Genomic DNA, 57,671 nt, shown 5'->3' on the forward strand with positions numbered 1-57,671 from the left:
ATAACACAGTCGTTTTTTTTATAATAAAGAGCTTAAAATATCAACTTCTGTAAACCTTCTTTGTATCACCTAGTAATTCACCTCATTAAGAACACTATCTTCGCCATTATTCATTTTATTTTTTTGTACGCCAAAGGAGTCATGTTTATACAATCTCTGAATTTATTAATAAAATAGCTTGTACTATTAAAACCAACATGATAAGCAACTTCGGTAATATTAGAATCACCTTGCTGCAGTAGATATAAGCTCTGTTGAATACGGTAATCTAAAACATAATTTAATGGTGTACATTTTAAAAATCGCTTGAAATAGCGGCAACATCAAGAATGGAGGAATTCCTAAATTACATTTTTTTATTGGCTCTGTTATTTTTCATTGTTGATTTTCGTACCAGGGGTGAGAATCCATAGGCGGAGAATTTCCGGCTATTATCTATAGAGGGACCTTTGGAGCAGTTATAAGCGGAGATATTCCGGTTAACTGCTTTAAATAAGACAAAATCCGAGGATTTGGATACATTAAGCGGAAAAACTCCGCCTGTTTTAAAGGAAATATGGGTATTTCCCTATTTAAACGGAAATTCTCCGCTTATTTTCCAAACACAGTGAAATCAATATTCAGTTTTAACAGAGCCTTTTTATTAAAAATTATTTCAGAAATCCCTATGGAGAATTCCAATTTTTTTAAAGAATAAAGGATTCTAAATAGATAGGCTACTTGGGCAGGGGCAAAGATTAGTAGAAAAATCTTGTTTCAACCAACTTTGAAGGGGGTATTAAAAGAGAAAACCTATTAGAGGGGGTGGCACATTATGAAACTGGAAGTGAAATGTAATGTTGAAAACTGTAAATATTGGGCTGATGGCGACCAATGTGTAGCGGACTCCATTTATGTTATAGGTCCACACGGCAGCAGAGAGGCTGATACTGTGGAAGAAACAGCTTGCAAAACTTTTGAGCTTCGTGAATGAAACATGGGGACTGCCCTTCTGCTTCTGAAGCAGAAGGGCAGTCCTTTTCAAAATGCTGGAAAAGTAACGGTATAGCTTGAATGAGAGAGGAGAAAATCAAGCATGGAAAAACGATACATAATGATTCTATCGTGCTTGTTTCTGATGGGGATGCTGACTGGCTGTATCCAAAAGGACCAGCTGGCTGATGGAACAAAGCTGATAGATAAACAGAAATTTATTTATGCAGCCTCAGGAGAATTTAAGCCCTTTAGCTATGTTAACAATGATGATTTATCGATGACTGGTTTCGATATTGAGGTAGGTAACGCAGTCGGAAAAGAACTGGGTCTTGAACCAGTACAGAAGAGGATGAAATTCAAAGGACTCATCGAGGGTATTAAAACGGGACGGGCTGACGCAGCCGTTGCCAGCCACACCATTAACCCTGAGCGCGCCAAACAAGTTGATTTTTCTACACCCTACTATTACTCAGGTCCACAGATCTTCACAAGACCTGACAGCGAGATTAAAACAGTAGATGACTTAAAAGGAAAAGAAGTTGCCGTGGCAAAGGGCTCCACCTATGCGGAGACAGCCAAAAAGTATACCAGCAATATTAAAATGTATGACAGTGATATTACCGCATTAAAAGCGCTAAGTATTGGCCGGCATGACGCGGTTATAACCGATTTTGTCACTGGTAAAAGTGCAAAAAAGGAAGGGTTCAAAATTCAGGGGCAGCAGTTAATCGAGCGGAGTGAACAAGCTATTGTTATTCCGAAGGATAATCCACACCTGCTCAAGCGGGTAAATGAAGCGCTTGAAAAACTCCATAACGATGGAACACTATCCCGAATCAGTCAAAAGTATTTCGGGGAGGATATTACGAAAAAGCCTGAATAATAGATTAATAGTTAGAAAGAAAGGATGTCGTTATTTTGCCTAGTTTTTCGCATTTTTTACATACCTTTATCAGCAGTAAAGACCTATTCATAGATGCAGCGTTGTTAACGTTAAAACTTACGGTTGTCTCTATTTTAATTGGGATTTTATTCGGATTATTTTTTGCTCTTTTAAAAATTTCAAGGATTAAAGTTTTGGAGTATATTTCAAATGCGTATGTATTCCTTGTAAGGGGAACCCCGCTCATTGTCCAGATTTTTATTCTGTATTTTGGCTTCAGTGGAATTTTCCTCATTCCTGACTTTTGGGCAGCAGCACTTGCACTAGCCTTCCATAATGGTGCCTATATTGCAGAAATTTTCCGAGGGACGATTCAGTCCATTGATAAAGGACAAATGGAAGCGGCACGCTCTCTCGGAATGACTAGAATACTAGCTATGCGCCGTATTATTCTTCCACAGGCTTTCAAGCGGGCACTGCCTCCTCTTGGAAACCAATTTATTATTGGACTTAAAGATTCATCTCTGGCAGCTTTTATATCCATGAATGAGCTGTTCAATGTTTCGACGACACTGGGTTCCAATAATTTCGATGAAATGACCTACTTGTTAATTGTAGCCGTTTATTATCTAGTACTTGTTGCCGTATTAACCATGCTGGTGAGCTTGTTCGAAAAGAGATTGGCAGTTAGTGATCGATAGGAGGACGTTAAAGTGAATGATCGAGAAATGATTAAAATAGAAAACTTACATAAATCTTATGGCAGTTTACATGTATTAAAAGATATAAATATGTCCGTGTATGAAAGTGAAGTTGTCTGCTTGGTGGGAGCCTCTGGCTCAGGTAAAAGTACTCTGCTGCGCTGCCTTAACTTTTTAGAAAAAAGGCAAGGTGGGAGAATTTCAATTCGCGGGGAAGAGATTAGCCCGGAAACCCACAATATTAATTCTGTCCGCCAAACGGTGGGGATGGTTTTCCAGCACTTTAATCTATTTCCGCATAAAACCGTTCTTGAAAATGTCATTGAAGCACCTACCATGGTAAAGAAAATCCCAAAAGACCAGGCCATTGCCGAAGCAAAGGAGCTGCTCCAAAAGGTGGGTCTTCTTGATAAGGCGAATGTTTATCCTAGCAAATTGTCCGGTGGTCAAAAGCAGCGGGTGGCAATTGCCAGGTCGCTGGCCATGAAGCCCGATATCATGCTTTTTGATGAACCGACATCTGCCCTTGATCCGCAGCTTGTTGGTGAAGTATTGGCAACCATGAAAGAGTTAGCTGATGAAGGAATGACCATGGTAGTGGTTACCCATGAAATGGGCTTCGCCCGTGAGGTTGCTGATTGGATTGTCTTCATGGACGATGGCAGAATTATTGAAAGAAATCGGCCAAATGATTTCTTTGATCATCCAAAAGAGCAGCGTACACAAGAATTCCTCCAAGCAACCATGCTAAAATAACAAAGCTTAAGCTCGACAGTGATAGTTGAAGCTTAATGAAATGAATAAAAGAATAGTAAGAACCAAAAATACCAGTTTTAAAAAAACTTGGTATTTTTGGCTTTATGATAAATTTACCTGCAACCTAACAATCCTTTACACTTTTTCCTCCCACCAGCCAAAGGCGATTCTTGCATTAACCTGGCTTTTCCCTGGGGACAAAAAATATAAGGAAAAGGAACTTCCTGGAGGGATGATAAACATACCTTGAAAATCATGCTTTGTAAGGGTTACAGGCGGTTCAACCCTTCTTACAAAGGCGTAGGTACCACCTCTGGGTTTTCCTGAAACGAAGCTGGCATTTTTAATTTCAGCCTTGGGGAGTGGCGGCGGAATCATGGCTTGGTTCCCAGCAGCAAAATTAGGAGATGTTTTTCCTGTTCCGGGAAGTATGCTGCTTAGCCAAGCTTCAGTGGTTAATGGCTCATTGGAATAGTTGCTAATGGTATAGGCATTCAAAAATATATTCACTTTGGAGTCAGCTGGGTTGATTGACCCGCCCCATCCATTGTATCCATCTCCTAAGGATATGATTTCAGTTTGACCAAGAAAGCACTCACCAAGATAGGAATGATATACATTTTCGGGCAAAACGGTAACCTCATTAGGGTGTTTTACATGATCATAATCATGCTTGAACTGATAATTCATTTTTTTCCTCCCACCAGGTCACAACGATTGTCCCTTTGATGTATTGATATCCAGGAGGCCTTAGAATTATTGAGAAGGAACCTCCTGGACCAATAATGATCGAGCCATTGTGTGAATCGCTTACAAGAGTTGAATTTGGAGTAACAATTCTATCAAAAATATTCACACCTTTAGTCATGAGCTCAGTGGAATAATCAGCATATGTCATTACCGCTCTAGGTATTGGAGGTGGTGAGATAGACTGATTTGTTGGAGTTACATTGAAGGAGGCAACTGCTTTTTTAGGCGGATTGGCATTTAACCATACTTCACTGATAAAATTTTGATTTGAAAAGTTTGTTATGGTAAAAATATCGATATATAGATTGACTCCGGAATTAATAGGGTTTACTATTCCGCCCCAGGCATAATATCCGCCGCCGAAATTCAGTAATTCTGTTTTGCCTATAAAATATCTGCCAAGCCTTGAGTTCAAGGTCGGGCTGGTTATATTTGCCACTTCAATCGGCTGTTTATTCGTTTCTCTTGGCATACAAATACTCCTGACTGTGCATTATGAGATTATATAATAAGGCACAGTGTAGGCAGTTGTTCAGAAAGATTGCGTAAATTATATTTTATTCTTTACCATTTAGTAACATTGAGACCATGTCGCATGGGAGAGAGCTAGTTCACTCCTTACTTAACAAAATATATTCTTAAATCAATTGTTGCGTCAAAAAAAGGAGTATGTTACTATATGTGTAACCGGTTACACATTAGAGGTGAATCAATGGTTACCATACGCGATGTTGCCAAAAAAGCTGGAGTATCTGTGGCGACCGTTTCGAGAGTATTAAACAATAAAGGTTATTCACATGAAGATACTAGGAAGCTAGTAAACGAGGCAATTAAAGAATTAAACTACAAACCAAATGAAGTGGCAAGATCTCTTTTTAAGAAAAAGTCTAGATTAATTGGATTATTGCTGCCGGATATTCGAAATCCATTCTTTCCTGAGCTGGCCCGTGGAGTAGAGGATGAAATGCAAGAACAAGGGCTCCATTTAATTATTGGAAATGCTGATGAAAAGCCTGAAAAAGAAATAGATTATATACAAACGTTTAAACAAAATAATGTAATTGGGATTATTTCAGCAACAAATCAAGCTGAAACAGAACTTTATGAAGACTTATCTTTTCCCGTGGTGTTTCTGGATCGGATCACAAAGAGTCATCCTTCCGTTTATGCAGACGGATTGGATGGGGGAAAAAAGGCAGCACATGAAATCATCAGAAGGGGAAGTAAGCGAATTGCTTTACTGAGGGGACCTATTGAATTAAGGACAGCACAAGATAGATTCAAAGGTGCAGTCGATGAGCTATGTAATGCGAACGTGGATTTTCAGGTTATTACGTCATCGTTTAGTTTTCACGACGCTGAAAAAATGGCGAAAACATTATTTGAAAAATTTCCTGAAACAGATGGGATTATTGCCAGTAATGATCTTAGTGCTGCAGCGATTTTACATGAGGCGCTGCGAATAGGAAGATCAATTCCGGATGACTTACAAATAATCGGCTATGATGATATACCGCTTAGTAAGCTGCTTTTCCCGCCGCTTTCTACCATTAGGCAGCCAGCCTATGATATGGGAAGAGAAGCAGCAAAACTATTAATAAAAATTATTGGAAAACAGCCGTTAGTGCAAAAGAATATTCAAATGCCTGTTACATTTATTGAGCGGCAAACGACAAGAAAGGTTGAGTAAAATGACTAAAATCACGGTAATTGGCAGTTCTTCTATGGATTTGGTTGTAACCGCTTCAAAGCGGCCAAATAAAGGGGAAACGATTCTTGGGGAGAGCTTTAAGACAGTCCCTGGTGGCAAAGGAGCTAACCAGGCTGTCGCAGCTGCAAGGCTTGGTGCTGAAGTGTATATGGTGGGTTGTGTAGGTGACGATGGGTTTGGTGAAGAAATCGTTAATAATTTCATTTCCAATGGTGTTGTTACAACCTATGTGAAACCGGTTACACATTCAGAAACAGGAACAGCACATATTACCCTTGCAGAAGGCGATAACAGCATTATTGTGGTAAAGGGCGCAAACAATGATGTCACTCCTAATTTTGTGGAAAAGGCATTGGATGTAATATGTGAATCTGATATTGTACTAATTCAGCAGGAGATCCCGGAGGAAACAGTGGAGTATGTAGCAGAAATTTGCTTTTCAAACGATGTACCTTTACTGCTAAATCCAGCACCCGCAAGATCTATTAGTAAAACTGTGATTGAAAAGGCAACATATATTTCACCAAATGAATGGGAAGCTTCGGTTCTTTTCGAGAACAAGGACATCCATGAAGCTTTAAAAGAGTATCCAAATAAACTATTGATTACAGAAGGTAAAAATGGAGTCCGCTATTATGATGGTGAGAATGAGGTGCTTGTCCCTGCTTATGTGGTTGAAGCAGTTGATACAACTGGTGCAGGCGACACATTTAATGCGGCATTCGCAGTTGCCGTAGCGGAGGGTAAAAGCATAAAAGATAGCATTCGTTTTGCAAATCGCGCTGCATCATTATCTGTAACAAAATTCGGCGCACAGGGTGGTATGCCAACAAGAGAAGAAGTAGAAGGGAGTTTATAGAAGTGAAACGTTATGGAATATTAAACAGCGATATATCGAAGGTATTATCTGACCTTGGTCATACTGATTTTATTGTGATAGCAGATGCGGGTTTGCCTATTCCAGAAGGGATTAAGAAGATTGATTTAGCAATTAAACCAGGCATGCCTTTATTTATAGATGTAGTCAATGCCATTGAAGAGGATATGGTGATTGAAAAAGTCACGATAGCCACTGAAATAGAAGAAGGAAATCCTAAACATGCAGCCTATTTAAAAGGTAAATTCGCTGATAAGGAAATTGAACACGTATCCCATGAGGAGTTTAAACAATTAACAAAACAGGCTAAAGCAGTAATTCGTACAGGTGAAATTACACCATATGCAAACTGTATTTTACAATCTGGAGTATTTTTCTAAAAGATGAGGTGATAAATATGCGTATTACGATGGAAAACATCTATAAAGCATTTGGAGCCAATCAAGTTTTAACAGGTGTTGATTTTGAGTTATTAGATGGCGAAGTGCATGCCCTAATGGGGGAGAATGGTGCGGGGAAATCAACGATGATGAACGTACTTACTGGTCTTCATGCTCGAGATAAGGGAATCATCACAATTGATGGGAAGGAAACTTATTTTAAGAACCCAAAAGAAGCGGAGCAATGTGGAATAACCTTTATACACCAAGAATTAAATATATGGCCTGATATGACTGTTTTAGAAAACTTATTTATTGGAAAGGAACTAAAGAATTCTTTTGGCCTTTTAAAAATAGCCGAAATGAAAGCGCTGGCAAAAAAACAGTTTGATAGATTAGCAGTATCAATACCGTTAGATAAAGAGGCGGGGAATTGCTCTGTTGGGGAGCAGCAAATGATTGAGATTGCTAAAGCTTTAATGACAGAAGCAAAAGTGATTATTATGGATGAACCTACTGCTGCATTAACAGAAAGGGAAATCAGCAAACTCTTTGATGTTATTTCTTCTTTAAAAAAGGCAGGCGTATCAATTGTCTATATTTCACATCGGATGGAGGAGATTTTTGCCATCTGTGACAGGATTACCGTCATGCGGGATGGGAAAACCGTTGACACGAAGGCGATTCCAGAAACAAATTTTGATGAAGTCGTCAGGAAAATGGTTGGCAGGGAATTAACAGACCGCTTTCCTAACCGAAATCCTAACCTTGGTGAAATCGTTCTTCAGGTAAAGGGGTTGACAAAAAAAGGACAATTTGAAGATGTGAATTTTTCTGTACGTGCTGGCGAAATAGTCGGGGTTTCAGGTTTGATGGGAGCCGGAAGGACAGAAATCATGAGGGCGATTTTTGGTCTAGGTGGGTTTGATCACGGTGAAATTTGGTTGAAAGGAAAAAAAGTGACAATCAAAACACCGGACCAAGCTGTCAAAGCAGGAATCGGATTCATTACAGAGGATCGCAAAGATGAAGGGTTAATTCTAGATTTCTCTATAAGAGATAATATGGTGCTGCCAACACTCTATAGCTTCGCTCCCAAAGGGATCATCAATGAAAAAAGTGAGACAGACTTTGTGACTATGTTAATCAAACGCTTGACAGTAAAAACGGAGTCCCCAGATATTGCGGTTGGAAAGCTATCAGGGGGAAATCAGCAGAAGGTGGTCATTGCCAAGTGGGTTGGAATCGGGCCGAAATTACTTATTTTAGATGAGCCGACTAGAGGAGTAGATGTTGGAGCGAAGAGAGAAATTTATGATCTAATGAATGAATTAACAGATCGGGGTGTAGCCATCATCATGGTATCTTCAGAATTGCCTGAGGTCCTTGGTATGAGTGATCGAATCCTCGTCGTTCATGAAGGAAAAATAAATGGTGAGTTATCGAAAGAGGCTGCTACCCAAGAAAAAATTATGACATTGGCAACAGGAGGTCAGTGAGATGAATTCCATTAATGCAGTGACAAAACCTAAAACAAATATGATGAATGCCATCACTCAAAAGTTAGGACCCTTACTTGGTTTGATTATATTGATTATTATTGTATCGATATTAAATCCTAGTTTTCTCGAACCCTTGAATATATTAAATTTATTAAGACAAGTTGCGATTAATGCACTTATTGCATTTGGTATGACGTTTGTTATTTTAACGGGCGGAATCGATTTATCCGTTGGGGCTATTCTTGCATTATCAAGTGCGTTAACAGCAGGAATGATGGTATCTGGTATAGACCCAATTCTTGCAATACTAATTGGATGTATTCTAGGCGGATTGATGGGAATGGTAAACGGATTGTTCATTACCAAGGGAAAAATGGCTCCGTTTATCGCAACTCTAGCAACCATGACAATCTTTAGAGGATTAACACTTGTTTATACTGGTGGAAACCCGATTACGGGTCTTGGTGATAATTACTTATTTCAATTATTTGGCCGTGGTTATTTTCTAGGAATACCTGTTCCAGCGGTTACGATGATTCTTACATTTGTTGTCTTATTCATTATTCTTCATAAAACTCCATTCGGCCGCAAAACATATGCGATTGGTGGAAATGAAAAAGCTGCATTAATTTCAGGAATTAAAGTACCAAAAGTAAAAGTCATGATTTATAGTCTTTCCGGAATGCTTGCAGCTCTGGCAGGAGCAATCCTAACATCTCGTTTAAATTCTGCACAGCCTACAGCAGGTACTTCATATGAACTTGATGCGATTGCAGCAGTTGTATTAGGAGGGACAAGCTTATCAGGAGGGAAAGGAAGAATTTTTGGAACATTAATCGGTGCTTTAATCATCGGTACCTTAAATAACGGCCTGAATCTTCTTGGAGTATCATCTTTCTATCAAATGGTGGTCAAGGGGATCGTTATACTAATTGCAGTATTGCTTGACCGTAAAAAGTAGCATAAGGAGAGATCTTGATGAAAAAATTATTAGCTTTATGTCTAACACTAACACTTTTGCTCCTAAGTGCTTGTTCTATGCAGCCGCCTGAATGGGCAAAACCGGATAAAAAAGAAAGTTTGGAAGATATTAAAATTGGTTTATCAGTATCTACATTAAATAACCCGTTTTTTGTTTCTTTAAAGGATGGAGTGGTGAAAGAAGCAAAAGCAATGGGTATGGAAGTTATTATCGTAGATGCACAAAATGACTCGGCAAAACAAGTAAATGACGTAGAGGATCTCATTCAGCAAGGTGTGGATGCTCTGCTTATTAATCCGACTGATTCCGCTGCCATTTCAACGGCTGTTCAATCAGCAAATAATATTGGCATACCAGTAGTTACGTTGGACCGTTCAGCAGATAAAGGAAAAGTAGAAGCATTAGTAGCTTCAGATAATATCAAGGGCGGAGAAATGGCTGCAAATTATATTATTGAAAAGCTTGGTGAAAATACACAAGTGATAGAATTAGAGGGAGTTCCCGGGGCATCCGCCACACGTGAAAGAGGTCAGGGATTCCATAACGTAGCAGATCAAAAGTTGAATGTAACTGCTAAACAAGCAGCTGATTTTGATCGTACAAAAGGACTAACCGTTATGGAAAACCTTCTGCAGGCCAATCCTGATATTAAAGCGGTATTTGCTCATAATGATGAAATGGCATTGGGCGCTATTGAGGCAATTAATAGCTCTGGTAAGGAAATTATCGTCATTGGATTTGATGGGAATGACGATGCCTTAAATGCGATAGAATCAGGAAATATGGAAGCGACAGTTGCTCAACAGCCAGAGCTAATCGGTAAGCTTGCGATTGAAGCGGCAAGCGACATTTTGCAGGGGAAAAAGGTAAAGAAGATGATAGGAGCCCCACTAAAATTAGTATCCAAAGATAAATAAGGCACTCTAGGATCTTAAAATGTAACCAACTCTTTGTAAGTTATTTATTGGACTAGAAATCCTCTTGATTTCTAGTCCAACCTTTTTAATAGATAAAATTATTAAACCTTAAAATTTTTGCTAAAAAAGAACCATGCCTCAAAGCACTAATTCCCCTTGCGAAAAATTTCCTTCTTTACTGCTAAACAATTCTGTTTAGACAACTACTGTGAATTTCGAAGAATCCTTTAATATCTCCCAATTTTATATTAGTAAAATTTCATTAGCCTCGCTCCCCCTATATTTAAATATCGAGGACAAAAGGGTAAGGCATTTTTAGAAATCTCTTACAAAATTGTATAGGTTATTTACAAGAAATTCACTTGAAAATAATAACCTATATTTGGTATTCGCTGCCATCTTTATAGAACATATGCGAAATCCAAGTTTTGATGTGTATAATAAATGTGTGAATATTTGTAAATATGATTAGCTTCAGAGGTGAGCATATGTCAACGAAAGAACTATGTAAAATTGTTATTGTAGATGATGAAATTTTAATAAGACAGGGCATAAAACATTACCTTAATTGGGAGCAAGAAGGCTTTCAGATAGTAGGTGAAGCCTCTAATGGTAAGGAAGCACTTGAAATAATTGAACGAACTCATCCAAACATTGTTTTAACTGATATTGTAATGCCTATTATGGATGGAGAAGAATTGACAAGAATTATTAAATCAAAATATCCAGAAATTGAAATCATTATACTCAGCAGTTTTGGGGAATTTGACTACGTTCGTTCTACCTTTCAAAGTGGAGTGGTTGATTATATATTAAAGCCTAAGCTTGAGGCAAGTACGCTTTTAGAAGTGCTAAATAAAGCAGTGAGTAGAATACCAACTACTGATACATATCAAACAAAACAGCAGGAGCGAATGTCTGTAAATCATGTCATTGAAAAGTTAATGTCTGGGTTTGAAGCGGCGGATTATGAAGCAGAGCTATTAGCGAGGGTATTCCCCTATAACAGCTTTCATTTATTAGGTGTAGTTTTTAGTGAAAATATCCCTAGAGAAGGTCACACTAAAATACAAGAAAGTATCACCCAGCAGTATCAAACTTCTCTAGGCCAAGCAAACTATCATGTCATTACCTTTGATAAAAATGAAACTGTAATCATTCTAAATGTAAACAATGACAAGTCCCAGGAGGTCCTTGATTTCGCAAAAAGGGCTGTGGAAACCTATACAGACACGTGCTTTGTCTTGACAGAACCATTCTCTGATCTATCACAAATAGGATATATCTATAATGAAAAGGTAACAAAATTGCTACAATATAGATTTTACTTTTCAAACATCCCTCTTCTAGAGGAATACGATTTACAACGAGAAATACCAGATATTGAAACTTTTAACATGGAATGGTTCACAAAAGAATGTAAGCATAGTCGTTTCCAAGAAGCTTTCAGCTATTTGCAAGAATATGTATCTATATTTTCAAAATGTTACACAACGGATGTATTTGAATTTAAATCATTCTTTGAAAATATCATCTTTACCATTACTGTCATTCTAAATAACATGGAATACGATGTATCTGAAATAGTGAGTTCTAAGTATGAGTATTTTAGGGCCATTAACGAGGCTAATTCAGCTAAGGAGACAGTAGAACATTTAAATAAATTCATTGATGAAGTGAACAAATACGTACATTCTGAGAGAAATCACCCTAGTAATTTGAATATGAAGAAACTCTTGCAATATATCGACGACCATTATGCAGATCAACTCAGCCTTGCCGATGTAGCAGAACATTTTCATTTTAATCCATCCTATTTGTCTAACTATTTTTCTACACATAATAAAGAGGGGTTTAGTGAGTATTTGAATAAGGTCCGAATTGAAAAGGCTTCACAGCTCCTGCTTAAGGACTCAGCACCGATTTCAGAGATTAGCGGAATGGTAGGTTATTCAGATCACAGCTATTTCTGTAAAGTATTTAAAAAGATGAATGGCATGTCACCTAGCAAATTTAGAAGAAAACATACTTGAAAGTTAAAGATGGGATGCATATGAGAATAAAACCTGAACGATTTAGACATAACAGCCTATTTAGTAAAATGTTTCTTATCACCGTACTAATTATTGTTACCATTTCCTCACTTATCACTTGGACGACATTCCGGATGTCAGAGCAGTTTTTTATTGATCGTTTTAGTTTTAACAATAGTAAGGTTATGGAGCAGATCAAGGAAAGTTTAGGTACATTTCATTACTCGATTGTGATTGCTTCAAATAACTTGATGAACAATGGAACAATTAAGGGTTTCCTCTCCGGTACGCACTCAAACCGAATGCTGGGAACCTATTATTATAATGTAAAAAAACAAATGGACAATATCAAAACAAGTGTAGAAGCTTATGATGTTGAGATTGTGATTTATGGTATGAATGGGGTTAGTTTTGCAGTACCAGAAAGGCCTTCATGGGCAAAATCTGATAAAGTGCTGCAGAATCACTTCATTACCAAAAACACACTCAAACATCCAAAAAAACTGTTATTTCATTTAGAACATACAAAAGATCAAACACAGGGCGGCATGATTGTTGCTTCAAAGGCTTTTATGGAGCCAACTTCAAAATATATTTATGGAACGATGTACTTTACGATTCAAGAAAGGGATTTTAGAAAATTTTATAACAGCTATACAAGCTTAGGTAATGATGTGTTAGTCATGAATCAGTCTGGTACCATTTTATCGAGTAATCGTACTGAGTTGATTGGAAATAAAGAAGTGGAACTCTTGGATTATGCAGTCCAGCTAGAGAAGCAAGAAAAGAAGTATATGAATGCTGATTTTAAGGGTACAGACCATCTGATCATGATAGAGTATTTGCCTACCTTCGATTTGTACTTAGTAAATTTAATTGATAAGAAAGCTGCTTTTGAAAATATTATTGATAAAAAGTCGATTGTACTTATCTGTTTACTATTCATCTTTCTAGCAATTATCATTGTGTTTTTTGCTTCAAGAAAGGTTACAAATTCTTTGTCCAATCTAGTGAAACAAATTGAAAATACCCCAAAGAATGAATTTGATCGATATATACCAGAAACAGGCACGTACGAAACAAGACAAATTGGTCAAGCCTTCAACTCTATGCTTGATGAGCTTCATGAGTATGTGAATACCCTTGTACTGACCCAAAAACAAAAAAGAAACGCAGAATTAGCAGTATTGCAGCAGCAAATCAATCCACATTTCTTATACAATACGTTAACTTCAATCAAATTCATGGTACAGCAAGGTGGAAAAGAAGAAGCAGTTGAAATGGTTAATGCCTTGATATCTTTATTACAAAATACAATCGGTAATATTAGTGAGACGATTACCGTCAAGCAAGAAATAGACAATTTAAAGAGCTATGCTTTAATAAATCAGAAACGCTATGGTGAACGGATTAGAGTAAATTATTTCATAGAGCCAGAGTGTAACTGTATTCAAATTCCTAAACTAATTTTACAACCCTTTATTGAGAATTCCTTCTTTCATGGTTTCAATCAAAAGAGAGGAGGGACGATTAATGTCCTCGTATGGAAGGAAGGGGAAACCCTTATATGTGAGGTATTGGATAATGGTGACGGAATGGAAGTATCTGCAGATAACAAACTTCCGCATACGAATCGCAAAAGGGAGAGGTTTAGCGGGATAGGTGTTCGCAACGTCGATGAGCGTATTCGGTTGATTTATGGTGAAGCTTATGGTGTTACAATCTCAAGTAAAATAGGTGAAGGGACGAAGGTTCGAATTTCACTTCCATTCGGTCAGAACGAAAAATAGTCATAGAAACTAAAAATAATACAAGTAAATTAATGGAAACGCATTCAATAAACAAAAATATCACAAATTTACAAAAATATCGTCCTAACTCGTGCTCTCTAAGTGATGATAACATTGTAATTGTAAGATGGATAACGCTTACAAGATAATAACTTATAATCTTAGGGGGTTAAAAGGTGAAGAAACTATTAGCATTAATAATGGTATGTATGCTTTTGTTGGCTGCGTGTTCTTCTGGGTCTTCAAATGGTACTGAATCAGAGAAAGGCTCAGCGGATGCAAATGAAATTACTGTTTGGGCGTGGGATCCAAACTTTAACATTAAGGCATTAGAATTAGCGAAAGAAGCTTATGCATCTGAGAATCCAGATCTTAAAGTGAATATTATTGAAAACGCACAAGATGACATTGTTCAAAAACTTAATACGTCATTAAGTTCCGGCACTACCAAGGGATTACCTAATATTGTGTTAATTGAAGATTATCGTGCCAAAAGTTTCCTTCAAGCATATCCAGATATGTTCCATCCATTAACTGGATCTTTTGAAACAAAAGATTTTGTTCAATATAAAGTGGAAGCAACAAGTGTAGATGGTGAAAACTACGGACTTCCATTTGATACTGGGGCAACTGGATTATACGTTAGAACAGATTATTTAGCAGAAGCAGGTTATACAGTTGAAGATTTACAAAACATCGATTGGAAAGAATACATTGAAATAGGAAAGAAAGTAAAAGAGGCAACTGGTAAACGACTACTAACTTATGACCCGAATGATTTAGGAATACTCAGAACAATGATTCAGTCAGCAGGTAAATGGTATGTGAAGGAAGATGGTACTACTATAGATTTAGCAAATAATGAGGCTCTTAAACTATCTTTTAAAATTTATAAGGAACTAGTTGATAATGATTTAATGAACTTCCATTCTGACTGGAATGAGTTCTTAGCTACATTTAATGGCGGCGAAGTAGCAACAGTAACGACTGGTAACTGGATTACTCCTTCCATAAAAGCGGAGGCTTCACAATCAGGCAAATGGGCAGTTGTGCCACATCCTAGTCTTCCGGGGATGGAATCCGTAAATGCCTCTAACTTAGGCGGTGCATCATGGTACGTTCTAGATGTTCCAGGTAAAGAGAATGCAGTCGATTTCTTAACAAAGACTTTTGGTTCAAATGTAGATTTATATCAAAAGTTTGTAACTGAAATCGGTGCGATCGGCACTTATATCCCAGCTGCTGAGGGAGAAGCATATAAGACAAAAGATGAATTCTTTGGCGGTCAGTCCATTGTATCAGATTTTTCAAAGTGGGCTGAAGAAATTCCACAAGTAAACTATGGTATGCACACATATGCGATTGAGGATATTTTAGTTGTTGCTATGCAGAATTACCTTGCTGGTCAAGACCTTGATAAAGTATTAAAAGAAGCTCAACAACAAGCGGAAACGCAAATTAAATAATTTACCTTGAATTAGCCTCGCTCTTCCGAGGCTATTCTTATATAGATTTAAGTAGGGAGTTGAAAAAATTGCTGCAAGCAGCTACGAAGCAAACCATACAGCAGAAACCAAGAAAATCTAATAACAAACTTCGTATAAAAAATGGACTGATCGGCTGGTCCTTTATAACAATCGCAACGTTAATGATTGGTTTATTTTATTTCTATCCGATGGCACAGGCACTTATTCTTTCTTTTCAATCAGGTGCAGGCTCCAATCTACAATTTGTCGGTTTCGATAATTACATTCGGTTATTTACAGATCCGACATTTATAGCTGCAGTGAAAAACACAGTCACCTATCTCATCATCCAGGTACCAATCATGATTATTCTGGCATTGCTTATATCGGTTTTGTTAAATGATAAAAAATTGAAACTAAAAGGATTTTTCCGAACTGCGATATTTTTACCATGTATTACATCACTTGTAGCGTATTCCGTCGTATTCAAATATTTATTTGGTTCCGACGGTATCATTAACCAAATGCTCATAAATTTTTCACTCATATCAGAGCCGATACAATGGTTAACGGATCCTTTTTGGGCAAAAGTAACTATTATCATTGCGATCACATGGCGTTGGACAGGCTACAATATGATTTTCTATCTATCTGCTCTTCAAAACGTGGATAACTCTATTTATGAAGCAGCTAAAATTGATGGTGCAAATGCATTTCAACAATTCTTTAAAATTACAATTCCAATGCTGAAGCCCATCATCCTATTTACATCGATTACATCAACCATCGGTACGCTTCAATTGTTTGATGAAGTTATGAATATAACAAAGGGTGGACCAGGAAATGCAACATTAACCATTTCCCAATATATCTATAATCTATCATTCAAATATACTCCTGATTTTGGTTATGCTGCGACAGTTTCCTATGCAATTGTTATCATGATTGTCATCTTTTCTATCATTCAGTTTAAAGTAGCAGGTGATAAAAATGCATAAAATTAAACGAACATTCATTTATAGTATTCTATCAATCTTCGCGATCATTTCTATCTTTCCATTTATCTGGATGATCGTTAGTGCAACAAATAAATCCGTTGATGTTACCAAAGGGAGATTATTACCAGGAACCCATTTAGTGGAGAATTTCCAAAATCTTTTGAATACAGTTGATCTTGTTCCTGCTTTAGTAAACTCAGCAATCATTACTATGGCAACAACTGTTTTATCTCTAATTATCGCGTCTCTTGCAGGTTACGGATTTGAAATATATAGAAGTAAAGCAAAAGATGTTGTATTTACGATTTTGCTTGTTTCGATGATGATTCCTTTTGCTGCGCTAATGATACCGTTATTCCGAATGTTTGGGACTATCTCGCAAATTGCACCTGGGATTGGGATTGATACATTAACATCGGCAATGTTACCAAGCATTACGACGGCTTTTCTGATCTTTTTCTTCAGACAAAATACAAAGATGTTTCCTAGAGAGCTGCTTGAAGCTGGAAGAATCGATGGTTTAACAGAACTTGGTGTTTTCTTCCGCATATTTGTACCTACAATGAAAACAACCTATGCAGCAGCTGCCATTATTACATTTATGGCAAGCTGGAATAACTATTTATGGCCACTCGTTGTCCTGCAATCTCCTGAAAACCATACGATTCCATTGCTCATATCGAATCTTGGGTCTAGTTCTTCACCAGACTTCGGGATTATTATGACAACCATTGTGATCGCAACTTTACCAACAGCACTGATTTTCTTCTTGCTCCAAAGACATTTCGTAGCAGGGATGATGGGGTCCGTAAAATAATTTACAGCGTTTGAACGATGAATAGAAAGGAAGAGTAGGAACATGATAAATACTCAAATCAATGAAAATAAACAAGTGCGAACTCCTTCTATAGATTGGCTTACAGATTTAAATATGTTTGCCGTTAACAGGGTTCCGGCACATTCCGATCATGTGTACTATGAAACAATGGAGGAAGCAAAAAAAGCTTCTACAATGAAAATGCGTCATGATTTGAATGGAAATTGGAAATTTCATTATTCGATTAACCCTGACTCAAGACCAGAGCGCTTTTACGAGCGTGACTTTGACTGCTCGGCTTGGGGGAATATTGTAGTCCCAGGACATATTCAGTTACAAGGATATGGAACTCCACAATATGTGAATACCATCTATCCATGGGATGGGCATAGAGATGTCCAGGCACCGGAAATCCCAACGGATTTTAACCCAGTTGGCAGCTATGTGAAGGTCTTTAATATACCTGGGAATATGGACAACAAGCCTGTTTATATTTCTTTTCAAGGTGTCGAGTCTGCTTTCTTTGTTTGGTTAAATGGAGAATTTGTTGGTTACAGTGAAGACAGCTTCACACCTGCTGAGTTTGATTTAACTCCTTTTCTAACAAAAGGAGAGAATAAACTTGCGGTTGAGGTTTTCCAGCGAAGTACTGGCAGCTGGCTTGAAGATCAAGACTTTTGGAGATTTTCTGGTATTTTTAGGGATGTTTATCTCTATACAGTACCTGAAATTCATGCACAAGATATCCACATCCATACCGATCTTGACTCTTCCTATAAGAATGGAGAGCTTAAAGTAGATTTAAGGCTGCTGCCCACCGTTCCCGCAGGGTCTAAAATAGCAGCAGAGCTTTATGATCGTAAAGGGAACACTGTAGCTAAAATAACCAGCGAGCTTACGGGTGAAAATAGTTCAGTATTGATGGAAATAGAAGCTCCGAAACTTTGGAGTGCGGAAAATCCTTATTTGTATAAACTCTATATCCAAATTTTTAACACTTCAGATGAACTTGTAGAAGTCATTCCCCAAAAGGTCGGGTTCCGAAAGTTTGAGCTCGTTGATAAAATCATGCGTCTAAATGGCGAAAGAATTGTGTTCAAAGGTGTAAACCGTCATGAATTCAATTGCCGTAGTGGCCGTGCGATTACAAAAGAAGATATGCTTTGGGATATTAAAACATTGAAACAAAACAATATCAACGCAGTTCGTACTTCTCATTATCCAAATCAAAGTTATTGGTACGAGTTATGTGATGAATATGGTATCTATGTGATTGATGAAATGAATTTAGAAACACATGGTACATGGCAATGGATGGGAGTGGTTGAACCTTCACGGAATATTCCCGGCAACAAACCAGAATGGCAGAATATTGTCTTAGACCGGGCCGTTTCTATGGTCCAAAGAGACAAGAACCATCCATCTATATTAATTTGGTCATGTGGTAATGAGTCATATGCAGGTGAGGTAATCCTAAATGTTTCCCGTTACTTCAAATCTGTTGACCCAAGCCGTCTTGTTCATTATGAGGGTGTATTCCATAATCGTGACTATAACGACACTAGTGATATGGAAAGCCGGATGTATGCGAAGCCGGCAGATATTGAGGAATATTTGAATGATAACCCACAAAAGCCTTATATAAGCTGTGAGTATATGCATGCGATGGGGAATTCTCTTGGAGGCATGGACAAATACACAGCATTTGAAACTAAATATCCGATGTATCAAGGTGGATTTATTTGGGATTATATTGATCAATCGCTCGTAAAGAAGGACCGCTATGGTCAAGAGTTTTTTGCATATGGTGGAGATTTTGGAGACCGTCCTTCAGACTATGGATTCTGTACGAATGGGATTGTCTATTCCAATCGTGAGTTGTCACCAAAAATGCAGGAAGTAAAATATTTATATCAGAATATGAAGCTAAACGTTGATAAATATGGGGTTACCATTCGTAATGAAAGTTTATTTGAAGATACATCTGCCTATGATTTGGAATACATTCTATTCCTTGAGGGCAAAGAATTATATCGGAATCAGGAACAAGTGGTGATTTTACCGCAAAGTGAAGGTCGAGTTGAATTTAAATGGCCGGCTGAATTAGTAAATGAAGCTGGAGAATATGTCATCCACACATCAATGAAACTAAAAGAGGAACAGCTTTGGGCGGACGCTGGTTATGAAATTGCCTTTGGCCAATATGTGTTTGAGGATATCCAAAAAATTGCACAGGTTCCTAGTGGAAATCTAAGGGTAGCATATGGAACTCAAAACATTGGTGTGCATGGAACTGATTTTTCCATTATGTTTTGTAGAAAAGCCAAAAGTCTTATTTCGATGAAATATGGCGGCAGAGAGATGATCGAAGCTCCGTTACTTCCACTATTTTGGAGGGCAACTACTGATAATGACAAAGGATTTTCTCAAGGGTTTACCTCAGGATGCTGGTATGCAGCCAGCCTGGCTCGTCAATCTGTTGGGTTAGATGTAAATGAACAGAAAGACAAAGTAGAGGTTACGTTTACCTATAAGTTTTCGATTCATTCAGAAATCGAAGTGAAAAATACGTTTACAGTATTAGCAGATGGTAGTGTACATGTTAAATCTGTTTATCATGGTGCTGAAAACCTCCCGCAAATGCCGATTTTTGCACTTTCATTCAAGGTTTCTGCGGATTATGACCAATTAGAATGGTACGCAATGGGACCTGAAGAGAATTATTCAGATCGTGCAGCCGGGGCAAGACTTGGCGTGTTTACCAATAAGGTTACTGACAATTTATCCGGATATGTAAAACCTCAAGAGTCTGGCAACCGTACTGGAGTACGCTGGGTAAACCTAACAAACAGTGATGGACATGGAATGAAGATTTCTTCTGCTTCTCGTCCAGTAGAATGTAATTTTTCACCGTATACAGCATTTGAATTAGAAAATGCGGCACATTATTACGAACTTCCTAACGTCCACTATACAGTTGTTACTGTAGCGGGAAAACAAATGGGGGTTGGCGGTGATGATAGCTGGGGAGCGCCAGTTTACCCTGAACATCTAGTGAACGCAAATGAAGACATGGAATTTGAATTCACGATTCAACCAATTAAATAATGTACAAGTAAAGAGCTTGAATGAATCTCAGGCTCTTTACTTGTATTTTTGAAGAGAATCCAGCCTTGGAAGGAGTATATGTATGTATATCTTTGTTAACGAACCATCCAATCAATTTCATTTAACAAATGGAAAAATTAGTTATATAGTTAATGTCCTTAAAAACGGAGGTCTTGGTCATTTATACTTTGGAAAAGCGATAAGACATCGTCATGATTTCTCTCATCTTCAGAAAAATGATGTTCCTACACCTGCAAGTTGTCATTTTTTTCAGGATGATCCTGCTTTCTCATTAGAAACAACTCGCCAAGAATACCCTGTCTACGGGAAAGGTGACTTCCGTGATGCTGCAATTGAACTTGAAACAAGTGAAGGTAGAATAGGAAATCATTTTACCTACAAAGATTATGAAATTTTAAAAGGAAAACCAAAGCTAGATGGATTGCCTGCTACCTATGCTGATGGAGATGAGTCCACAACATTAACCATTAGGTTATTGGATGATACAACGGATACGGAACTGCTTTTAACTTATTCCATCTTTCATCATTTTCCTGTTATCACGAGAAGTGTAACCGTAAAAAATGCCGGTTCAGATAACGTGTATCTAAAAAAGATCATGAGCTCTTCAATCGACTTTCCAGATAGTGATTTTTCAATGGTGCACTTATCTGGAACATGGTCTAGAGAAAGACATATAAAAGAACGTAAATTAGTAGAAGGAATTCACTCTATTTCAAGTATACGCGGTGCAAGTTCGCATCATCATAATCCATTTATTGCGTTGAAAAGGAACGATACAACAGAGCATGTGAATGAGGTATACGGGTTTAATTTTATCTATAGTAGTAATTTCATAGCTCAGGTTGAAGTCGACCATTATCAAGTTACAAGAGTGATGCTGGGGATTCACCCACACCAGTTTAAGTGGAAGTTAGCACCTGAAGAAAGTTTTCAAGCTCCAGAGGTCGTCATGGTATATTCTGATGAAGGATTAAATGGAATGAGTCAAACCTTTCATGATTTATACCGAAATCAGCTAATTCGCGATCCTTGGAAAACAGATGAGAGACCTATTTTGATCAACAATTGGGAAGCAACCTATTTTGATTTTAACCAAGAAAAACTAGTAAATATAGCTGAAAGTGCGAAGGGACTTGGGATTGAGTTGTTTGTGTTAGATGATGGCTGGTTTGGGAAACGAAATGATGATACTTCTTCACTTGGAGATTGGTTTGAAAATGAAGAAAAATTACCGAATGGTTTAACTTCATTGGCACAAAAGGTAAATAACATGGGGATGAAATTTGGGCTATGGTTTGAACCAGAAATGATCAATCCGAACAGTCAATTATTTCGTGGTCATCCTGAATGGGTTGTAGGCAGGCAGGGAGAGCATCTAACATTTGGACGAAATCAGCTTGTGTTGGATTTCTCCAGAAATGATGTCGTGAAGTATATTTATGAGAAAATGGCAGGCATTATTAGAAATACCCATCTGACCTATATTAAGTGGGATATGAACCGTAATATCACGGATGCTTATTCGGCCGCCTTAGGACATGATCAGCAAGGAGAATTCTATCATCGGTATATCTTAGGTGTGTATTCTTTATATGAAAAATTAACAAATGAGTTTCCTGACGTATTATTTGAATCCTGTGCAGGCGGGGGCGGCAGGTTTGACCCAGGTATGTTTTATTATGCTCCACAAGCGTGGACAAGTGATGACACAGATCCAGTCGAACGGCTAAAAATTCAGTATGGGACTTCACTTGTGTATCCAATATATAGTTTGGGTTCACATGTGTCTGCTGCACCAAACCATCAAACAATGCGTTCTACTTCGATTGATACAAGAGCCAATACTGCATACTTTGGTACGTTCGGGTACGAACTTAATCCGCTTGAATTGAGTGTGGAAGAAAGAAGGGTTATTAAGGAGCAGGTCCAGTTCTATAAAACGCAACGAAAGCTTGTACGCGATGGGGATTTTTATCGTCTATTTAGCCCTTTTGAAAACAATGAAACAGCGTGGATGATTGTTTCAAAGGACAAATCAGAAGCCTTAGTTGGCTGGTATAAAGTACTGGCAACTCCTAATCCAAAAAAACAACAAGTACTTGGACTGAAAGGATTAGATCCAAACCTCTTATATGAAATAGAAAACAATGGTAAAGAATTTTATGGCGATGAACTCATGTATCACGGTGTAACACTGCCAACAGAATTTAATGGTTCAAATCATCACAAAGCAAAACGTGGAGGAGATTATCAATCAACTATCTATTATTTAAAGGCAAAGGTGGATGTAAATAGGGTGTAAAAAATGGAGTAATCTCTACACTCGGCAGTGTTACAAAACGGGCCATTTTTTTAACGAAAAAATCCCAAGTGAATTCTCCTCACTTAGGACTTTTTTCCACCCCACGGGGAATTCTTATTTTATGCCAATTTACGTCTAAACCTTTTTTTAGATGGTGTTCCTTCTATTTGAGCTTCTGCTTGTACTGCCTGTTTGATAAAGAAGGATAGAAGCAGGGCAAAACTAGCAATTAAGGTTGATAAAAAGAAGGTATAATTGATTCCTTCAAGCATGGCTTTCATGGCAATTTCCGCCTGTATTTCAGCTATCCCTTTTTCTGGTACAGTTTTTAAAGCTTCTTTGGATAATTGGGCTGTGTATGATTTCGAATAATTAGACATAGCTGTGACCAAAAGGGCCGTACCGATAGCACCGGATACCTGATTTATTGTGTTGTTCATGGCTGTACCGTGTGGATAGAGACTTACAGGAAGCTGATTTAAACCATTTGTTGAAACAGGCATCATCACCATTGATATGCCCAACATCCTTACTGCATGTAAAATCACCAAGTAATTGTAGGGTGTTGTGAAAGTTAACTTGCTGAAGTAATAGGTTGTAATTGTTGTAATAATTAGGCCGATGATTGCTAACATCCGCCCCCCAAACTTATCAAATAATCTTCCTATAATGGGTGACATAATTGCCATCAACAGCGCTCCTGGAAGCAGCAATAATCCGGTGTCCAACGGCGATATACCTCGTATTGTTTGAACATATATAGGGAGAAGTAAAAAGCCTGAAAACATTGCCATATTAAGTACAATCGTAATCGTTGCAGATAGCGAAAACATAGGGTATTTAAATACCCTAAAATTAAGCATGGGAAAAGCTTGTTTTGTTTGGCGTAAGATAAACCATATTAGGGAGATAACGCCAATTAGCAGCGGCATATACACTAGTGCACTTGTCCAGCCTTTACTACCGGCGGAACTAAAACCGAATAGGAGCCCTCCAAAACCAATGCTTGATATCAAAAGCGAAAATAAATCAAGTTTAATATCGGTTTTATCCTTTTTGTCCTTAAGTGTAAAATAGCCAATCAAAATAACGATAATAGCGATAGGCGTGATAAAGTGGAAAAGCATTCTCCAGTGATAGTGTTCAATAATCCAACCTGATAAAGTAGGACCTATTGCTGGAGCGAACATGATAATTAAACCAAAGACACCCATAGCGGCCCCGCGCTTTTCAATCGGAAAGCTTACTAGCATGACATTCATTAGTACCGGCATCATGATGGCTGCTCCGGAAGCTTGAAGAATCCGGCCAATTAATAATATGGAAAAGAAATCAGTACTACCGGCAATGATCGTCCCTATTGCAAATAGGCCCATTGCTGCCAAGAATAATTGACGGACTGAAAATTTTTGAAATAAGAATGCAGTGGTTGGAATTAAAATTCCGTTTACTAACATAAAGACTGTCGTTAACCATTGAACGGTTGCTGTATCAATATCTAAATCAACCATTATCGATGGCAGTGCGATATTTAATAATGTATTATTTAAAAATGTAATAAATGTGCCGATCATAAGTACAGCAAGAATCCCATACGGTGGACGATGAGTCTTTTTTAGCGATTTATTCATGGTATCTCTCCCTTAGTGTATAAAAGACTCTCAACATTTACATAATTAGATGAATCATTCTTTTTGGATTGGCATCCAATACACTCAACATTTCCAAAGTAAGCGTTAACATAGATTACATTCTATTCTAAGCTCCCCAATAATAAAAAACATTCTCTAAAACTGCTTGATTATAACTTATAGTTGACTGTTATTGCTTTCTAATTGTGTTTCTGGGAACAATCTAATAAGAAAAGATAAATGAAGAAGTGCTTGTGAGTAATATAGTTGCGAAGATTCTGTTTAGATTTAAAGCTTAGGAGCATGATTATAAATAAAAAAGATAGGCCGAGAAATCTATGAGATTTCTGGCCTATCTTTTTTATAAAAATATTAATAAACTCTAAAGTACTCGACAACCCCGTCGGCAATAGCCTGGGCTAATTTGTTTTGATAGGAATCTGTCAATAACTTTTGTCTTTCACTAGCGTTATTAATAAAACCAATCTCTGTTAACGTTGCAGGCATAGCGGATTCGCGGAGAACGGAGAAGGTATCTCCATCTGTCCCACGATTGTTTGCGCCTGTATATTCAATCAAATTCTGTTGAATAAAGCTTGTAAGAGTCATACTCTTAGCAATTCGATCAGGATTATTATGCCATTGATCATTAATTTTCGAAGGGTAATTTGGATCATATTCATAGAAGTATGACTCAATACCATTCGCAGAAGTGCTTTCACCTGCTGTAGAATTAGTATGAATACTTATGAAAACATCAGCCTTTAAATCATTTGCCATTTTAGAACGGTCTAGTAATGATACATAGGTATTGTCATTACGTGACATATAAACGGTATAGCCTTGGTTTAGTAAAAGCGTTTGAACTTTTTTCGCTACCGCTAAATTCAAGCTTGCTTCGTTATATCCTCCAGCTACTGCGCCGGGGTCAGAGCCCCCATGTCCCGGATCTAAAAATATCTTATAAGCACTTTGATTGAACGTAACAGTATTGGCAGGCAGTGTTGTGACGAAACCATTATAGCCTGTTTCTCTGATGGTAATCGTATGCTGGCCATTAGGGAATTTGGCGGTGTCAAGTGTAAAATGAAAGCCAGCTTTTCCATTGTTGAATTGAGGATATACTCTTTGGACATCAGCGCGCGCATCTCCATAGTCAGCTTGGCCAACAACTACACCGTCCACTAATACTTCTATCTTGGCGACGCCGCTATTATCCAAAAACCAGCCATATACGTTATGATTTCCTCTAAGTGTTGTACCCGGTGGTGGACTATCCAAAACTCCCAACGCATTTTTAATGGTTATAGTTCGATCAGACAGGGGAGTAACTGTACCATTCTTCCCGAATTCTCTGACTGTAAGGGTATGCTGGCCATCTGCAAACTTGGTTGTATCTAGTGCAAAATGAAAACCTGATCTTCCATTGTTGTATTGAGGGTAAAATCTTTCAACATCTGGCCGTGCGTCCCCATACGAGGCTCGACCAACAACTACACCATCCATCAATATTTCTATCGCTTCGACTCCAGATTCATCCAAGAACCAGCCATACACGCTTTGAGTCCCATAAAGTGTTGCCCCAGAAACTGGCTTATCCAGGAATCCTAAGGCATTATCAATCGTTACTGTACGTTCAGTCAATATTGTGTAATTTCCATTCATACCAGTTTCTTTAATGGTTATGGTATGCTGGCCATCTGGAAATTTAGTCGTATCCAGAGCAAAATGATAGCCAGATTTGTCATTATTGAATTCCGGATAGAGTTTTTGGACATCAGGTCTAGAATCGCCATAGACTGCCTGACCAACTACAGCACCATCGACTAAGACTTCTATTTTTGCGATGTGGCTGGCATCCAAGAACCAACCATAAACATTTTGCGTTCCATTAATGGTAGAGCCAGCAGCTGGCCTATCCATGAAACCCAAGGCATTATCAATCGTGATGGTATTAGCCGGCAAAATTGTAACCTGCCCGTTCATACCAATTTCCTTGACGGCAACGGTATGTTGGCCATCGGTAAATTGAGTTGTGTCTAGAGCATAATGATATCCCGAATTCCCATTCTTGTATTTAGGATAAAACTTTAGTACATCCGGCCGCGCATCACCATACGCTGCTTGGCCCACAACAGCTCCGTCAACTAATATTTCTATTGCTGCAACGCCACTGTTATCTAGGAACCACCCATACAAGCTTTGTGTTCCATTAACAGTAGAGCCAGATGCTGGTCTATCTAAAAAACCTAAGGCGTTATTAATCTGTATGGTATTAGCCGGCAATGTCGTGACTTGTCCGTTGATACTAGTTTCTCTGATTGTAATGGTGTGTTGACCATCTGCAAATTGGGTGGTGTCGAGATTAAAATGAAAGCCGGCTTCCCCATAGTTATATTGAGGAAAAGCTTTTTGAACATCAGGTCTCGCATCACCATAGACAGCTTGTCCAACAACAGCGCCGTCCACTAAAACTTCAATTTTTGCAACTCGGTTTTCATCGAGAAACCATCCATAAACGTTTTCCGTCCCACTTAGTGACGTACCCGTTACAGGCTTATCCATGAATCCAATGGCAGTTGTTTCCGCTGAGGCAAATAGTGGAACTTTTAGACTCAAAAACATTACTATGGCAGCCATGAAAACTACTGCAAATACTTTATTAAATTTCATTTCTTCTCCTTTCGTAGCTATTAATAAGTCTACTCTATAATACTATTAATCTAATGATTAAAAAACATATATTTACATTTAATGACTAAATTCTGCTCATTAACTTGCTTCATTTGTCGAAATATGTTTAAGTTTAGTAGTAATTTGAAGAGTAATAAGGGGATTGAAATGATTCATACTTATTTAGGGCAAACAATTCGTTTTGAAATAAGGTATAAAAAACGCACTTCAATTAGCATTTCAATAGATCTGTATGGAAATGTTGAAGTACAGGCTCCTAAAGGAATATCTGATGAACACCTGATACAGGCTTTAGAAGAAAAATGGGATTGGATCCAGCAGAAACGAAAAGAAATGAAGGATAGAACCAATGGACCAACGGTAAAAACCTATGACCATGGTGAGAGCTTTCTATTTTTAGGAAAAGAATATCCCATTCGGATTTTACATGATATCGATATCCAGCAAGACTATGTTGTGTTTAAAGAAGAAGAGCTACATATATTTGTGAAACAACTTGAGGATGAAAAAGTTAGACAAGCATTAAAGCGGTTTTACTATCAGCAGTGTAAGATGTTAGTCGAAAAGAGTATAAAATGCTATCAAAGCAACTTTAAATCAAAGCCGCGGTCAATCAAGATTACAGATAATAAGACCAACTGGGGCACCTGTGATTCAAGGCAGCAGTTGACGTTTAATTGGCGGCTTGCGATGGCGCCGCAGAGTGTGATTGACTATGTAGTCGTCCACGAAATGTGCCATATGGTTCACCTGAATCATGATCGGTCCTTTTGGAGGCTTGTTGGGAAAATAATACCCGATTATGAACAGCAAGAGAACTGGTTAGCGTTATCCAGTTGGAGAATGACTGTTTAACAATTGGAACGGATATACTTGTGCTATGGAAATAGCCATCTTATTGGAGGTTTTTAAATGGAGAATAATGATATATTAATTCGTTTACGTTATGCGCTAGATATAAAAGATACAGATATGGCAGAAATTTTTAAATTTGGCGGGGTTGAAGTAACAAAAGAAGAAGTGCTAAAGATCCTTACAAAACCAAAGGACAGTTACGGCGAAGAAGATTATTATGATGATATTGTCGAAGATGAGGATCATATTAAATGCACAAATAGTATGTTAGAGTCATTCTTAAATGGCTTTATTACGTTTAAACGAGGTAAGCAAGAACCAAAGCCTGGACAATTTGATACACCATTACCCCCAAAGAGCAAGGAAAGCATAAATAACCAGTTGTTAAAGAAGGTAAAGATAGCACTTTCTTTAACGTCTGAAGATATGCTTGATATATTTGATAAAGCAGGAATAACTGTAACAAAAGGTGAATTAAGCGCCATGCTTAGAAAAGAAGGGCATAAGAATTATAAGCAGTGCCTTGATAAATACGCTAGGAATTTTTTAAAGGGATTAGCACTTAAATATAGAGGATAAGACCATGATTAGAAGGCGCTATATAGCATAGCGCTTTTTTGGCTCTTTATTTCGACATTCATTTTATCTTTTTTAGTATCTAAAAGCATTATTTGAAAGGGTTTTACCCCACATTAATCAATCGTTTGCATAACACTTTTATGTGTCTAAGTCTGTCATTAATTGTAGTAACTTACTTATTTTGGGTGCCATTGTAGATGTTTAGCGAAAAATAAACATTACCCTCGACAAAAAATTTCCCTGAAAATAACTAGATATTCGTTTTTAAAAAGGGGTTTGTACCATTTTAATCAATCGTTTGATTCCAAGAAATATTGTCAGTAGTTGTCGTCTTAACCATAATTGAAAAGTGACTTTTTTGTATTTGCGCTAAAATAACATTACAACCTTAAATATATTTTTAAAAGCGAGGAGCAGGAAAATGAAAGCACTTATCTTTGAAAAATTCGGCGGGCCCGAGGTATTGCAATATAGAGATATCCCAAACCCTGTCATTAAAGAAAATGAAATATTGGTTCGGATGAGAACAATAGGGTTAAATTATGCAGATATATACCGACGGAAAGGGAACTATCATCTAGTCGGTACACCCCCTTATATATTGGGGTATGAGGGTGCAGGTATTGTGGAAGAAGTCGGAAACAGCATTACAGATATAAAAGTTGGAGATCGAATTGCTTTTGCAGATGTACCATTAGCTAATGCTGAGTTGGTTGCAGTTCCCTTTGAAAAGGCAATTCCGTTACCAGATAATATTTCCTTCGATACAGCCGCAACTGTCTTACTTCAGGGTTTAACTGCACATTACTTAACAAAAGATAGTTATAAAATTAAGCCTGGAGACTCAGTCCTTATTCATGCAGCGGCTGGCGGGGTTGGTCAAATTCTTATTCAAATTGCAAAATTAGTAGGAGCACAAGTAATCGGGCTTACTTCTTCATTTGAAAAGACTAAAGCTGCTTACTCAGCTGGAGCGGACCAGGTTTTTTTATACAAAGATGATTGGGTTGAGGAAGTAAAGAAAGAGACAAATGGAGTAGACGTAGTATATGAATCGGTCGGCTCTACATTAGAAGAAAGCTTTGAAGTTACTAAAGTTGGAGGTACTGTTGTTTTTTATGGCATGGCAGGGGGAGACCCCGCACCTGTTGATCCTAGGATGCTCATGGATACCTCAAAAACACTAACTGGCGGGGATCTTTGGAATGTTCTTACAACTTTAGAAGAAAGAAAATCACGGTCAAAACAGTTATTTGATTGGATTGGGGAAGGGAAAATTAACGTTCAGGAACCAGCTGTTTTTTCTTTAAACGATGGATATAAAGCACATACGTTACTGGAGAGCCGAAAAAGTACAGGTAAAATATTATTAAGACCTTAAACTTATAAAAAGCCCTACAAGATAGGATATCTTGTAGGGCTTCGTGAATTAATTTTCTTGAATTTCTTTGCGATTCTTCTTAAACATCTTAGATAATACCTCATAAACGATTGGGACAACAATTAGTGTTAACAACGTTGAACTTGCTAAACCGCCGATTACGGTAATACCAAGACCTTTCGAGATTAAACCGCCGCCGCCTTGGCCAATCGCTAATGGGATTAACGCACCGATAGTAGCAATTGCTGTCATTAGGATTGGACGAAGACGTGTTGCGCCAGCTTCTAGTACTGCTTCACGCATCGTCATACCATCACGTTCCATATGAATAATCCGGTCAACTAGTACAATCGCATTCGTAACAACAATACCAATTAACATCAATAGTCCCATCATAACAGATACAGAAATGGTTTCTCCAGCGATTAATAAACCAACAAATGAACCAATAACTGCAAATGGTAATGAGAATAGGATGGCAAACGGTGCAACACCCTCACGGAAGGTTACAACTAGAATAAAGTATACAATCGCAATTGCTGCAAGCATTGCCATACCAAGTTGTGTAAATGTCTCCGTCATATCTTGCTGAACACCAGCAACGCCGATCGTAACACCTTTGGGCAGATCCAATTTATCAATTTCTTTATCTACTTCAGCTGTCGCTTTTGAAATATCCTCATCAAGGATCGTTCCTGAAACAGTTGCGTAGTATTCACCTTTACTGCGTGCAAGTGTATTTAATGTTGTACCTTTTTCAACTGTTACTAGCTCAGAAAGAGGCATTGTTGTACCAAGTGCTGTTGGTACTTGTGTTGCTAAAATATCGTCAACTGATTTTGGCTGTGAAGCTTGCTCCTGCTGTACGATAACTTCTAATTCGTTACCGTCCTTTTCAACCGTTGTTAAAACATCTTGTGTTTTTGTTGGGTTTAGCATCATGACGATTTGCCCAGTAGTTAACCCATATTGCAGCAATTCATCTTGTTCCACTTTGAATGTATATTCAACGTATGCTTCCTCAGCGCTTGAAGAAACATCTTCTAATTGATCATTTTTCCTCAGAACGTCTTCTACCATTTTGACAGATTCATTTAGTTTATCTAAATCTTCACTGTAGAACGTGTAGCTAACTTCATTGGTTGCCATCGACATAGAAGTGAAGTTTTGGCTCTTCCATTCTCCCGATTGTCCAATGTTGAACACATAATCTTCAATTTCTTCACGAACTTCAGGGAAGTTTTCCATATCTGGGTCAAAAATTAGGTACATTAACGCACCATCTCCGCCGCCGCCCATCATCGCAGCCATCGGGTCGCCGCTTTCTGTTACGGAAATCTGAACAATATCGATATCATCACGTTTTAACATTTCTTCTTCTACGGCTGCCACGTTTGCTAATGTTTCATCCTCTAACTCGCCCGCTTTTGGTGTATATGTTAGGTACATAACCTTTTCTTCTTCACTGCCCATAAAGCTGAATCCGATTAATGGAGTTAACGCCAAACTTCCTGCTAATAACACAACAGCGATAATGGAGGTAATCACTTTATGGTTAAGTGTCCTTCCAAGGATTCCTTTATACCAGTTCGCCAATTTACCAACTTCTTTATGGCTGCTTTCTGTTTTCTCACCATATAATTTTTTCTTGAATAAGAAGTGAGACAACGCAGGAACGATGGTAATCGCAACAACTAACGAAGCGCCAAGAGCAAATGTCATCGTTAGTGCGAATGGCGTGAATAATTCACCGACCATACCGCCAACAAAAATAAGTGGTGCAAAGACTGCAACCGTTACTAATGTTGAGGACAGGATTGGTTTGAACATTTCAATTGTCGCTTCACGGACAAGTGCACGACCTGATAATTTTTCCTCTTTCAAATGAAGACGTCGATAAATGTTTTCAACAACAACGATCGAGTCATCGATGACACGACCGATTGCTACCGTAACGGCTCCAAGTGTCATGATATTAAGGGTTATTTCCATCCAGTTGAGCAAAAGGAATGCCATGAAAATGGAAACCGGAATAGAAACAATCGAAATAATCGTTGATTTAAAATCACGCAGGAATAAAAGGATAATTAATACCGCAATTAAACCACCAAACAATGCCTTTTCAACCATCGTTGAAACCGACTTTTCAATTGGTGCACCTTGGTCTAGTGATACATCAATTACCAGACCCTCAATTTTTGCCTTTTCTTCCTTAACTAGATCCTTCACACTGTTTACGACATCTACAGTGTTTGCTTCTTGACCTTTGACAATTTGGATGGCAATGGCATTTTCACCATTTGTACGTGATATCGATTGTACTTTACCGACTACTTCAATTTCAGCGATGTCGCTAAGCTTTACAAATGGAGAAGGCTGCGTCGCTGATGGTGTTACAGGAATTAGCATTTCTTTTAATTCATCCGCGGTCATGAACTTGCCGTCAATAGCTACTGCCTGTTCACCTTCTTCAAATTCATAAAGACCTAATGAGACCGCTAAGTCACTTGCTTGAATCATTTGTTTAACAGTATCTTCTTTTAAACCATATTCAGCCATTTTTGCATCGTTATACGTAAGCTGAACTTCTTCTATATGTTGACCTGTAATGGTGGCAGAGGCAACGCCATCGATTTTCTCGATTTTTGGAAGTATAATATCTTCAACAGTCGACGTTAATTCAACGATATCCTCTGTTGTACTGCTTACACTAAGTGCCATAACAGGCATCATGTTCATACTAATTGCTGTAATAATAGGTTCTTGTGCATTTTCTGGCAGCTTCACGGCCTCTAACGCAGATTTTAAGGCACGATTTGCCTCGTCCATATCTTCACCGTATTCATATTCCACTTGAAGACTAGCCATATTAGCATTTGAATTGGAATAAACGGATTTTACACCCTTTAGGTTTTCTATCGCTTTCTCTAAGGGTTTTGAGACATCTTCCATTACTTGCTCTGGAGTGGCACCTGGATATACATCCATTACCATTAAATATGGAATCGAGATATCAGGAATGGTCTCCATATTCATTTTTGTACCTGAATAAATACCAGATACCGTAATAATAATTGTAAGTAACCAAACTGCTAGTTTATTACCTAGTACAAAGTTGACTAAACCTTTCACACTTACACCTGCCCTTAATTGACTTATCTAACCCATTTACTTATAATACTGACTAACCGGTCATCTGTCAATGATTGAACCTAGGAGTGAAGACTAAACGATGAAAAAACAATTGATAATGGAAAAGGCAATAGAACTCTTTGCTAAACAGGGTTTTGAGGCAACGTCTGTCCAGCAAATCACAGAACACTGCGGCATCTCCAAAGGTGCTTTTTATCTATCTTTTAAGTCAAAAGATGAATTGATTATCGAGATAATCGATCACTTTATGATTCAATTCACCTCTGAAATTGACTATATAGTCAGAAGTGCAAAAGATGAGGAAAATCTTCTATATAAATTTTATTATGCAATCTTCAACTCATTTCAAAAGCATTCTGATTTTGGGAAGATACTAATTAAGGAACAATCTCGTTCCTTTAATGAGGACTTCCTTGTAAAAATGCGTTACTACGATAGATTAATGGATAAAACGATTCTTTCGATGGTTGAGCGTTTATATGGAGATCATGAAGTAGAAGAGATAAAATATGATTTAGTATTTTGCATCAAAGGCTTTATAAGTATGTATTCTCAGCTATTTTTGTTTTATAACGTACCATTAGATTTGGACTTATTGTCAACGTCATTGGTGGAAAAAACAGAACTGCTTGCCAGAAACTCAACCGTTCCCTTTATTTCAAAAGGACTTATCAAGATTTTTGAAGAGCCGCCAATAGAGGACTTAACGAAGGAACAGATTATCTCGCTAATGAATCAAGAAATGGAAGAAATGGAAGAGTCAGTAGAAAAGGAATCGTTAATGCTGTTAAAACAGCAGATGCATGAACCAACATTTGGCCGGGCGATTATTAAAGGGTTAATAGAAAATATTCGAAATCATCCTCAAACCAAATGGATTTCTCATTTACTAAGTAGTTTTTTTAATATGTAGAGTAAAAGGTGGGCTAATGGTGTTTATTTTAACAGAGGCAGCAAAAACAGAAATACAAAACCGGTTGGAATTATCAGATTCTGCTAAGTTTATTCGATTACAAATGCGAAAAAGTTGTTTTATGAAAGTAAAATTAACTTTAGAGGGTGCAGTTGAAGGGAATGATAGTGAAATAGTATTAGATAACCTTCATTTCATCATCGACAAAGGAGAATGTCATTATTTTCGTGATAAGAAACTGGATTTTATTCCGGACCGAACTGGGTTCAAAGAATTTGAGATTATTTAATCATTTAAGACAGAAAGAGTTCATTCTACCAGGATGGGCTCTTTTTTATTTATAAATATAATTCTATATTTTAGAATAATGGATTTAAAAATTATTGACATACTATTAATTGCGGTTTAGTATAAATTTATCGATTAGTAAATTTACGAACGCCATTCGACAATGACGTACGAGAGAAGGTTGATGATGTCTGAACGTTTAATTCAATCGATTGAAAGGGCTGCTGATGTCCTTGAAGTGTTTTTGACCACAAGTCCAGAGCTAAGTGTTAAAGAGATAAGTGAAAAGCTTCAATTATCCAAAAGCACGGTTCATGGAATTATTAAAACCTTGGAACATAGAGGGTATCTCGAGCAGAATCCAGAGGATTTGAAGTATAAGCTGGGGATGAAACTCTTCATATTAGGTAACTTTGTTGGAAAACATCTAGACATTGGGAATATTGCAAGACCGATTATTAGAGAGTTAGCCGATGAGGTAAATGAAACCGTTCACTTAGTTACCTTACAGCGTGATGAAGTCATTTATATTGAAAAGGTAGAAGGCCCAAGAGCTCTAACAATCTATTCTCATACAGGAAAAAGAGCGCCTGTTCATTGTACTGGCGTGGGGAAGGCAATACTTGCTCATTTGAGTGAGGATGAAGCGGATCGATTATTATCTGCATCAAGTTTAGAAGCATTTACAGAGTACACGATGACAGATGTTAGTCAAATTAAAAAACATTTAGTTACTGTTCGCGAGACTGGGTATGCGGTCGATGATGAAGAAATCGAGTTGGGACTTAAATGTATTGCCGCACCGATATTTAATCACAAAGGAAATGTAATCGCTTCAATTAGTTGTGCTGCACCCAAAATGAGACTTGATGAGGAGAAGCTTCCGAGAGTAATAACGGGGATTAAGGAAGCCGCAAAGGAAATATCAAGATCATTAGGTTATAGAGGTAATGTTTATTAAGGTTTGATCCAAAAAACAACGAAGTTTAAGATGGCGCCTTATTAAAAAGCAGCTAGAGTAAGGAAAATATAAAAAAGTAATATTCAAGGAGGAGAATTATTTTGTCAAAAGTAAAAGTTGCCGTTCTTGGCTCAGGGAACATTGGTACAGATTTAATGATCAAACTTGGTCGTTCTGAATTACTAGAATTAACAGCTGTAATTGGGATTGACCCGCAATCAGACGGATTACGCCGTGCAAGAGAAATGGGTTATGCAGGGGTAGACACTGGAATTGATGGTTTTCTTGCAGATCCTGCTTTAGATGCTGATATTGTTTTTGATGCGACTTCAGCAAAAGCTCATCTTTATAATGCAAAAGTGCTAAAAAAAGCAGGTATTAAAGTAATCGATATGACTCCTGCGGCGGTAGGACCATATGTATGTGCTGCGGTTAACATCGACGAGCATTTAGAGAAGGATAATATCAATTTAATTACGTGTGGCGGACAGGCGACTATTCCGATGGTTCACGCTGTAAATCGTGTAAGCCCTGTAGAATATGCTGAAATCGTTGCTACCATTTCCAGTAAAAGTGCTGGTCCTGGAACTCGTGCGAATATCGATGAATTCACTGAAACCACTTCTCGTGCAATTGAAGTAGTTGGCGGAGCGAAAAAAGGGAAGGCAATTATGATTTTAAACCCTGCTGAACCTCCAATCATGATGCGTGATACGGTTTATACCCTTGTAGAAGAGGGGAAAATGGACGAGGAAGGTATTAGAAAGTCGATTGCTGAAATGACAGAAGTCGTTCAATCTTATGTGCCAGGCTATCAGCTTCGTACGGAGCCTATTTTCGAGGGTAATAAAGTAACCATCTTTATTCAAGTAGAAGGTGCTGGGGATTACCTGCCAAAATATTCAGGAAATCTTGATATTATGACAGCTGCGGGTGTGAAAATCGCGGAAGAGTTTGCTAAAAATCTATTAAAGAAAGAAACCGTTTAAGCGGTAGAAAGGAGAAATTAAAATGACAAACGAAAGAGATATTCTGATCACTGAGGTTGCATTACGAGATGGAAGTCATGCAGTTTCTCACCAATTTACAGTAGAGCAAGTATTAAAAGTTGCGAAAGCATTGAATGATGCAAATGTTCCGTATATTGAAGTATCACATGGAGATGGTTTAGCAGGATCATCCTTACAATATGGCCTTTCACGTACAAATGAACTGGAATTAATCGAAGCAGCCGTTTCCGTTGCAGATAAGTCTAAAATTGCAGTCCTTTTATTACCAGGTATCGGTACGTTGCATGAATTGAAAGAAGCAGCCAATTTAGGTGCAAAAATGGCGCGTATTGCAACACATGTTACGGAAGCAGATGTGGCTCCACAGCATATTGCTTATGCAAAAGAATTAGGTATGGAAACCGTTGGATTCTTAATGATGAACCATATGGCTCCTGTCGATAAATTAGTAGAACAAGCAAAGTTAATGGAAAGCTATGGAGCAGATACTGTTTATGTGGTTGATTCTGCGGGTTACCTGCTGCCAGGTCAAGTGCGTGAACGAATTTCTGCACTTAAACAATCAGTAGGTATTAACATTGGTTTCCACGGTCATAACAATTTATCATTAGCCATGGCAAATACGCTTGTAGCGATTGAAGAAGGTGCTACTCGTATCGATGGCAGTGTTCGCTGCTTAGGAGCAGGTGCCGGAAATACACAAACAGAAGTACTTATTGCAGTTTGTGAACGAATGGGAATTAAAACTGGTGTAGATTTATATAAAATGATGGATTTAGCTGAAGATATCATTGCTCCACTTTTACCAGTACCACAAGAAATAACAAAAGATAGTTTAACCCTTGGTTATGCTGGTGTTTACTCAAGCTTTGCCTTGCACTCAAAACGTGCTGCAGAAAGATACGGTGTAGATTCACGTGATATTTTAATAGAATTAGGAAAGCGAAAAGTGGTTGGCGGTCAAGAGGATATGATCGTTGAAGTGGCTGCTGAAATCGCCAAAAATAAGAATCGTTAATAAATAAAGATAGATTAGTAGGTTGGCCCGAGGAACAAACATAATGAAAAGTGAAGTGAAGTGAGAACTTTCTTTCTTGCTTCACTTACCATTTGTTTTAATTGAAAACGTTTTAACGCTTATTCAAGAAGTTCCTTCTTAGAGTTAAACATCCCAGAGGTAGAGGAGAAAAACAATGGAATTAATCATTATACTATTAGCACTCGGAATGTTGATGTTTATCGCATATCGAGGATTCACTGTTATCATTTTTGCACCAATTTGTGCGTTATTTGCCGTGCTTTTAACAGAACCCGGATGGATTCTGCCTTTTTACTCGAATGTATTTATGGGGAAAATGGTTGAATACATTCAGCTTTACTTTCCGATTTTCTTATTAGGAGCGATTTTTGGTAAAGTAGTAGAAATGTCGGGACTAGCTAAAACGATTGCTTCTACTATTGTCCAAGCTGTTGGTCAAAAAAGAGGAATGTTAGCGATCGTGTTACTGGCTGCTATTTTAACCTATAGTGGAATTAGCTTAGTAGTAGTAGCATTCGCAGTCTATCCTTTTGCTGCACATCTGTTCAGACAAGCAAATATACCAAAGCGTTTAATTCCTGGTACCATTGCACTTGGTTCATTCACCTTTACAATGGACGCACTGCCTGGTTCACCGCAAGTCCAAAACGTTATTCCAACAAGCTTCTTTGGAACAGATCTATATGCTGCGCCTACGCTTGGGATTATCGGAGCTATCTTTATCTTCATACTTGGAATGTGGTATTTAAACTCTCGTCGTATTAAAGCAGAAAAAGCTGGGGAAGGTTATGACAGCTTCGGTACCATTACGGAAGACAATGAAGTAACGATGGATTTAGGGGAACAAGAAAGTATCGGACGTAAGATTTTTGCTTTTGTCCCTGTTGTATTAGTTGCAGTTTTAAATAAAGTACTAACAACGGTCATTCCAAAATGGTATCCAAATGGTTTTGACTTCGAAGCAATTGGAATGAGCTTTCCAAGCATTGCAACGTCAAAAGTGATCGGAATTTGGTCAGTTGAAATTGCACTTCTAGTCGGTATTATCGCAACGATTCTTTATAATCGTAAACCTGTAATGCTGAATTTCAAAGATGGAATGAAAGTAGGAGTAGCAGGTGCGCTTTTAGCTATTATGAACTCAGCAACAGAATATGGATTTGGAGCTGTTATTTCAAATCTACCTGGTTTCTCTATTGCAAGAGATGGAATTGCTAAAGTATTCGGTCATCCATTACTAAACGGAGCTGTTACCACCAACATCCTTTCAGCGATCTCTGGTTCAGCCTCTGCTGGTATTGCGATCACTCTTGGAATGATGTCAGAAAAATATATTGAACTAGCAAATCAATTTGATATTCCGCTTGAAGTTATGCACCGTGTCATTTCTATGGCTTCAGGGGGCATGGATACACTGCCGCATAACGGAGCAGTTATTACGTTATTGGCCATAACAGGTTTGACACATAAGCAATCTTATCGTGATATTTTTGCTATTACCATTATTAAAACCATTGCTGCGTTCTTCATCATCGCTGTTTATCTGTTAACTGGAATCGTTTAATTTCTAAATTAACAATATTTAGTATTTATTGATTGAATATTCTTAAATAAAAGTTTAATATTAAAGGTGGAAATAGAGATAAATGCTCTATACTACTAAAATAACTCTTTTTGTTGAGTTTGATAGGTTACTAATCGGTAATGGGTTTCTAGATTAGATGCTAGAATTTAAGCCAAAATAAGACGTAGGAATCCCTGCGCTTATTTTGGCTTTTTTTAATGCTTAAAACGGGAGGGATGTTTCTGATGGATAAGGATGAAATGAAGCGATTAAACTTCTTACTTGAAATATATGTAGATGTCAATGTGGATAAAGACTTCTCTGTGCTTTCAAAAAAAACAGACCCATTTTTCATATTGAACATGTCTGGTCATTTGGTTTATGTAAATGAAGTCTGTGAAGAATTATTGCAATGTTCAAGAAATGACCTAATAGGAATGAAGCTAAGTAATATTTTCATCCAGTCTGTTTTAAATGACACTCAAACGTTTTTTATTAAAAAGCAGCGTGAAAACCTAACCAATTTTGATTCTAAAATTAGTATGAGACCTGGATATTCAATGGACGTAAACGTAACCGCTTTCCCTATTCTTTTTAGTGATGAAGTAGTTGGGAGCTACGTTGTGTTAAAAGATATCACGATGATAAAGAGAGAGAGGCAATTGCTGTCAGAAAAACAAGCTGCTGCGGGTCAGCTGGCGGCAGGAATTGCCCATGAAATCCGTAATCCCATTACGGCCATAAAAGGCTTTTTGCAATTAATGATGGGGGAACATAAAGGGGATATGACTTATTATAATATTGTTGAATCAGAGATTAATCGAGTTGAAATGATTTTAAAGGAGTTAATGGTTCTAGCTACACCAACCAAGATTAACTACCAAGAGTTGAAGGTCCGCAGTTTGTTGGACAAAGTTGTAACCTTGATGGAGTCACAGACTTTATTAAATAATATTGAGGTAATTAAGAATTTACATGCACTTGAGGTAGCTGTTTTGGGAGACGAAAACCAATTGAAACAAGTGTTTATTAACTTCATAAAAAATGCAATTGAGGCAATGCCAACTGGTGGGAAAATTATCATTGAAGGTATAACCTTACTTGATAGCGTTCATATCCGAATCATTGATCAAGGCAGTGGCATTCCACCTGAAATATTAGAGCGTATTAGTGAGCCGTTTTTTACAACAAAGGAACATGGCACTGGGCTGGGGATCCTTGTTTGCAATGAGATCATCGAGGAACATAAAGGAAAAAGTAATATTTTTAGCAGCCCGGAAGGAACTTGTATTGAAGTGATTTTACCAACTGTCAAAACAATTGCAGTATAGTGAAAACAGTGTTAAAATAGATATGTCTAATGTCTTGCTGTCATTAGTTTTAGAAGTCTTTTATACTTACATAAAAAACAATATTTGTATCCTGTATGGTAAATGGAAGAAACTATTTATATAGTCGTCTTAACCGTGGCCTAACTTCTTTTTTGAAGTTAGGCCTTTTTTATTTTTTGTGAAAGGAGAGGTACATATTATATCTAATCAAGAAAATCTAGTATATCTCAGCAGCACGTTTAGCAAATTGCTTAAACGCAGTTTTGGAAAGGGGCCGGAATCCTGTCATGTTATCTTAAAAGGCTATAGACTTTATGTCTATATGAGAAATTTTATTACACCTGCAGAGGAAGTGTTGATAAGTCAAGGCCAGGTAGAACTTGCACACAATTTCCGTTCAGCCGTGATTCATTCAGTTGCTCAAGAGTTTATTGTAGAAGTATCAGTGGCTTTAGGAATATCCTTTGATTATTTCTTTCATGATTGGAACTATGATAAAAACACAGGAATCTTCCTGTTAGACCAACCGCAATCTAATCATGAGGAGAAGATAGAGAACAGTCTTCAAAAAAGCCTATTTAACTTAATCGAAAATGTAGCGTCACACTACCATAAAAAGCCTGTCAACTTGAAAATTGTAAAGTTTACACAAAATATTTGTGCAATAGAATCTAAAGAAGTACTTTTGCCGCTTGAAAAATTAGTTTATGAAAAAGGGAATGTAGATTTGCTGCTCCACCAAGCATGGGATATAAAAGATGGATATTGGAAGAATAAGGATCAATTTGAAGAACTTTTTAATCGTTTAATCGAGGATATCTTTATTATGTGGGACTATAAGAATAATAGAAATTATCTTGTATTTATTTTTAACAAACTATATGTTATCGAATAACCTAAAACCCTAAATACAATATGTTTTTTTTATTTGTGCTTTTTTAATATGGAGTAGTCTCGTACATACTAAGTGGATATAAAAGATTTTTTTCATTAAGGGGTAAAATGCGATGGAGCAAAAAAAGGAAGAGTACATCAGTAGTTATATTAGCAAGTTATTACGGAAGAAGTTTGGAAGAGGGCCCCATAGCTGTCAGACCACAGTTTCTAAAAATCATCTCGTTACCTATATACGTGGATTTTTATCTCCGATGGAGGATATATTGCTAGAACATGGTCAGGATAAGTACGTTGATCAAGCGAGAACTGTTATTATTACCCACCTTCTCGACGAAATTAAAGGAGTCATACAAGTAACTTTTGGTGTTGAAGTGATAGAAGAGTATCATGATTGGAATTTTCCAAATAACTCTGGTGTGCTCATATTTATATTAGATAAGGAAGCAGGGCAGGAATATAAAACCGATGTCGATATCCAAAGGGTAGAATTAGAAGTTGGGCGAATTAGCTTCATGGTTGAAAAAGTTCCAGATAAAATTAATACCTATCCCATTTCGCCATCTATTTACTTAATTGAGAGAAAAGGAATCCTTATACAAATAGAAAAGGCACTAATTGAAAAAGGATTTGAGAATGAACTAAAATTCACAAAGGATGAACTTGAAAAGACTTATTTTCATCGCAATGGCCGATTTGAGGATATTTTTAATAAGTCTGTCAGGGATATTTTTATTGACTGGAACTTTAAAGAAGATAAATCATTCATCGCTTTTGTCTTAAGTCCCTAAGAAATACCCCTGCCAGATATTTGAGAAGCATTGGATCTTGTAATATATAGCATTCCCGGAATTAATACAAGAGACACAATTAGTAAGATGATAGACATCGAATTGTGGTTACCATCATTAATTCCTGTTGCAAACATGACACCGAAAATACTAGAGGCCAGGATATTACCAATAAATCTTGATGTCATAAATAAGCCTGAAGCAATCCCGCTTTCAGATTTAGATACAAGTGAATAAAGTATATTTTGTAAACCAATATTTAATATGCCATTACTTAAACCCAAGAGTGAAAGCACACTAAATATCCATAATAGGGGGGAGTTGTGGTTTATGGTTAGTAATAATACAACTCCAATTAGACCTGCTATTCCGCCGGAAAGTAATGGGTACCTGTACCCTGACTTTTCCATCCAACGTACCGCAATCGGTGTAATAATCATGGCAAATACTGAAATGGAAAGCATCATGATTCCAGTTATTTTGGAAGTTAGCGACAGCACGAGTTGTAAATAAATAGGCATGGATAACAGCATTGAGAAAAAGACTATTGTTGTTAGAGAATATAGACAATAAATTAAGGTAATGTTAATGTTCTTCTTGAAAAAATTAATATTTATAAAAGGTTCATCTTTCTTATTTTCGTATTTATAAAATAAGAAAGTCACAACTAAAGGAGCAAATAATAACCAATAGCTAACTCCATTCTCTAAGGACTGAAGCAGGAACATCCAAAGAAAAATGGATAAACCAAATAAAATGATTCCTATCACATCCCATTTGAAGGTTTTCTGAGAGTTTTTTTTATCTTTTGGAATGAACAGGATAGCCAAAATGGCAGAAATCAGGATAATTGGAAAGTTAACGTAAAAGATAATTGGCCAGCCGCCCTGTTGAACTAACAATCCACTGATAGTAGGTCCAAAGGCAGCTGAGGTTGTAGCGAATACAGATAATGTACCAATGACTCTGTTTTGATTTGTTTCAATATATGTACGGACAATACCAATTCCCGCAGGGTAAAGAGCGGATGTTCCTATTGCCTGTATGGTTCTCATCATAAGTAAAAACTCCATATTTGTAGACAATGGAGCGGTAAACGAAGAGATGGCTACTAATAGCAGTCCTATGATAAAGATTTTTTTTCGACCATAATAATCACTTAATTTACCGATTAATGGCAGAAAGATCGCACTCACCATAAAATAGGAAGCAATTAACCAAGAAATATCTTTTGAGGTAAGTTGAAATTGGTCTTTTATATCAGGCAATGCAACTGTTATCATGGTGGTGTTTAATGGATTTAAGATAACACCTAATGCAATTGCTGTTATTAGTAATTTTGAATTTTTACCCGGAATTGTTCTCTTACTTATTAACATAAAATCGAACTCTCCTTAGGATAGTATTCTTAATGATAACAATAAAAAGAGAGACTTTCATTAAGAAAGCCTCCCTTTTTACCTATACGCCGGGAGATTCCCCCTCAGGGGATTTAAGTTAGACTTTTCTTTCTCTCATTTTTTTCTGCAAAGAATGCAGCTGATGCATTAATTGCTCATATTCTTCAAGCTCTATTTGACAGGATAGAATTGCATCTGCGACTTTACTGGTAATAGAATGTTTTTCTTCTAGAGCCTTCTCGTGCAGATAGATATACACTTTTCTTTCGTCCTCTTTAGAGCGTTGTTTTCTCACCCAATTATTTGCTTCCATGCGCGAAACCATCGGAGTCAATGTCCCAGTGCCCAAATTTAATTTTTCCCCTAATTCCTTTAATGTCACCCCATCCTGTTCCCATAAAGCCAATAAGACTAAATATTGAGGATAGGTTAAACCAAAAGGCTGAAGTACACTGGAATATAGTTTGTTAAATTCACCAGCTGTTTCATATACGGCAAAGCAAAGCTGGTTTTTTAATGTCATGAAGTCTTTCAAAGGCAATCACCTGTTAGGATAATAATTTTTCTAAATCATTCTTCATTTTAGCGGGTTCTGTTGTTGGTGCATAACGTTCAACAACCTGGCCATTTTGGTCAATAAGAAATTTTGTGAAATTCCATTTAATGTTTTTAGAAAGTAATCCTTTCTTCTCTTCCTTTAGGTATGTGAATAAAGGATCTGCCTTCTCACCGTTCACATCGATTTTTGCGAAGATAGGAAAAGTTACCCCGTAATTTAACTGGCAAAACTGTGTAGTTTCTTCAATATTATCGAATTCTTGGTTATTGAATTGATCACAAGGGAATCCTAAAATTTCTAATCCACGATCCTTGTAGGAGTCATATAGTTCCTGTAAGCCTTGAAATTGAGGAGTTAGCCCGCATTTGCTGGCAGTATTGACAATAATTAAAGGTTTACCTTCATATTCTTTGAGTGACTTTTCCACACCGTTAGTCATTTTTACAGAAAAATCATAGACTGTCTTCATTTATATTCCTCCTGGTTAGTGCCTCTTATTAATTTAATCGCCTACGATTAAATCATACACGATTCAATTGAGAAGAACAAGATTATATAACGCAAAAAAGCAGTACCCCATAAATCATGAGATACTGCTTTGAATTTTTTGAAAAACTTAGCGGATTCCTTTCATTAAGCCCTGAATTTTCGGAGCTAATGCAAAAAGGATCAAACTTAAAACAATAGCTGCTCCACCGATTACACCGAAGTAAGCCATTTCGTTTTCAGGTGTATAAAACTTAACGATTTGTGCATTTAGTGCTTGCGCTGCAGCACTTGCTAGGAACCATAAACTCATGGTTTGGGCTGAGAAGGCTGCAGGTGCTAATTTTGTTGTTGCGGATAAACCTACAGGTGAAATACATAATTCACCAAATACAACAATTAAATAGCTTAGAACAAGCCACATTGGACTAACCAATGAATCAGTACCACCAAGGTAAGCCGGTAACAAAATCACTAGGAATGATAAACCAGCAAATAACAAGGATAAAGAGAACTTTTGCGGTATTGTTGGCTGGCGATTTCCTAATTTAACCCATAATCCCGCAAATAAAGGTGCAAATATGATAATAAATAGCGGGTTTAATGATTGGAACCATGCTGGTGATATGTGCATGCCCATCCAATCTAATTGCGTACGCTTGTCCGCATAGCTTGCAAGGATCGTTGAGCCTTGCTCTTGAATGGACCAAAACATTACAGCTGCAATGAAAAGCGGAATATAAGCAATAATACGAGAACGTTCTACAGAAGTAGTTTTTGGACTGCGATACATAACAACAAAATAGATAGTTGGAATGATAATGCCTAAGAATGTAACAATATTGATAAAGCTAGAGAATGTAAGAACTCCCATTGGGATTAATACTGCACAAAGGACAGCGATTATGACAACACCCAATCCAATGAATGTGAATGTTTTCGTCTTTTCCGCTTTTGAAAGTGGGTTCGGAACAGTGGTACCTGCAAGTCCGAGGTTTTTCTTTTTTGTAAGAACAAACATGACAAGACCAAGGAACATACCAACAGCAGCAATACCAAAACCTAAGTGGAAGCTATAACCCATCACACTTCCTACAATTATCGGTGCCAAGAATCCACCCATGTTGATTCCCATATAGAAGATGGTAAAACCGGCATCACGGCGGTCGTCTGTTTCACTGTACATTTCACCAACTGCAGTTGAGACATTTGGCTTCAGCAGTCCTGTTCCAAGTACGATTAACACCATGGATACAAAGAACATGGCAACACTGCCAGGTATAGCAAGAATAATATGACCAAACATAATCAGTATTCCACCGTAGAATACCGCTTTAGAAGTACCGAATATTCTGTCAGCCAACCATCCTCCGATAATTCCAGACATATAAACGAGTGACCCATAAATAGACATAATGGAAAGAGCTAAGTTTTCATCGAGCCCTAATCCGCCTTTTGAGACCTCATAGTACATATAGTAGACTAGGATGGCTCTCATTCCGTAGTAAGAGAAACGCTCCCAGAATTCTGTAAAGAAAAGTGTGAATAATCCTTTTGGATGTCCGAAGAATCCTGTTTGGGGTACACTATCCACAATTTTCTGCCTATTATAATTCGACATAATTCTACCTCCCTTTATTATATTATAATACTTTCGACTGTTTTCAATTGTCAAAAAATATTTTTGGTAAATAGGATTATTATACTTAGAAACATTGTTATAACAGGGATAATGAGATTTTTAAGATAAAAAGAAAGTTTTTTTAAAATAGTAATTCTATTTTGATAAATTGAATTATTAAAAAAACAGTTTAGTAGAAGTTTAAAAGGTTTTCGGAAAAATGATATCGCTTTCACTTGTTTTTTATCTGTTTAATGATATAATTGTACTAATTGTAAATAGTGATCACATGTTACTGACGCGATCAGGCATGGTGGTAAAATAAAAGCCGGCTTTCTGCCCTTTTATTGTACCTCCATGCCTTTTTTTATTTTTTGAAGGGAAAGAGGTATAGATATGGTATTTAGTATCTTTAAAAAGTCAAAACTAAAAATATATGCACCGGTCACTGGAGACATTAAACCATTAGAAGAGGTTCCAGATCCGGTATTCAGCCAAAAGATGATGGGTGAAGGGATAGCAATACTTCCAAAGGAGGGAAAGGTTTATTCTCCGGTAGACGGCACGGTTATTCTCATTGCTGCTACAAAGCATGCTGTTGGAATTCGTGCAAATGATGGGACAGAGATTCTAATCCATGTAGGGTTGGAAACGGTGTCTTTAAATGGGAAGGGGTTTAGAGTAGCAGTTAACGAAGGGGATAAGATTTCAGTTGGCCAGATGATAATGGAGGTTGATTGGGAATATATTAGTATAAATGCAAAAAGTAAGATAACACCGATTGTTATTACAAATAGTGAAGCTGGAAATAAGCAATATACTCTCACACAGGAGAAAAATGCTGTACAGGGAAAAACGGTAATCATTTCAGGCTCCTAAAATAATCTTCTATTAAAGGGGGTGGTCGAGTTAATAAAATAATATGTAAGAATCTTGTCCCGTTGCTGCATACTACTAATAAAGATTGAATTTTGTGAATTCCATTCTGCAGGCAATTATTCTTTATTTATACAGGTTTCTCGAGCAGGAGGAAACCAATTCAATCTGGTAATTTCGGGTTTAACTGCACAAGAGGGCTAAATGTGATTGGTTTTATAAAAAGATAGGGGGAATAAACAATGATGAAATATCTTCAAAGATTAGGCCGTTCCTTAATGCTGCCAGTAGCCGTTTTACCTGCTGCTGCGATATTGATGGGTATTGGGTACTGGATTGACCCTACGGGCTGGGGAGCAGAAAGTCCGGTTGCTGCTTTCTTAATTAAAGCAGGTGGATCCATTATCGATAACATGGCTATCCTTTTTGCGGTTGGGGTAGCGCTGGGTATGTCCAAAGACAAAGATGGTTCAGCAGCCCTGAGCGGATTGGTCGCTTATTTGGTTATTACTACTGTGTTGTCAACAAACTCAGTGGCATTGCTTCAAGGAATTGATCCGGAATCCGTTAACGCAGCATTTGGAAAAATTGGAACGCAATTTACAGGGATTCTTTCTGGTATTATCGCCGCAATTATGTACAATCGTTTCAGTCATGTAAAATTACCCGATGCGTTATCCTTCTTTAGTGGAAAACGTCTAGTTCCTATTATGACATCCGTAGCGATGTTAGCTGTATCATTAGTTATGTTCTTTGTTTGGCCAGTCGTTTTCTCTGGACTTGTTTCTTTTGGTAAAGGGATTAGTGATTTAGGTGCAATCGGAGCAGGTATTTATGGTTTCTTTAACCGGTTATTAATTCCAATCGGATTACACCATGCTTTAAACTCTGTATTCTGGTTTGATGTTGCTGGTATTAATGATATTGGAAACTTCTGGTCTAGTAAGGGTGAACCAGGTATTACTGGTAGATATCAGGCTGGTTTCTTCCCAGTTATGATGTTTGGTTTACCAGCAGCTGCATTAGCAATGTACCATACTGCTAAATCATCCAAGAAAAAACAAGTGGCCGCTTTAATGATGGCCGCTGGTGTAGCTTCTTTCTTCACTGGGGTTACAGAACCTCTTGAATTTGCATTTATGTTCGCTGCTCCTGCACTTTATGTAACACATGCTGTACTAACAGGTCTTTCATTAGCCGTTGCAGCTGCGTTCCAATGGACAGCAGGATTTGGCTTTAGTGCAGGATTGGTTGACTTTGTGTTAAGCTTGAAAATTCCAATTGCAAACCAACCATATATGTTACTAGTTCAAGGTCTAGTGTTTGCAGTCATATACTATTTCTTATTCCGTTTTATCATTACAAAATTCAACTTAATGACACCTGGCCGTGAAGATGATACGGATGAAGTATCAGAGGATGCCGAAAATGCAGGTGGTAATAAGTTCTCTGCAATGGCTGCTAAGATCTATGAAGGCTTAGGTGGAGACGCAAACGTTACATCTGTAGATAATTGTGTAACACGCTTGCGCTTAGAGGTTAAGGATATGGATGCAGTAGATCAGAAGAAGATTAAATCTACTGGAGTACCAGGAATAAATATTGTTGGGAAAAACAGTATTCAAGTTATCGTCGGTACAAATGTTCAATTCGTCGCTGATGAAATTGCAAAAATCCGTAAGGGAAAATAAGATTGAATAAAAAAACCGCTTGGACCATTTGGTTCAAGCGGTTTTTTCTGTTTAGCTTCCGAGACTAGGGGGTGAGGTTTTATAGAAACTGTACGGTTTTTTGTATAAGCTGTATGGTCCTTTGTAGAAACTGTACGCTTTTTGGAGACGCTGTTGCCCCCAAGGAAAATTGAACTGCATTTTCCCTGGGCACCGCAATCCGGCTTTTATATCTACCTATTTCTAATTCTTTCTATATGAATCGTGATATATCCGAGTTCTTGTTCAGGCAGGGTGATACCATGATTTTTGGACAGAAGCTTGGCTACTTTCATTGAAACATTGTAGGATAGTGCGAACTTTTTCTTTAACATGGCCAGCATTTCATCATCCATTATTGGCTGGGATCCATCATTTATTCTGGATAGAGCAAATCTTAAATGAGTCATTAAACGCTGATAGGATAGGTCATCTTCTTCTATTGCTATACTAAGTGTATCCTTAATTGTCTGTATCATTTCTCCAATGATAGCGGTTTGCCGTAGTGTTTGCTTCATATCACTGCTTTGGGGCTTTGAAGTATGAATGTGCAGGGCGATATAGGCTGCTTCATCCACTGGCATTTTTACACTTGTCATTTTTTCAATATGTCTAATCGCCCACATGCCAATATCAAATTCTTTTTTATAGAGGATTTTTATTTCATCAAAAAGTTTATTCTTGAGGTGAATTCCCTCTGTTGCCCTTTCAATAGCAAAAGACAAGTGATCTGTTAAACCTATATGAATATGCTCATTTAATTTCAATCCCAAATTATCTTCTGCATAAGAGATAATCTCTTCAGAAATCGAAAAATGTTTTTCCGGAATTTGCTGCAGAAGTTGTTGGAACTTCTCATTTTCCTTCATAACAAATAGCTTTTCAATTTTACTCGGATTGATGATGTCATTCTTCCTTTTTTCATAGGCAATTCCCGCACCAATTGCTATCTTTTCTTCATTATTGTCTAAAACGACAACAGCATTGTTATTGAGGATTTTTTTTATTTTCACGAAACGACAGCTCCTTGTTACGCTATTACATCCATCTTACATTTTAAAGCAGAATGAATCTACCTTTAGGCTATACAAAACTGAATAAAGGAGGTAAACTAAAAGATAATCACCAATAATACTGATGAGAAAGGTGGGTTTTACTTGTCAGATAAAGTACGTTCTATCCCAAGACCACTTGTAAAAACAAACCAATGGGTGATTGTCATTAGTGCCCTTTTAACACTGGCTTTCGGTCAGGGATGGTTTTTGATTATCCCATTACTTGCAGGTATATCAGGAATTGTTTTTAAATATAATCCCGTCATGAACATTGCAAAGTATTTTCTAAAGAAAAAGCCTCATGAATATATTCCTGAGGACTGGGAACAGCAGCAATTTAATCAGAAAATAGCTGTAATTTGTTTGGCCGGCGGATTAATTAGTTTTCTGGCTGGATGGAATACAGTGGGGTATGTGTTTACAATTATGGTTGCGACTGCGGCATTTGTGGCTATCCTCGGATTTTGCATCGGCTGTTTTATTCATTATCAATGGAAGATGTTTAAATATAGAAAAGCAATTAAATCATAAAAAAACTGATGCAGGCATTCTGCATCAGTTTTTTTGTCTATAAAGCCGCTTTTGTTTTTAGTGATCGTTTTTGCCATGTAAAGGTAATGAACAGTGTTATGATCAATAATACAAAACCTAGTATGAATGGATAGGTAATTTTGACGTCATATAGTAAACCTGCAAGAGTTGGTCCAAGTACGTTACCAATACTCATATAAGCGTTATTCATCCCCATTGCAAAGCCCTGTTCATTTCCTGCCAGCTTAGAAATCAATGTATTCAACACTGGGCGTAGTATAGAGGTGGAGAGGAAAATAAAAAGTGAAATGATAAAGAATAGAGAGTAACTGGAAGCGAACAGTGAAAATAAAAATCCAGCTGCAGCCACAGTGATAAAAGCATTCAATACTGATCTTTCACCATATCGATTTACAATTCGATCAACTACAAAGAGCTGAACAATAACACTGACAACACCAGTTGCCGTAACCATTACGGCGATATCCTTCGCGGATGATTGAAATTGATTATCAAGATATAAACCTATAACCGATTCGTAGGCAATTAATCCGAAACTCATGACGAGTGTAATAATGAGTGGAATGAAATAAGGCATTTTCACTGAGCGAGCTATTTTACGAGCCATGGACTCATCAGGGAGCATTTCTGCTGATTCTCCGATAGGAGTAGTTTGACTCTCTTTTAAAAGGAGAACGGAAAACAATACAGAGACTAGAGAAACAAGCGCTGATATTAAAATAGGAAATTTTAATCCGAATCCTGCCAAGAATCCACCGATTCCAGGGCCGACAACAATTCCAAGAGACATGGCAGCGGAAACTAAGCTATTCCCTTTTGCCCGTTGCTCCATCGTGGTAATGTCTGCAATATAAGCAAAAATGGCTGGAACAAGCATAGCACAGCCGATTCCACCAACTGCACGAGAGGCATAAAGTACCCAAATGGAGTTGGACGCGTAAAAAATAAACATCGACAGGGTTAAACCTGCCAGGCCGTAAATAATCATTTTTCTCCGGCCGTATTGATCTGTCCATTTACCTGCAATTGGAGAAAAGATAAACTGTGCTCCGGCAAATATGGCGATAAACAGGCCAGCAGCTGTTCCGCCTTGATTAATGGATTCCAGATAGGCTGGTAAGATGGGAATAATGATACCAAAACTCCCAATTGCTATAAACATGTTGATCATCAACATGGTGATTTTCTTTCGTTGATCCCCCGTCATCAAGAAGCCCCCTTTATACAAAGAATTACACCTATTTTTATAGTGTAAACTTTTTCACTGCTTACTATCTTATATAGCTGTACATGCTTTTGTCAAAGAGAAAGTTTATTTGAAAAAAGGGCTGTGTAAAATGAAAGCTGTTGATTTCCATGTTTTATTTTTTGATAATTCTGTACAAACTGTTGCTAGGATTTGGTATTATTTAACTGAACAGATGTACATAGCTTCTTTATAAAAAGGAGGAAGTAATATGACAGGAACAATCGCAGTTATTATGGTATTCTCGATTCCGATCATTGCTATTTTAACAACACATTTTCAAAAACAGAATAAAATTAAATACAAAATGATTCAAGGGGAACTTGAACTAGAGAAACTAAAACATGAAAATTATTTGATTGAAACGGAAAGAATGAGACTAGAGCTAGAACGTATGAAACTCGATAAGCCGCAAGATAAAATAAAATTAGGTTAACTACCAATAAAAAATAGGTTCTATCCAATAGATAGGACCTATTTTTTATTTGGCGGGCTTGTATTCTGGATTGATCTTCGTTAGTGTCTCCTTGTCGCATATAACAAATAGCTGGGCATCCTCGGGAATGGGCTCGTCGAGTTTTCGATTAATATGAAGATCTCCGCGGTCTGCAACGAGTGTTGCGCCTTTATTGAGCAAATCCTTAAAGGCGTCCCGATAGGTTTTCCACTCGTCCTGTTTCGATATTTCATACATAGCTTCCTCGTATTGACTGCTCATTAACTCAGAATACATATTGGTCACTCCGTGAGAAAACAGCGAGCGAACGGCTGCGTGAGAAATCATTTCCTGTGTCGGTATAAATTCATCTACCTTCACCCGTTGGAATAAACGAATATGTTTTTGAAAGATTACTTCGGCCGTTACATGGATGGGTGTATTTAATTTCTCCTCTATTGAGGTAATGGCTGTAGCAATGAGTAATGTTTTCCCATCAACAAGTAGCGGATCCCTTGTCGCGAAGTTATCTTGCGTAATTTGATCAGCAAATATGATAACACCTTTAGCTTCCGGTAAGTTTGCTTGGTAAAGTGTTTCTTCATCTGTTGCATCGCCGCGAACATAATACAACTGTTTTTCCACCATTGGTGCATTTTCTAGTTCATCAATGATGACAATATCAATGGTTTTATCCGATTTTAGAATTTCTTTGATGGCTAACTGTGATTTATCGCTCCATCCAATGAGAATGATATGATTTTTACCGGTATATTTCATCTTTCCACCAACTTTAAGTTTATCGAACAGATAGACCACTTTTAACATTTTACCAATAAACACACTGACTAGCCCGATTCCTGTTATATACAGAACAATCGTGAATGCTTGACCTAGCTGGGTGACGGGAGCATAGTCACCAAATCCAACTGTAGCAAGTGTAGTTAGAACCCAATAAATAGCGGTAAGATAGGTGTCAAACGTATCTGGCTCAATATATAAGGCGATATAGGCAGCAAATAATACATATAAAGTGATTAGAGGAAAAAAGATTCTGTTTCGCAGTTTGGTTAGATAGTATAACAATTTTTTAAAGGGCATTCCCATAGTATCTCCTAGCTTTCCAATCACTGTTTATACTTATATTCCCAAAAAGGGATAGAAAATAACCATGATTGGTTTTATGGTTTAGAAAGCTTATAATGGTATCAATATTATTTGTCCTTGGGAGATGGAAGACGTTGTCAAATTCACTAAGAGAAAAAAACATTGTATTTATTGGTTTCATGGGTGCGGGAAAAACAACCATTGGGAAGCTGGTAGCACAAAAGCTGTATCGAGATTTTATTGATATCGATGAAGAAATTGAAAAAGAATACAATATGCCCATTCCGAAGATTTTTGCCGAAATTGGAGAGAAAGCCTTTAGGGAAAAGGAAAAAGAAGTAATTCAGAATCTATGTGAGTACAAGCTTAAGATTATTTCTGTTGGAGGCGGAGCATTCCTTCAGGAAGAAATCAGACAGGTATGCCTCTCTTCGAGTATTGTATTTTATTTAGATATCACTTGGGATGCATGGAAAAATCGTTTAAGTTCGATTATTGACAGCCGTCCTGTCCTGCAGGGTAAAACAATGGAAGAAATAGAAGAGTTATTTTATAAAAGAAAAGAGATTTATAAAAATAATTATCACTCAATCATTGAAATAAGCGACCAAAATGTAGATGAATTAGCTGAGAGCATTGTAAAAACCCTGAAATTATCTTGGGAATTACACGAAACTAAGTAAAAGGTCAAGGGGAGTGGAGAAGATGAAAAGAAGTGTCACCGTAAAGGGGATAACGATTGGGGAAGGGGCACCGAAAATCTGCGTCCCGATGGTTGGGGAGACTGTTTCAGAATTAGTAGAAGAAGCCTCGTTTCTTAAAACAGTTGACTTAGATGTTGTGGAGTGGCGTGTTGATTTTTTTGAGCATGTGGAGGATTTAGAGAAAGTAAAAGAGGCATTAAATTCCATACGATCCATCTTACATAATACTCCGCTTATATTTACATTCCGAAGTGCAAAAGAAGGCGGAGAAAAGGAAGTTAGCGCAGCATATTATTTTGAATTAAATAGGGCGATCGCTGAGAGTGGTCAGATAGACATCGTTGATGTTGAACTATTTAATGAGGAAGAAGAAATCGTAAAGCTTATTTCTGAAGCCCATGCCAGCAATGTGTATGTTATCATTTCGAATCATGATTTTAACAAAACGCCAGCAAAGGAAGAGATCGTCTCCCGTTTATGCAAGGCGCAGGAGTTAGGCGGAGATTTACCGAAGATAGCTGTTATGCCTCGGAACGCTGCAGATGTGTTGACCTTATTGGACGCAACCAACACAATGCATGAGCAATATGCGGATAGACCGATTATTACAATGTCTATGGCAGGTAGAGGAGTAATCAGCCGAATAGCTGGTGAAATATTTGGTTCTGCCTTAACTTTTGGCGTGGCCAAGAAGGCTTCCGCTCCTGGTCAGGTGCCTGTCACCGAATTAAGGAGCATTTTATCATTAATTAATAGTAACTTATAGTCGCTTACTTTTTATAAATGAGAAATACCTTGTTCCTAAAGGTAATTTCCTATTTTTACAGACAGTAATGAGTAATCCTCATTGCTGTCTGTTTTTTTTGCGTGAATTTTTAATGCTTGGGTTGCTTCATTAAAGACAGTTGTCCATAGATTCTAGTGGATTTATTAAGGAAAAGGGTACAAACCCAATGCCTCTAATAGTGAGGATACATATAAATAAAGTACAGTCTGACAATAGAGATAGATGGAAGGGGGGGACATGAGCGGACTTGGGCCTATAAGGAGGTAGGTTCACCTCATGATACATCATGAAAAACTAACTAGATTGGAAGGGGAAAAAATGATTCTACCGATGGTTTGGATGACCATTTTCGCTTTTGTAGCAACACTCATCTTTATTCTGTGGCGGCCTGGAGGAATGAACGAAGCTATTCCTGCCACTATAGGTGCGATTTTAGTATTGATCAGTGGAAGTGTTTCTTTAACAGACCTTGGCATTATTACGGAGACGATCTCGGGTGCAGCCATCACCATTATGGCAACAATTGTAATGGCTATTGTTTTGGAAAGTTTTGGATTTTTCAATTGGGTAGCAGAGAAGCTCGCTGCTAAAGCAAATGGGTCAGGTATACGTTTATTCTGGTATGTTAACCTCCTATGCTTTCTTATGACGCTTTTCTTCAATAATGATGGAAGTATTTTAATCACAACACCTATTCTTGTCATGTTACTAAACAATATGGGGTTAAAAAATCATCAAAAGATACCCTATTTATTATCTGGAGGGTTAATTGCTACAGCCTCGAGTGCTCCCATTGGTGTAAGCAATATTGTCAACCTTATTGCCTTAAAAATAGTAGATATGGATTTGTATTTGCATACGGCGATGATGTTTTTACCTGCAACGCTCGGTCTTTTGTTACTTGTTTGGCTTCTGTTTCTTCGCTTTAAAAAGGTTCTACCACAAACTGTTCCTGTTAAAGTAACCGGCTTGACGAGAAGCTCATATCATCCACTTAAACCTGGTCCCACATATGCCTCTGAAAAAGATCGTTCCCGGTTTATGCGAAATGTCCTCCTATTTGTATTTGCAGTACGTCTCAGTCTATTCGCCGCATCATACTTTGCCATACCTGTATCGGTAATGGCCGTTATAGGGTCACTTGTCCTTTTAGGATGGAGATGGGCTTATTTAAAAGTATCACCAGTCGATATGCTGAAAAAAACCCCTTGGTTTATTCTTGTTTTCGCCTTTAGTATGTATGTCATTATTTACGGCCTGCATAATATTGGGTTGACCGATTTGCTTATTGATTATATGCGTCCAATGGTATCAGGAAGCCTGCTACATGCAAGCGTAATGATGGGAACGTTATTAACGGTTCTCTCAAACATCTTTAATAATCATCCGGCACTCATGGTCGGAACGCTTACGTTAATGAATATGGACCTTAGCCCGCTAGCCTTAAAAGTCTCCTATTTAGCCAATGTGATAGGAAGTGATATGGGCTCATTATTACTCCCGATGGGGACACTTGCAACGTTGATGTGGATGCACATCGTTAGAAAAGGAAAAGTCATGATTACATGGTGGGAATATGTAAAAATCACATTTGTAGTCATTCCCCCAGCGACATTGTTTACATTAGTTGTCTTATATTATTGGGTTTCATGGTTATTTGGCGGAGCACTTCAGTAATGAGAAGATATCAACAAAGGAGAATTTTAAATGACGGTATTTAAAGATTTAATCGGCAAAATTATTGATATAGAGATTTCTGGGAAGAATTTTTACTCTGGTATACTAGTAGATTGTGGGTTAGATATTCTTGTTTTATATATGGGGAGGAGTCAAAGGTTCTATTATATTCCGACCGTTCATATTCAGCGGGTGAAAGAAGCAAAAACGGATCCGTATTCAGACGTGTATGAACTTCCTGAAGAAAAGCCGATTGAACCGGATTCTTCTGCTATATCATTTCGTGGAATATTGACAAATGCCAAGGGAAGATTTGTAGAGGTATATGTTACAGGTAATAAATCTATTCATGGCTATTTGACGAGTATCATGAATAATCACTTTGTGTTTTATTCACCCATTTACAAAACCGTGTTCATCTCTATGGATCATGTTAAATGGCTAATTCCTTATCCGGAGCATAGTGCGCCCTACTCTATCAATAATCAGACACTCCCTGCCTCTCCTGCATCCATTCCATTAGCGAGAAGCTTTGAAGATCAATGCAAAAAATTAGAAAATCAGCTTGTGGTTATTGATGGTGGAGATAGCGGTGAAAAAATTGGCTTACTTCAGAAAGTCTCGAATAACCAATTAACACTGATTACAGCTGAAAGGGATATCGTGTACCGCAATTTAGAGCATGTGAAAACCATTCATTTTGCATGAGGTGTTGGATTTTAATAGTAAAGGAGCAGATCCAATGAAAAAAAACACAAAAAAATAATCCAAGCTTGTTGGGCCGACAAGAATGGATTATTCTTCGCTTCAGTGTGATAAAGTTGAACCGTGGTAATAGGTGGTCCACGGTTTTTTTTTGTTATACTTATTTAGTAATAAATTATGAAATGGTCGTTTATTTGGTTCAGGTTCAAAGATAAAAATGTTGTTAAGGGGGATTGTAATGAAATATCGGCGCTTAGGGATAACAAATGAAAAGATACCTCTCATAGGGCAGGGGACTTGGACCTACGGAGAAAATAAAAGTGAAGCGTTAGAAGAAATAAAAGCTTTACGTTTTGGAATCGAAAACGGACTTACGTTAATAGATACAGCTGAGGAATATGCGAAAGGCGGGGCAGAACGCATAGTATCAGAGGCCATTAAGGATTGCCGCGGGGATATCTTTTTGACAACAAAGGTCTCGGCAAAAAACTGTTCATATAAGAGTGTGATCGAAGCGGCAGAACGAAGTTTGGAGAGGTTAAACACCACATATATTGATCTCTATTTGCAACATTGGCCGAGTAAGGAACACCCCCTAGAAGAAACGATGCAAGCGATGGAGTATTTAGTTGATAAAGGTTTAGTTAAATATATAGGAGTTAGTAATTTCACACAGCAGTTGATGGATGACGCAC

50 protein-coding genes and 1 pseudogene (1 of these 51 running past the window's edge) are annotated in these 57,671 nt (G+C 37.6%); 38 read left to right on the plus strand and 13 right to left on the minus strand.

Annotation, left to right across the window (positions count from 1 at the left end; all coding sequences use genetic code 11):
- Nucleotides 1-110: 110 nt before the first annotated feature.
- Nucleotides 111-323 (minus strand): annotated as a pseudogene (locus BANA01_RS29135) (helix-turn-helix transcriptional regulator); the annotation flags it as partial.
- A gap of 491 nt (nt 324-814) precedes the next feature.
- Here BANA01_RS29135 and BANA01_RS29140 point away from each other — a divergent pair.
- From BANA01_RS29140 to BANA01_RS14115, 4 genes are all read left to right on the plus strand, one after another.
- Nucleotides 815-973, plus strand: a complete 159-nt coding sequence (locus BANA01_RS29140) for a DUF1540 domain-containing protein (RefSeq protein WP_082799528.1) — start codon at nt 815-817, stop codon at nt 971-973.
- A gap of 102 nt (nt 974-1,075) precedes the next feature.
- Nucleotides 1,076-1,858, plus strand: coding sequence for a transporter substrate-binding domain-containing protein (locus BANA01_RS14105; RefSeq protein WP_063253579.1), 783 nt, complete (start codon nt 1,076-1,078; stop codon nt 1,856-1,858).
- A gap of 35 nt (nt 1,859-1,893) precedes the next feature.
- Complete coding sequence (locus BANA01_RS14110) at nt 1,894-2,559, plus strand: amino acid ABC transporter permease (RefSeq protein ID WP_063253580.1); 666 nt, start codon at nt 1,894-1,896, stop codon at nt 2,557-2,559.
- Between the two features lie 12 nt (nt 2,560-2,571).
- A complete protein-coding gene (locus BANA01_RS14115) occupies nt 2,572-3,315 on the plus strand; it encodes an amino acid ABC transporter ATP-binding protein (protein WP_063253581.1) in 744 nt (247 codons plus the stop codon).
- A 135-nt stretch (nt 3,316-3,450) separates the two neighbouring features.
- Here BANA01_RS14115 and BANA01_RS14120 read toward each other — a convergent pair whose 3' ends face one another.
- Entirely contained in the window at nt 3,451-4,005 is a 555-nt protein-coding gene (locus BANA01_RS14120; RefSeq protein ID WP_063253582.1) for a DUF6143 family protein, read from the minus strand.
- The gene (locus tag BANA01_RS14125) at nt 3,983-4,537 is read right to left on the minus strand and encodes a DUF6143 family protein (protein ID WP_063253583.1); all 555 of its coding nucleotides are present in this window, start codon (nt 4,535-4,537) and stop codon (nt 3,983-3,985) included. Before BANA01_RS14125 ends, BANA01_RS14120 begins: the two co-directional genes overlap by 23 nt.
- 240 nt (nt 4,538-4,777) lie before the next feature.
- On the opposite strand from BANA01_RS14125, the gene BANA01_RS14130 reads away from it, so the two are divergent.
- The 13 genes from BANA01_RS14130 to BANA01_RS14190 all read left to right on the plus strand — a co-directional run bounded on the left by BANA01_RS14130 (nt 4,778) and on the right by BANA01_RS14190 (nt 22,972).
- Nucleotides 4,778-5,755 carry a LacI family DNA-binding transcriptional regulator gene (locus BANA01_RS14130; protein ID WP_063253584.1) on the plus strand — a complete coding sequence of 326 codons (978 nt, stop codon included), beginning with the start codon at nt 4,778-4,780 and terminating at the stop codon, nt 5,753-5,755.
- 1 nt (nt 5,756) lies between these two features.
- The gene (rbsK, locus tag BANA01_RS14135; protein WP_063253585.1) at nt 5,757-6,635 is read left to right on the plus strand and encodes a ribokinase; all 879 of its coding nucleotides are present in this window, start codon (nt 5,757-5,759) and stop codon (nt 6,633-6,635) included.
- Nucleotides 6,636-6,637: 2 nt separating this feature from the next.
- Nucleotides 6,638-7,033 (plus strand): D-ribose pyranase, encoded by a 396-nt coding sequence (gene rbsD / locus BANA01_RS14140; RefSeq protein ID WP_063253586.1) that lies wholly within the window; start codon nt 6,638-6,640, stop codon nt 7,031-7,033.
- 17 nt (nt 7,034-7,050) lie between these two features.
- A complete protein-coding gene (locus BANA01_RS14145; protein WP_063253587.1) occupies nt 7,051-8,532 on the plus strand; it encodes a sugar ABC transporter ATP-binding protein in 1,482 nt (493 codons plus the stop codon).
- A gap of 1 nt (nt 8,533) precedes the next feature.
- Nucleotides 8,534-9,496: a ribose ABC transporter permease RbsC gene (rbsC, locus tag BANA01_RS14150; protein WP_063253588.1), complete on the plus strand. Its 963-nt coding sequence runs from the start codon at nt 8,534-8,536 to the stop codon at nt 9,494-9,496.
- 17 nt (nt 9,497-9,513) lie between these two features.
- Nucleotides 9,514-10,434 (plus strand): ribose ABC transporter substrate-binding protein RbsB, encoded by a 921-nt coding sequence (gene rbsB, locus BANA01_RS14155; RefSeq protein ID WP_063253589.1) that lies wholly within the window; start codon nt 9,514-9,516, stop codon nt 10,432-10,434.
- Nucleotides 10,435-10,922: 488 nt separating this feature from the next.
- A complete protein-coding gene (locus BANA01_RS14160) occupies nt 10,923-12,467 on the plus strand; it encodes a response regulator transcription factor (RefSeq protein ID WP_063253590.1) in 1,545 nt (514 codons plus the stop codon).
- A gap of 20 nt (nt 12,468-12,487) precedes the next feature.
- Entirely contained in the window at nt 12,488-14,257 is a 1,770-nt protein-coding gene (locus tag BANA01_RS14165) for a cache domain-containing sensor histidine kinase (protein WP_063253611.1), read from the plus strand.
- A gap of 176 nt (nt 14,258-14,433) precedes the next feature.
- Nucleotides 14,434-15,723 carry an ABC transporter substrate-binding protein gene (locus BANA01_RS14170; protein ID WP_063253591.1) on the plus strand — a complete coding sequence of 430 codons (1,290 nt, stop codon included), beginning with the start codon at nt 14,434-14,436 and terminating at the stop codon, nt 15,721-15,723.
- A gap of 134 nt (nt 15,724-15,857) precedes the next feature.
- Entirely contained in the window at nt 15,858-16,721 is an 864-nt protein-coding gene (locus BANA01_RS14175) for a carbohydrate ABC transporter permease (RefSeq protein ID WP_411834095.1), read from the plus strand.
- A complete protein-coding gene (locus BANA01_RS14180; RefSeq protein ID WP_063253592.1) occupies nt 16,714-17,538 on the plus strand; it encodes a carbohydrate ABC transporter permease in 825 nt (274 codons plus the stop codon). The genes BANA01_RS14175 and BANA01_RS14180 overlap by 8 nt, the downstream gene beginning before the upstream one ends.
- A 42-nt stretch (nt 17,539-17,580) precedes the next feature.
- Nucleotides 17,581-20,646: a beta-galactosidase, LacZ type gene (lacZ, locus tag BANA01_RS14185; RefSeq protein WP_063253593.1), complete on the plus strand. Its 3,066-nt coding sequence runs from the start codon at nt 17,581-17,583 to the stop codon at nt 20,644-20,646.
- Nucleotides 20,647-20,728: 82 nt separating this feature from the next.
- A complete protein-coding gene (locus tag BANA01_RS14190) occupies nt 20,729-22,972 on the plus strand; it encodes an alpha-galactosidase (RefSeq protein ID WP_063253594.1) in 2,244 nt (747 codons plus the stop codon).
- Nucleotides 22,973-23,091: 119 nt separating this feature from the next.
- On the opposite strand, the gene BANA01_RS14195 is transcribed toward BANA01_RS14190, so the two are convergent.
- Nucleotides 23,092-24,603: a DHA2 family efflux MFS transporter permease subunit gene (locus BANA01_RS14195; RefSeq protein ID WP_063253595.1), complete on the minus strand. Its 1,512-nt coding sequence runs from the start codon at nt 24,601-24,603 to the stop codon at nt 23,092-23,094.
- A gap of 372 nt (nt 24,604-24,975) precedes the next feature.
- On the minus strand, nt 24,976-27,276 hold the full coding sequence (locus BANA01_RS14200; RefSeq protein WP_063253596.1) for an N-acetylmuramoyl-L-alanine amidase: 2,301 nt from the start codon (nt 27,274-27,276) through the stop codon (nt 24,976-24,978).
- 168 nt (nt 27,277-27,444) lie between these two features.
- Between BANA01_RS14200 and BANA01_RS14205 the strand changes: the two genes are divergently transcribed.
- The 3 genes from BANA01_RS14205 (at nt 27,445) to BANA01_RS14215 (ending at nt 30,112) form a co-directional block, all read left to right on the plus strand.
- The gene (locus BANA01_RS14205; RefSeq protein ID WP_063253597.1) at nt 27,445-28,152 is read left to right on the plus strand and encodes a M48 family metallopeptidase; all 708 of its coding nucleotides are present in this window, start codon (nt 27,445-27,447) and stop codon (nt 28,150-28,152) included.
- A gap of 57 nt (nt 28,153-28,209) precedes the next feature.
- Complete coding sequence (locus BANA01_RS14210; protein ID WP_063253598.1) at nt 28,210-28,731, plus strand: YehS family protein; 522 nt, start codon at nt 28,210-28,212, stop codon at nt 28,729-28,731.
- A gap of 421 nt (nt 28,732-29,152) precedes the next feature.
- A complete protein-coding gene (locus tag BANA01_RS14215; RefSeq protein ID WP_063253599.1) occupies nt 29,153-30,112 on the plus strand; it encodes a quinone oxidoreductase family protein in 960 nt (319 codons plus the stop codon).
- 48 nt (nt 30,113-30,160) lie between these two features.
- Here BANA01_RS14215 and BANA01_RS14220 read toward each other — a convergent pair whose 3' ends face one another.
- The gene (locus tag BANA01_RS14220) at nt 30,161-33,244 is read right to left on the minus strand and encodes an efflux RND transporter permease subunit (RefSeq protein ID WP_063253600.1); all 3,084 of its coding nucleotides are present in this window, start codon (nt 33,242-33,244) and stop codon (nt 30,161-30,163) included.
- 100 nt (nt 33,245-33,344) lie between these two features.
- Here BANA01_RS14220 and BANA01_RS14225 point away from each other — a divergent pair, with 100 nt between their 5' ends.
- The 9 genes from BANA01_RS14225 (at nt 33,345) to BANA01_RS14265 (ending at nt 42,056) form a co-directional block, all read left to right on the plus strand.
- Nucleotides 33,345-34,178, plus strand: coding sequence for a TetR/AcrR family transcriptional regulator (locus BANA01_RS14225; RefSeq protein ID WP_063253601.1), 834 nt, complete (start codon nt 33,345-33,347; stop codon nt 34,176-34,178).
- Nucleotides 34,179-34,194: 16 nt separating this feature from the next.
- A complete protein-coding gene (locus BANA01_RS14230; protein ID WP_235847145.1) occupies nt 34,195-34,467 on the plus strand; it encodes an iron-sulfur cluster biosynthesis in 273 nt (90 codons plus the stop codon).
- A 186-nt stretch (nt 34,468-34,653) separates the two neighbouring features.
- Entirely contained in the window at nt 34,654-35,427 is a 774-nt protein-coding gene (locus tag BANA01_RS14235; protein ID WP_063253603.1) for an IclR family transcriptional regulator, read from the plus strand.
- 101 nt (nt 35,428-35,528) lie between these two features.
- Nucleotides 35,529-36,416, plus strand: a complete 888-nt coding sequence (locus tag BANA01_RS14240) for an acetaldehyde dehydrogenase (acetylating) (protein ID WP_063253604.1) — start codon at nt 35,529-35,531, stop codon at nt 36,414-36,416.
- A 22-nt stretch (nt 36,417-36,438) separates the two neighbouring features.
- Nucleotides 36,439-37,455: a 4-hydroxy-2-oxovalerate aldolase gene (dmpG, locus tag BANA01_RS14245; RefSeq protein ID WP_063253605.1), complete on the plus strand. Its 1,017-nt coding sequence runs from the start codon at nt 36,439-36,441 to the stop codon at nt 37,453-37,455.
- Between the two features lie 175 nt (nt 37,456-37,630).
- Nucleotides 37,631-39,040 carry a GntP family permease gene (locus BANA01_RS14250; protein ID WP_063253606.1) on the plus strand — a complete coding sequence of 470 codons (1,410 nt, stop codon included), beginning with the start codon at nt 37,631-37,633 and terminating at the stop codon, nt 39,038-39,040.
- A 245-nt stretch (nt 39,041-39,285) separates the two neighbouring features.
- Nucleotides 39,286-40,371 (plus strand): ATP-binding protein, encoded by a 1,086-nt coding sequence (locus BANA01_RS14255; protein ID WP_063253607.1) that lies wholly within the window; start codon nt 39,286-39,288, stop codon nt 40,369-40,371.
- Nucleotides 40,372-40,549: 178 nt separating this feature from the next.
- The gene (locus BANA01_RS14260; RefSeq protein WP_082799530.1) at nt 40,550-41,266 is read left to right on the plus strand and encodes a Na-translocating system protein MpsC family protein; all 717 of its coding nucleotides are present in this window, start codon (nt 40,550-40,552) and stop codon (nt 41,264-41,266) included.
- Nucleotides 41,267-41,378: 112 nt separating this feature from the next.
- Complete coding sequence (locus BANA01_RS14265; RefSeq protein WP_034672642.1) at nt 41,379-42,056, plus strand: Na-translocating system protein MpsC family protein; 678 nt, start codon at nt 41,379-41,381, stop codon at nt 42,054-42,056.
- Here the strand turns inward: BANA01_RS14265 and BANA01_RS14270 are convergent.
- The 4 genes from BANA01_RS14270 to BANA01_RS14285 all read right to left on the minus strand — a co-directional run bounded on the left by BANA01_RS14270 (nt 42,053) and on the right by BANA01_RS14285 (nt 46,122).
- The gene (locus BANA01_RS14270) at nt 42,053-43,435 is read right to left on the minus strand and encodes an MFS transporter (protein ID WP_034672645.1); all 1,383 of its coding nucleotides are present in this window, start codon (nt 43,433-43,435) and stop codon (nt 42,053-42,055) included. The two genes, BANA01_RS14265 and BANA01_RS14270, sit on opposite strands and share 4 nt — an antisense overlap.
- Before the next feature lie 118 nt (nt 43,436-43,553).
- Nucleotides 43,554-43,979, minus strand: a complete 426-nt coding sequence (locus BANA01_RS14275) for a MarR family winged helix-turn-helix transcriptional regulator (RefSeq protein ID WP_034672778.1) — start codon at nt 43,977-43,979, stop codon at nt 43,554-43,556.
- A 25-nt stretch (nt 43,980-44,004) separates the two neighbouring features.
- On the minus strand, nt 44,005-44,484 hold the full coding sequence (locus BANA01_RS14280) for a glutathione peroxidase (RefSeq protein ID WP_034672648.1): 480 nt from the start codon (nt 44,482-44,484) through the stop codon (nt 44,005-44,007).
- A gap of 147 nt (nt 44,485-44,631) precedes the next feature.
- Nucleotides 44,632-46,122 (minus strand): peptide MFS transporter, encoded by a 1,491-nt coding sequence (locus BANA01_RS14285; protein ID WP_034672652.1) that lies wholly within the window; start codon nt 46,120-46,122, stop codon nt 44,632-44,634.
- A 396-nt stretch (nt 46,123-46,518) separates the two neighbouring features.
- On the opposite strand from BANA01_RS14285, the gene BANA01_RS14290 reads away from it, so the two are divergent.
- Nucleotides 46,519-47,001, plus strand: coding sequence for a PTS sugar transporter subunit IIA (locus tag BANA01_RS14290; RefSeq protein ID WP_034672657.1), 483 nt, complete (start codon nt 46,519-46,521; stop codon nt 46,999-47,001).
- Nucleotides 47,002-47,240: 239 nt separating this feature from the next.
- On the plus strand, nt 47,241-48,689 hold the full coding sequence (nagE, locus tag BANA01_RS14295) for an N-acetylglucosamine-specific PTS transporter subunit IIBC (RefSeq protein ID WP_034672662.1): 1,449 nt from the start codon (nt 47,241-47,243) through the stop codon (nt 48,687-48,689).
- Between the two features lie 212 nt (nt 48,690-48,901).
- Here nagE and BANA01_RS14300 read toward each other — a convergent pair whose 3' ends face one another.
- Nucleotides 48,902-49,720: a PRD domain-containing protein gene (locus BANA01_RS14300; protein ID WP_034672666.1), complete on the minus strand. Its 819-nt coding sequence runs from the start codon at nt 49,718-49,720 to the stop codon at nt 48,902-48,904.
- Between the two features lie 144 nt (nt 49,721-49,864).
- On the opposite strand from BANA01_RS14300, the gene BANA01_RS14305 reads away from it, so the two are divergent.
- Nucleotides 49,865-50,293, plus strand: coding sequence for a DUF4395 domain-containing protein (locus tag BANA01_RS14305; protein WP_034672671.1), 429 nt, complete (start codon nt 49,865-49,867; stop codon nt 50,291-50,293).
- 37 nt (nt 50,294-50,330) lie between these two features.
- Here BANA01_RS14305 and BANA01_RS14310 read toward each other — a convergent pair whose 3' ends face one another.
- On the minus strand, nt 50,331-51,521 hold the full coding sequence (locus BANA01_RS14310; RefSeq protein ID WP_034672674.1) for an MFS transporter: 1,191 nt from the start codon (nt 51,519-51,521) through the stop codon (nt 50,331-50,333).
- Nucleotides 51,522-51,771: 250 nt separating this feature from the next.
- Here BANA01_RS14310 and BANA01_RS14315 point away from each other — a divergent pair, with 250 nt between their 5' ends.
- Nucleotides 51,772-51,996 carry a hypothetical protein gene (locus tag BANA01_RS14315; protein ID WP_034672676.1) on the plus strand — a complete coding sequence of 75 codons (225 nt, stop codon included), beginning with the start codon at nt 51,772-51,774 and terminating at the stop codon, nt 51,994-51,996.
- 45 nt (nt 51,997-52,041) lie between these two features.
- Here BANA01_RS14315 and BANA01_RS14320 read toward each other — a convergent pair whose 3' ends face one another.
- Entirely contained in the window at nt 52,042-53,097 is a 1,056-nt protein-coding gene (locus BANA01_RS14320) for a potassium channel family protein (protein ID WP_169803697.1), read from the minus strand.
- Nucleotides 53,098-53,282: 185 nt separating this feature from the next.
- Here BANA01_RS14320 and BANA01_RS14325 point away from each other — a divergent pair, with 185 nt between their 5' ends.
- The 5 genes from BANA01_RS14325 to BANA01_RS14345 form a co-directional block, all read left to right on the plus strand.
- Complete coding sequence (locus tag BANA01_RS14325) at nt 53,283-53,786, plus strand: shikimate kinase (RefSeq protein ID WP_235847151.1); 504 nt, start codon at nt 53,283-53,285, stop codon at nt 53,784-53,786.
- Between the two features lie 22 nt (nt 53,787-53,808).
- The gene (gene aroD / locus BANA01_RS14330) at nt 53,809-54,573 is read left to right on the plus strand and encodes a type I 3-dehydroquinate dehydratase (RefSeq protein WP_034672684.1); all 765 of its coding nucleotides are present in this window, start codon (nt 53,809-53,811) and stop codon (nt 54,571-54,573) included.
- Between the two features lie 339 nt (nt 54,574-54,912).
- On the plus strand, nt 54,913-56,271 hold the full coding sequence (locus BANA01_RS14335; RefSeq protein ID WP_034672780.1) for an arsenic transporter: 1,359 nt from the start codon (nt 54,913-54,915) through the stop codon (nt 56,269-56,271).
- A gap of 30 nt (nt 56,272-56,301) precedes the next feature.
- The gene (locus BANA01_RS14340; RefSeq protein WP_034672687.1) at nt 56,302-56,979 is read left to right on the plus strand and encodes a hypothetical protein; all 678 of its coding nucleotides are present in this window, start codon (nt 56,302-56,304) and stop codon (nt 56,977-56,979) included.
- Nucleotides 56,980-57,214: 235 nt separating this feature from the next.
- On the plus strand, nt 57,215-57,671 hold the 5' portion of the coding sequence (locus tag BANA01_RS14345; RefSeq protein WP_034672690.1) for an aldo/keto reductase. It continues 419 nt past the right edge of the window; 457 of the gene's 876 nt are visible here — the first part of the coding sequence; its start codon is at nt 57,215-57,217; its stop codon lies off the right edge, out of view.

Origin of the sequence: Neobacillus niacini NBRC 15566, assembly GCF_001591505.1 — a bacterium.
Lineage (GTDB): Bacteria > Bacillota > Bacilli > Bacillales > Cytobacillaceae > Neobacillus > Neobacillus niacini.

What these genes read in the sequence shown, in the direction of transcription:
- BANA01_RS29140 (WP_082799528.1), top strand. Translation starts at nt 815, where the DNA reads ATGAAACTGGAAGTGAAATGTAATGTTGAAAACTGTAAATATTGGGCT.
- BANA01_RS14105 (WP_063253579.1), top strand. Translation starts at nt 1,076, where the DNA reads ATGGAAAAACGATACATAATGATTCTATCGTGCTTGTTTCTGATGGGG.
- BANA01_RS14120 (WP_063253582.1), bottom strand. Translation starts at nt 4,005, where the DNA reads ATGAATTATCAGTTCAAGCATGATTATGATCATGTAAAACACCCTAAT.
- BANA01_RS14125 (WP_063253583.1), bottom strand. Translation starts at nt 4,537, where the DNA reads ATGCCAAGAGAAACGAATAAACAGCCGATTGAAGTGGCAAATATAACC.
- BANA01_RS14130 (WP_063253584.1), top strand. Translation starts at nt 4,778, where the DNA reads ATGGTTACCATACGCGATGTTGCCAAAAAAGCTGGAGTATCTGTGGCG.
- rbsK (WP_063253585.1), top strand. Translation starts at nt 5,757, where the DNA reads ATGACTAAAATCACGGTAATTGGCAGTTCTTCTATGGATTTGGTTGTA.
- BANA01_RS14145 (WP_063253587.1), top strand. Translation starts at nt 7,051, where the DNA reads ATGCGTATTACGATGGAAAACATCTATAAAGCATTTGGAGCCAATCAA.
- rbsC (WP_063253588.1), top strand. Translation starts at nt 8,534, where the DNA reads ATGAATTCCATTAATGCAGTGACAAAACCTAAAACAAATATGATGAAT.
- rbsB (WP_063253589.1), top strand. Translation starts at nt 9,514, where the DNA reads ATGAAAAAATTATTAGCTTTATGTCTAACACTAACACTTTTGCTCCTA.
- BANA01_RS14160 (WP_063253590.1), top strand. Translation starts at nt 10,923, where the DNA reads ATGTCAACGAAAGAACTATGTAAAATTGTTATTGTAGATGATGAAATT.
- BANA01_RS14165 (WP_063253611.1), top strand. Translation starts at nt 12,488, where the DNA reads ATGAGAATAAAACCTGAACGATTTAGACATAACAGCCTATTTAGTAAA.
- BANA01_RS14180 (WP_063253592.1), top strand. Translation starts at nt 16,714, where the DNA reads ATGCATAAAATTAAACGAACATTCATTTATAGTATTCTATCAATCTTC.
- lacZ (WP_063253593.1), top strand. Translation starts at nt 17,581, where the DNA reads ATGATAAATACTCAAATCAATGAAAATAAACAAGTGCGAACTCCTTCT.
- BANA01_RS14190 (WP_063253594.1), top strand. Translation starts at nt 20,729, where the DNA reads ATGTATATCTTTGTTAACGAACCATCCAATCAATTTCATTTAACAAAT.
- BANA01_RS14195 (WP_063253595.1), bottom strand. Translation starts at nt 24,603, where the DNA reads ATGAATAAATCGCTAAAAAAGACTCATCGTCCACCGTATGGGATTCTT.
- BANA01_RS14200 (WP_063253596.1), bottom strand. Translation starts at nt 27,276, where the DNA reads ATGAAATTTAATAAAGTATTTGCAGTAGTTTTCATGGCTGCCATAGTA.
- BANA01_RS14205 (WP_063253597.1), top strand. Translation starts at nt 27,445, where the DNA reads ATGATTCATACTTATTTAGGGCAAACAATTCGTTTTGAAATAAGGTAT.
- BANA01_RS14210 (WP_063253598.1), top strand. Translation starts at nt 28,210, where the DNA reads ATGGAGAATAATGATATATTAATTCGTTTACGTTATGCGCTAGATATA.
- BANA01_RS14215 (WP_063253599.1), top strand. Translation starts at nt 29,153, where the DNA reads ATGAAAGCACTTATCTTTGAAAAATTCGGCGGGCCCGAGGTATTGCAA.
- BANA01_RS14225 (WP_063253601.1), top strand. Translation starts at nt 33,345, where the DNA reads ATGAAAAAACAATTGATAATGGAAAAGGCAATAGAACTCTTTGCTAAA.
- BANA01_RS14230 (WP_235847145.1), top strand. Translation starts at nt 34,195, where the DNA reads ATGGTGTTTATTTTAACAGAGGCAGCAAAAACAGAAATACAAAACCGG.
- BANA01_RS14235 (WP_063253603.1), top strand. Translation starts at nt 34,654, where the DNA reads ATGTCTGAACGTTTAATTCAATCGATTGAAAGGGCTGCTGATGTCCTT.
- dmpG (WP_063253605.1), top strand. Translation starts at nt 36,439, where the DNA reads ATGACAAACGAAAGAGATATTCTGATCACTGAGGTTGCATTACGAGAT.
- BANA01_RS14250 (WP_063253606.1), top strand. Translation starts at nt 37,631, where the DNA reads ATGGAATTAATCATTATACTATTAGCACTCGGAATGTTGATGTTTATC.
- BANA01_RS14255 (WP_063253607.1), top strand. Translation starts at nt 39,286, where the DNA reads ATGGATAAGGATGAAATGAAGCGATTAAACTTCTTACTTGAAATATAT.
- BANA01_RS14265 (WP_034672642.1), top strand. Translation starts at nt 41,379, where the DNA reads ATGGAGCAAAAAAAGGAAGAGTACATCAGTAGTTATATTAGCAAGTTA.
- BANA01_RS14270 (WP_034672645.1), bottom strand. Translation starts at nt 43,435, where the DNA reads ATGTTAATAAGTAAGAGAACAATTCCGGGTAAAAATTCAAAATTACTA.
- BANA01_RS14275 (WP_034672778.1), bottom strand. Translation starts at nt 43,979, where the DNA reads ATGACATTAAAAAACCAGCTTTGCTTTGCCGTATATGAAACAGCTGGT.
- BANA01_RS14280 (WP_034672648.1), bottom strand. Translation starts at nt 44,484, where the DNA reads ATGAAGACAGTCTATGATTTTTCTGTAAAAATGACTAACGGTGTGGAA.
- BANA01_RS14285 (WP_034672652.1), bottom strand. Translation starts at nt 46,122, where the DNA reads ATGTCGAATTATAATAGGCAGAAAATTGTGGATAGTGTACCCCAAACA.
- BANA01_RS14290 (WP_034672657.1), top strand. Translation starts at nt 46,519, where the DNA reads ATGGTATTTAGTATCTTTAAAAAGTCAAAACTAAAAATATATGCACCG.
- nagE (WP_034672662.1), top strand. Translation starts at nt 47,241, where the DNA reads ATGATGAAATATCTTCAAAGATTAGGCCGTTCCTTAATGCTGCCAGTA.
- BANA01_RS14310 (WP_034672674.1), bottom strand. Translation starts at nt 51,521, where the DNA reads ATGACGGGGGATCAACGAAAGAAAATCACCATGTTGATGATCAACATG.
- BANA01_RS14315 (WP_034672676.1), top strand. Translation starts at nt 51,772, where the DNA reads ATGACAGGAACAATCGCAGTTATTATGGTATTCTCGATTCCGATCATT.
- BANA01_RS14320 (WP_169803697.1), bottom strand. Translation starts at nt 53,097, where the DNA reads ATGCCCTTTAAAAAATTGTTATACTATCTAACCAAACTGCGAAACAGA.
- BANA01_RS14325 (WP_235847151.1), top strand. Translation starts at nt 53,283, where the DNA reads ATGGGTGCGGGAAAAACAACCATTGGGAAGCTGGTAGCACAAAAGCTG.
- aroD (WP_034672684.1), top strand. Translation starts at nt 53,809, where the DNA reads ATGAAAAGAAGTGTCACCGTAAAGGGGATAACGATTGGGGAAGGGGCA.
- BANA01_RS14335 (WP_034672780.1), top strand. Translation starts at nt 54,913, where the DNA reads ATGATTCTACCGATGGTTTGGATGACCATTTTCGCTTTTGTAGCAACA.
- BANA01_RS14340 (WP_034672687.1), top strand. Translation starts at nt 56,302, where the DNA reads ATGACGGTATTTAAAGATTTAATCGGCAAAATTATTGATATAGAGATT.